This window comes from Desulfosarcina sp. (genome assembly GCF_055467485.1).
Genome location: NZ_JBUOIV010000009.1, coordinates 1 through 57,671 on the forward strand (window position 1 = coordinate 1; position 57,671 = coordinate 57,671).

Genomic DNA, 57,671 nt, shown 5'->3' on the forward strand with positions numbered 1-57,671 from the left:
GCTTAAGTTTGTTCAGGAGGAAGTTCAGCTCCAGAATGTCGGCATTACCGGAATAATCACCATAAGCCCTCTTTTTCTCGACTCCGCAGATGTGAACCGCATACTTGGTAAGGTCACGGCACAGCTTCAAATATGACTTGGATTCACGGTCAATTTCAATGTCGTGTTCAACAAGGAGGTTGTCAGCCACATGCCTCATCTCATCGACATGCTTTCCCAAAGCAAGGGACTCCTTCAACTCTCCCTGCCGCAATGAATATAACTGATGCTGATTGTCAGCTTCATTAACGGTCCGTCTGGTCGTCAGCCTTCGCTCTTCCTCTATATTAAGGGACTCTTGTATCCATTCTGAAATGATGGCCTGAATCTGGCTCTCAGTGAGTTCTACAGGCATTCCTGAAGTGTTCCTTTCTCGCAGTTCTTTAAACAGGTTATGGACTTTCACGGCAATAAATCGAGATTTGACCTTGGCCTTTCCCAAGTAGCCAGTTCGCAGACTGTACCTGATTTCCTTGCGACCGACAATGCCATGGAGGTCAGGAGGCACCACATAGCGGAAACAATACGAATAAGGAGTGCGAACGAGATAGGTTGCGGTTCGGCTTGTAGTGGTTAGTCTGTTACGGGTGGGGTTGCTACGAGCAGTCTGGGTCATCGTCCTTACCTCCGGTTTTGTGTAACCGATTTGTGTAAGGCGATACAGCAAGGCCCAAAATAAAAAACCCATCGGCATCTTTAAGAAGAAACCCGACGGGTTATTTACTGTATGGTGCCGAAGGGGAGACTCGAACTCCCACTGGGGAACCCCAACTAGACCCTGAACCTAGCGCGTCTACCAATTCCGCCACTTCGGCACGTTTCAGTCCGATTTCAAAAAGGTTGATTTCAAACTGAAGATGCACTAACTATATTTTTTTGTTTTTCGTGTCAAGCCCATTTTACGGTTGCACAAAAGATCATGAAAATCATCCAAGACATCGAAACCATAAAAGAACCTTTCAAATCCGCCGTGGTTACCATCGGTAATTTCGACGGTGTCCACATCGGCCACCAGGCGCTTTTCCACGAAGTGATCGAAAGAGCCGAGGCCATGGACGGCACCGCCGTGGCCATCACCTTCGACCCCCACCCCATCCGGGTAATCACCAGAAACGGCCACCCGCCCCTGATCACCCTGTACGAACAGAAAGCGGAACTGATCGAAAAATCCGGCATCGACGTGCTGGTCTGCATCCCCTTCACCATGGACTTTGCCGCGTTGTCGGCGCGAATTTTCGTCGAGGAGATCCTGGTGAAACGCATCGGGATGAAGGCCATCGTCGTCGGCCAGGACTATACCTTCGGCAACAACCGCGAGGGCAATGTGGATCTGCTGCGTCAGTACGCCGAAGAGATGGGCTTTACGGTGATCGTGGCGGACTGGATCCAGTCCTCAACCGTCGACAACGACCGCATCAGCAGCACGGCCATCCGTGAACTGGTCATGGACGGCCAGATCGAAAAAGCCGCCAAGATGCTGGGCCGCAACTACCAGATCCGCGGCACCGTGGCCCACGGCCGGGACCGGGGCGGCAAACTGCTGGGCATCCCCACCGCCAACATCAACCTGCACGACGAACTGTGTCCCAAGGTCGGTGTGTATGCCGTGATCGTCCATTACGACGGGCAGCGCTTTCCGGGGGTGGCCAACATCGGCTACAGCCCCACCTTCGACGATCATATATTTACCGTGGAAGCCCACATCCTCGACTTCAACAAAGATATTTACGGCCGGAATATCATGGTCAACTTCGTCCGGCGCCTGAGGGACGAAATAAAATTTTCCGGCATTCCCGAACTGATCGAACAGATCGACCGGGATATCAAAGCAGCCAGGCTGATTCTGGCCCCCCACTTTAAAGAATAAAGCATCCTGACACAGCAGAGAGGACTGGGTTCGGCGCTTGAAACCAGCGTCGCTCTGTCCGTCGATCCTCCCCCTGCGGTTTCCCCGCGTTCGCTTATCGATTGACCGACCTGAAAAAACAGCGGCGGCGTCGCTTTTACGGAGGCACGGGTTAGTTGTCGGTTCATGGTTGCGTTCCCGCCGGCGCGGGGATGACACCGTCGACCGAACCTTTGGCCTCCGGCCGGGTGCGCTGGCTTCACTACCGGATCTGAAATCCCGTCCGTCAAACCTGAATTCGTTCACGGCTGTGCCCATTCGCGATCTTTTTCGTTTGAAAATTCAAAAATATGCGTTAGATTAATTGGTTGACTGAAGACAACGAGCAAACGAGGGTGAACCCAGTGACTGTGTTTGACATACTCACTTATCCGGACAGTTTCCTGAAAAAGCGCACCGTACCGGTCGAAAATATCGACGGAGCCATGCAGTCCGTCTTCGACAGCATGGCCGAGACCATGTACGTGGCCCCCGGCGTGGGCCTGGCCGCCCCCCAGGTGGGCATCGGACAGAGTTTCATCGTCTACGACATCGCTTCGAAAGAAGATGGCCACGACCTGCACGTGCTGGTGAATCCGAAGATCGTTACCAGCGAGGGCGAGATCCTTTCGGAAAACGAGGGTTGCCTGAGCGTTCCCGACTTCAGGGCGGACGTCAAACGGTCCGAGCGGATCCTCGTGGAAGGGCTCGACCGGGACGGCAACCCCCTGCGCTTCGAGGCGGACGGCCTTCTGGCCATCGTCATCCAGCACGAACTGGATCATCTCAACGGCACCCTGTTCATCGACCACATCAGCGCCCTGAAGCGGCAGATGTACAAGCGCCGGGTCAAAAAGGAGATGAGGCAGCAGTGAACCGGCCATTGAAAATTGTCTTCATGGGCACGCCGGATTACGCCGTGCCGTCGCTTCGGGCCCTGCATGACAGCGGGCATGCAGTGCTGGCCGTGGTGACCCAGCCCGACCGGCCCAAGGGCCGGGGCCGCAAGCTGACCGCGCCGCCGGTCAAAGAGACCGCCTTGGAATATGGTTACCCGGTTCTGCAGCCCGAGAAGGTGCGAACCCACGCTTTCCAGGAGCAGATGGCCCGGCTGGCGCCGGACCTGTTCATCGTGGTGGCCTTCGGCCAGATTCTGCCCCAGCGTCTGCTGGAGATTCCCAGCATCGGATCGATCAACGTCCACGCGTCGCTGCTGCCACGCTACCGCGGTGCCGCGCCCATCCAGTGGGCCGTCATCAACGGGGAGCGCGAAACCGGCATCACGACCATGATGATGGACAAGGGCATGGACACCGGCGATATGCTGCTGATGGAAAAAACCGAGATCGGACCCGAAGAAACCGCCGGTGAGCTTCACGACCGCCTCAGCGAGATGGGCGCCCGTACGCTGATCCGGACCCTGGAAAGGCTGCAGAACGGCAGCCTGGAGCGCGTGCCCCAGGACCACACGCAGGCGACCTACGCCCCCATGCTAAAAAAGAAGGACGGAAAAATCGACTGGTCCTTGCCAGCCGAGCGGATCGCATGCCTGATCCGCGGCGTGACCCCTTGGCCCGGCGCCTATACCTTCAGCAACGACATGCGCCTGAAGATCTTCAAAGCCAGCGTCCTGGAGCGGGAGATCAGCGTACCGCCGGGAACTATCCTCGAGTGTTTTGCCGGCGAACTCCGCGTGGCCACCGGCAGGTCGGCCATTGCCATCCAGGAAATTCAGGGGGAATCGGGCAAACGCCTGCCCATCGACGACTTTCTGTGCGGCTGCCAATTGCCGGATGGGACGTGTCTGGGCTGAACCAACCATGGCCACATCACTACCAACCCACCCCCGATCAGGACGAAACCGGCCCGTTACCGACCCCAGGGCCGCTGCCCTGGCCATGCTGGATCGCGTGGACAGGGGCAAGACGACCCTGGACGCGCTCCTCGATGACGCGGCGCCCATGCTGGCGAAGCTTTCGCGCAGGGACCGGGCCCTGTTCAACGGGCTGGTCTACGGGGTGCTGCGATGGCGGCTGCGATTGGATGCCGTGGTCGCGGCCTACGCCGACCGGCCCCTTAAAAAGATCTCGCCGCCCATCCTGAATATCCTGAGAATTGCCCTGTTCCAGATCCTGTTCATGGACCGGATCCCGGCATCGGCGGCCGTCAACACGGCGGTCGACCTGGTGCGGACCCGCAAGGCCGCCAAAGCGGCCGGTTTCGTCAATGCCCTGCTGAGAAATGCACTGCGGGAGCCCGGCCGGTTCAGCATTCCCGACGCCCAGGATTCACCGGTGGATCACATCGCCGTGGCCCACGCCGTTCCCCGTTGGCTGGCCTCGCGCTGGATCCGACGGATGGGCCTTGCCCAAACCGACCGGCTGTGTGCGGCAATCAACGCCATCCCGCCCATCACCTTGCGCTGCAACCGACTGAAAAACGAGCTGGCGGAACTGGCCGATGCCCTGTCGGACCAGGCGGAGGCCATCGAATACGTGGAGAGCATCCCCGGCGGGGCCAACCTGATCCGCCCGCGCCGGCCCATCCCGGAAATGCAGGCCTTTATCGACGGCCGCTTCTCCGTCCAGGACGGGGCGGCTCAACTGGTTTCCCTGATGCTGTCACCCCGGCCGGGAGAAACCGTTCTGGACGCCTGCGCCGGTCTGGGGGGCAAGACGACCCACCTGGCCCAGATCATGGGCAACCGGGGCGCCATCGTGGCCATGGACAGCGCGGAAGCCAAACTGACCCGCCTGGAGGACGAGGCGCGCCGTTTGGGCGTGACCATCATCCGCACCCGGCAGGCGGACCTGAACCGCCCGCTTCCCGCCGGGACGCTGCCCCGATTCGACCGGATCCTGGTGGATGCCCCCTGCTCCGGCCTGGGCGTACTGCGGCGCAACCCCGACGCCAAATGGTCGTCCCAGCCGGCCGACATCCTCCGGTCGGCCAAACGGCAGGCGCGCTTTCTCGACCATCTCGCCCCGCTGGTCAAAACCAACGGTGTATTGGTTTTTGCCGTCTGCAGCATGGAACCGGAAGAAAATGAAGACGTAATCAAGACTTTTTTGAAAAAGCATGCAAACTTTGCTATAACCGGTGCGCCATCCATTGAAGAGAAGACCGTGCTTCCTTTCCTGGGCGAAGACGGCTTTTTCAGAACCGCTCCCCACATCGATCAGATGGACGGCTTTTTCGCAGCGCGGCTTGCGCGCACGCGCTGACAGGATTAAACGCCATGCCCGTTTACGATTACGAGGCCCTGGACACCAAGGGCAAAACCGTCACCGGCATCATCGATGCCGACGGCGCCCAGGCGGCACGGCAGAAAATCCGCGCCATGGGCAGCTTTCCGGTCACCGTCAAAGAAGTCACCGGCGGCGAAACCAGCAAAGAGTCCCGCAGTTTTAGCTTCTCAAGCCTCTTCAGCCGCATCACGCCGGCCCATGTCAGCCTGTGGACACGCCAGCTGGCGACCCTGACCGGCGCCGGATTCCCGCTGGTCACCGCCCTGACCACCCTGGTGTCACAAACCAAGACCCAGGGGTTCACCAAGATCGTGGCCCGGATCAAGGACTCCATCGTCGAGGGCAACAGCTTTGCCTCGTCCCTGACGCTCTACCCGTCGGTTTTCTCTCAGATTTACATCAACATGGTTCGCGCCGGAGAGACCTCGGGAACGCTGGAAATCGTTCTCCAGCGCCTGGCGGACATTATGGAAAAGCAGCAGGAGCTCAAGTCCCGGATCCAGACCGCCATGGCCTACCCGATCCTGATGACCGTCATCGGCACCCTGGTGCTTTTTTTCCTGATGACCTTCGTCATTCCCAACATCACCACCATCTTCGTGGACATGAACCAGGCCCTGCCCACCCCGACCCGCTTTCTGATCGCGGCCAGCGATCTGTTCAAGCGCTTCTGGTGGCTGCTGGTGGTCGTGATCATCGGCGGCCTGGTGGCGTTAAGGAGCTTTAGAAAGACGGAACGCGGGCTGGTTGCCACCGACCGGATGATGCTTCGCATACCCGTCATGGGAATGCTGCTGAAAAAGATCGCCGTGGCCCGCTTTGCCCGGACCCTGGCTTCGCTGCTCGAAAACGGCGTGACCATGCTGCCGGCCCTGGAGATCGTCAGGAATATCACCGGCAACGTGGTGATTTCCGGCCTCATCGAAAAGGCATCCGGCGAAGTCGAAAAAGGTCAGGGACTGGGCTTGTCCCTGGCGGCCGACGACGTCTTTCCCGACCTGGCCGTGCAGATGGTCCAGGTGGGCGAACAGAGCGGTGAACTGGAAGCCATGCTCTACAAAATCGCCGACGTGTATGAAAACGAAGTCCAGTCATCGATCATGAGCATGATGGCCATGCTGGAGCCGGTGATGATCCTGGTCATGGCCGTGGTCGTGCTGTTCATCGTGCTTTCCATCTGCCTGCCCATTTTCGAGATGAACCAGCTGGTGGGATAGGACCAACGGTTGGTGGTTCCCGGTCTCTGGTTTGTGGTCGAGTTGGCTGGAGGGGTTGATGGCTTCCAGCTTTGACCGTTGGGCTTTGAGCTGCAACCTTGCGCGCTTGATTGTTGGGTCGCATTGGGTTAGTATCCGCTATTGAGAAACGCAACGGGTTCAACGGCGCCGGTCGAACGCCGGGCAAGGAACCATGGAGGAAATATGAATCTGTCTCTCCCGCAAAACGTGGACAACCGCCGCGGCTTCACCCTGATCGAACTGATGGTGGTCATCGTCATCCTCGGCATTCTGGCCGGCCTGATCGTCCCGCGCATCATGGGCCGCCCGGAGCAGGCCAAACAACTCAAAGCCAAAATGCAGATCGAAAGCATCGGCACGGCCCTCAAACTCTACAAGCTGGACAACGGCGCCTATCCGACCACCGAGCAGGGGTTGCAGGCCCTGGTGGAGCCGCCCGCCTCGGGCAACGTCCCCAAGAACTGGCGCAAGGGCGGCTACCTGGAAAAGGGCAAGGTGCCCAAAGACCCGTGGGGCAATGACTTTATCTACCTGAGCCCGGGCGTCCATGACGATTTCGACATCATCGCCTACGGCGCCGACGGGGCGGCCGGGGGTGAGGACAAGGATGCGGATATCAACAGCTGGGAGACCGACTAACGCGGCACCGGCGATCATCTGTCGGGCTTGCGCCCGTCTCTCATGCCATGACATCGAGCCAGTCTGCCCATCTGCTTGCCCTGCACACGCAGGAACCCCTGGAAATCAAAAAAGGAACCACCCGTTTGGGCGATCGTGGATTCACCCTGATTGAAATGATCGTTGTGACCACCCTGATCAGCATCATGCTGGTGGTGGCCATACCCCGCCTGGAGGGAGGACTCTTTTCCGACGGCGGCGACGAAACCGCGCGCTGGATCATCGCCAATGTGCGCGGCCTCAAGGAAAAAGCGGTAGTCGAAAACAAAACCTACCTGCTCAACGTGTCGCCGGACATCCAGCGACTCTGGGTCACCGAAGCCGGCATGGCGGAAACCGATGCCGATGCCGCCCGCGAAGCCGGCTACGCCCTGCCACGCGGGGTGACTATCGACCATGTGGCCTTTTCTCGGACCGAGCGTGCCTCCAGCGGGACGATCCCTATTGCCTTTTATCCCAAAGGCTATTCCGACAAGGCCGTCATCCGCGTACGAACCACTGACGGCGATCGCCTGGCCTTTTTCATCGAACCCTTTCTGGCCGGGGTCGATCTGGTCCGGGGAGCGGAAGGATGGTAAGCACGGCGTCCGTCAACTCCCGGTGCCGCCGAACCGGGCCCGGACGAAGCGGGAACCCTGAAAACGGCTTCACCCTCCTGGAAGTGATGGTGGCCCTGGCCGTGGTGGCCATTGCGCTGACAGCCATTTATCGCATGCATACCCAGACCCTGTTCATGGACGCCAGGGGACGGTTCGACACGGTGGCGGCCCTGCTGATGGGTCAGAAGCTGGCCGACATCGATACCATGGAACTGAAGGATCTTATCGGCGACAGCGGGGATTTCGGCGATGCCCACCCCGGCTATGCGTGGCAGATCCAGACGGAAAACGTCTCGTCCGACCTGCTCAAGGAAGACGGGCCGACCCTCAAGCGCATTACCGTCACCATCCGCCGGGATGGAGAAGCATCCGTTTTTAAACTGGATACTTACAGGCTTTCATATGAATAGCGCGCACCGGTGGCCATCCCCGGCAGCCATTTCCGCCGGCGGATTCACACTGCTGGAAATCATGGTGGCGATCTTTATCTTCGCCCTGGTGATCACCACAATATTTGGCTCGTTCCGGGCTGTTTTCTCCAGCGCCGATGCCGTCGGCGGCGACGTGGCCCTCTTCGAGTCGGCCCGTACCGGTTTAGGGCGCATGGCCACCGATCTGAAAGGCCTGGTCGTCTCCGACTATCCGCGATATACCAAGCCGACCTTCAATGACCCCAAGGATCCCTATCGCCTGGTGGGAGATACGACCGACGTGGCCGGCGGCAGCTTCGGCCGCCTGCGCTTCGTCTCGCTGGCCCACCTGGCCGTGAACGGGGATTCACGCCAGGGGGTCAGCCGCATCGTCTACTATGTTTCCCAGCGCGCCGACGAATCACTGGTCCTGCGCCGTGCCGACCACCTCTATCCCTTTCCCGACTTCGAGGAGAGCGTGGACGATCCCATTTTATGCGACAACATCCTGGCCCTCGAATTCGCCTACCTGGGGGCCGAGGATGAAACCAGCGACCGCTGGGATTCGGAATCGGCAGACACCGATTACGCCACACCGCGGGCCATCGAGATCCGCTTGACGGTGGGAACGCCGTCCCGGCCCAAACCATTCACCACACGGGTATCCCTGCATGTGCACCGTAAAGCCGCTGAATAGCCCGGCCGGGCAGACGGTCCTGGGCAACTGCCGGGGGGTGGCGATCCTGGTCGCCATCGGGGTGGTGGCCGTGCTGCTCACCGCCGGACTGGCCTTGAACAGCCGTATCCGCAGTTCGGTTACCGGCGCATCCCTTGCCAGGGAGCGGGTGCTGCTTTCCGAAATGGCGGTGTCCGGGGTCCATGCCGCCATGGTGATGCTGATCAACGACCGCAAGGAAAACAACGCCGATACGCTTCAGGAGGATTGGGCCAACCCGGAAAAAGTGGCCGAAATGATGGGGATGATCCCCTTTGATGATGGCAGTGTCGACGTCCGCATCACCGATGAGCGTGGCAAGGTCCAGGTGAATGCCCTGGTCAAGTTTCCCGAAGGCCAGCAGTTTTCCGCCAGCCAGCGCTTGCTTTGGGAGCGCCTGCTGGACGAGGTGTTCTCCCTCTTCGAAGCACTGCCGGACAGCGACCCCAATATGATCATCAATTCGCTGAAGGACTGGATGGACCACGGCGATGACGAGGCCATTACCGGCCTGAGCGGTGCCGAGTCTGACTACTACGAAGGTCTGGAACCGCCATACCGGTGTAAGAACGGACCCTTCGACCACCTGGGAGAAGTCGCCCTCGTCCAGGGGATCACCCCGGAGCTGTTCGCCGGCGCGGGCGGTGCAGCCGGGCTCTCGTCCCTGCTGACCGTTCACGGGGTGTCGGCGGCCGGTGACGGCCGTTTCACCTATGACGGCAAGATCAACATCTCCACGGCCGACGTTGCCGTGCTCGCCGCCCTGCTGCCCGCCGAGAATTCGGATCTGGCGGAGGCCCTGGCCGACTATCGCGTGGCCAAGGCGGATGAGACGTATACCCACACCATCACCGATGCCGGTTGGTACAAAAATGTGCCGGGGGCCGGGGGAGTCACCATCAGTCCCGATCTGATCACCGTCTCCAGCGACCTGTTCCGCATCGTTTCAACCGCAACACGCAATAAAAGAACCATCACCGTCAATGTGGTGGTCCAGCGGGAAAAAGAACAGGAGACCGGCAGATGGATCTGTAAAACCTTGATTTGGCAGGTAGAATAAGATATATGAAACAGGTTGAGGGTCCGGTATGGTGTTTTGAGACGGATGGTAGTAACATGGTGGCCGTTGGCCCCGTCCGTCCATGAAAATGCCCGCCGGTTTTGATCCAGGAAAAATAAACGGATCGATGATATTGACGACAGCCACTGAACCCCAAACAGACGAACAACCATGAGCCGCAAGGTCCTCAGCCTGGAAATCCGAGAGGAATCGATCGCAGCCGTACTGCTTGACAGCAGTTTCAAGGGCAGTCAGCTGGAGACGCAGGGGTATTTTCCCATCCCGGCGGACAAGGACGGCGATGAGGGCGTCCAAGAAGCCCTTCAATCCCTCGTGGAATCGTTCAAGCCTGCCGGCGCCACCTGTGTGCTGGGCATCCCCGCAACGGTTGTCTCCTTCAGAAATCTTTCCGTCCCCTTTCATGACATCAAGAAAATCCGGCAGATCCTGCCATTTGAACTGGAACCCAGCCTGCCGATTCCGGTAGAGGAATTGATTTTCGATTTCGAGGCCGTCAAGCATGACAAGCAGCAGGACCTGCTGACCTTTTCGGTAAAGAAAACGGATATCCAGCGCTATATTGCGCTTCTCGAAACGGTAAATTTAAGGCCGGTTGTCATCATGCCCGGCGGGTATGCCGCGGCCCGGTTCATCTCCACGATGACCGACGACAGCGGTGATTTTATCTTCATCGACACCGGTGAAGGCAGCCACACGATCTACGCCGTCTGTTCCGGACACGTTCGCATGGTCCGCACCCTTCCGGTGGCCACTGACGGCAACCCGGTCGTCCGCAATCTGGAAACCACCCTCAAGCGCACCTTCACCGCCCTTCAGGAAAGCCTGGGAATCGGGGTCGACCCGTCTGCGGTATTTTCCGCGGGTCCCCAGGCCCGGCTGCTGACCGGCGGAAAAGGGTCATCCACGCTGCTGGGCGTACCGGTCAGATCCATCGACGGTCTGCGGACCTTTCCCCGCCTGAAGGGGTCGCTGGACACCCCGGAATGGCAATCCGGACATCTGGATATCGCTCTGGCCCTGGCCCTGATGGAAACCGAGGGCGTCGGCGGCGTCAATTTTTCCACTGAGCGATCGACGATCCAGCACTACTGGAGCGAATACCGCAAAAATATCATCCTGACCGCGTCCCTGATCGTCCTTACCCTGGTGATCGTGCTGGGAGGCCAGTTCCTGGCGGTGAATGCCAAACAGCGACGTCTGGCCGAACTGGACCAACAGATCGAAACGATCTTTAAGGCCACATTTCCCGAAGTCACGCGGGTCGAGGCCCCCCTGCAGCAGATGCAGATCAAGATCAAGGAAGCCGGAGACGGCAGCAGCGGCTTCGATTTAACCGGCGCGCGCGTCCGGGTCATCGACATCCTCAACGCCCTGAGCCAGCAGATCCCGTCGTCCGCAGACGTCAAGGTCAGCCGTATGGTGGTCGGGGCCGACAACGTCGTGCTGTCCGGCGATACGGACACCTTCAACACGGTTGACGACGTCAAGGGCAAGCTGGAAGCAGCGGACCTGTTTACGAGTGTAACCATCAGCTCGGCCGACCTCGAGAAATCGGGCAACCGGGTGAGATTCAAACTGAAACTGGATTTTTAGCCAACCATGGCCATCAAACTCAACAAACGTGAAAAAATCGGTGTGGCTGCAGCGGCGGCCGCCATCGTGATCTTTCTGGTGTTGCAGGTCCTGGTCTTCCCCCTGTTCGAGAAAAACGCCCAATTGACGCGAACGCTGGCCACCCGACAGCAGGAACGGGAACAGATTCTGCTGTTGCAGGCCGAATACCAAAAAACGGCCGAAAAGGCGCAGGAGGCACAGCGTCACCTCAAGAGACGCAAACAGGGATTCACCCTCTTCTCATTTCTGGAAACCCTGGCGGGACAGACGGGTGTCAAAAGCCATATCGCCTATATGAGGCCGACCACCACGAGCCAGAAGGACAGCCCGTACCGGCTGTCCATGGTAGAGATGAAGCTGCAGGAAATCACCATGTCGCAGCTTCTGGCCTATCTGCACGGCATTGAAACATCCATGGAGATGATCTCCATCAAACGGCTCTCCATTTCCAAGGGAGAGCAGAAGGCCGATCTGATCAATACGGTGTTTCAAGTCGAAACTTTGGAGATGTAACGTATCTCATGATATCCGTTAAGGCCGTTTTCGCATATCTGTTGGTCGCCCTGCTGGCGGCAGCGCTCTTTCTGGTCCTGCTGTTCCCCGACCAGGCGGTCAAATCATACGTGGACGGCCAACTGGCAGCCATCGACCCGTCGCTGAGCATGGAGGCGAAGACGATCCGACCGGCCCTGCCGCCGGGACTCAAAATGATCGGCATCGACCTGAACCGCGAGGGCGTTCGACTGGCCCATTTCGAAGACGCCCGTGTAGCGCCCGATCTGGCGAGCCTGCTCCAGGATGAAAAACAGGTTCGCTTTCAGGCCCATATCGCCGACGGGACGATAGACGGCCGCGCAACCGTTCAGGGCACCGGCCCCTCCGGCCCTCTGCGGGTGGAAGCGGATCTCTTTGACATCCGCCTGGACAAACTCGAAGCCATTAAAGCCGATGCGCCCTTTTCCCTTTCCGGCGCCCTCAAGGGCCGCATGACCCACGATGCGTCGCGCACCCCGACGGGCATGACCAGCGGGTTGCTGAATGTTTCGGACCTGCACATCACCCTGAAAACGCCTTTTTTCGGCATCACCGATCTGGTGATGGACCAGACGGATGCGGACTTTTCGGTCAGCAGGGGGAGCCTGCGGCTCAAATCGCTGACTTTCGACGGCCCCATGCTTGAAGGCAAAATTTCCGGTACCATCGAACTGAGACAACCCTTCGAGCAGAGCCGCCTGATCCTCACCGGAAATGCCAAGCCCCGGCCGGAGTTGATCGCCCGGCTCCAAGAGACCATCCCCCAGGGGATCGTCAACACGCAGACATTGGGAACCCGGGGGCTGACCTTCCGGGTCCGCGGTTCCATTGACCGCCCAGATGTCTCCATGAGATAGGCGATGATACCAAAAGCCATTTTCACATTCATCAATCTGCTGTGCATCACCGTTTCCGCCTATGTGGTCGTGGACGGTTTTTACGGGACCCTGTCCGCACGGCTGGCCCAGTCCCCCCTGTCAACCCGTCAGAACGTATACCGGGTGGGCGATACGGTCACGACCCAGCGCCCCCTGGCCGCCTATAATGCGATACTGGAACGCAACCTTTTCAATACCCGTTCCACCAGTGAACCCCAGACGGGAAAGGTGGATGTCGAATCGCTGGAAGCGACCAAACTGAACCTCAAGCTCTGGGGGACGGTTACCGGCACCGGCGATGGCGACTATGCGGTCATCGAAGACGTCAAGGCGCGCGAACAGAACCTGTACCGGGCCGGCGACGCCATCCAGACGGCCACCGTCAAGGAAATATACAGGGAGAAGGTCGTCCTGACCGTAAACGGAACGGATGAAGTGCTCCAGATGGAGGAACTGGAATCGGGCAAAGCCCCATTCCGGCCCGGCGGGCTTCCGGTTCGCGCAACGGCGCCCTCCTCCGGTGCGGTTCGCGCCCAGCGAATCTCCCTGAGGCGCTCTTACATCGAGCAGTCCATGACCGACGTAGCCTCGCTGATGACCCAGGTACAGATCCAGCCACACATGGAAAACGGCGTCCCGGCGGGCCTGGCCCTTTCCAGTATCAAGCCCAATTCCATCTTCCGCAGAATGGGCCTTAGAAACGGAGATGTCATCGCCGGCGTGGACGGCAATGAAATCACATCGGTAGATGACGCGCTGAAGCTGGTGGACAGCCTTAAATCCGCATCCAACCTCTCTGTGCAGCTAAAACGCAGGGGACAGGAAAAAAACATCGAATATATCATCAGATAGCCGGCCAGGCGCCCCCGGGCCCGTTGCCGGTGGAAACGGGAAAAAAGATATGGCTATGGAAAACACAATGGATGCGACCAGAAAATGCATGGTCGGCGCGCTGATCGTCGTGCTGACGGTCTTTCTCCTTGCCGCCAGCACCGCCGCCCAAAGTCAGGACCCGAACCCGGTTAACGGCGGCAGTGCGGCGGCAAATGGTTCACAGCGCTTTGTTTCCATTGATTTCAACAATGTGGATATCAGCGTATTCATCAAGTTCATCAGTGAACTCACCGGTAAAAACTTCGTCATCGATCAGCGTGTCAAGGGTAAGGTGACCATCATCTCCCCGTCCAAGATCTCGGTTGACGAAGCCTTCAAGGTGTTCGAATCGGTGCTCGACGTGCACGGTTTCGCCACCGTGGAGACCGGCAGACTGATCAAGATCATCCCGTCTCCGGATGCACGCACCAAGAGCATCGAAACCCGAACCCGGGCCAAGGGCGATTCAGACGATGACCAGGTGGTGACCCAGCTGATGCCCCTGCGCTATGCCGACCCCGACGAAGTCAAGCGGCTGTTCACCCCCATGGTTTCCAAGAGCAGCGTCATTCTCTCCTACGCGCCCACCAACACCTTGATCATCACCGACAATTATTCCAACATCGTCCGCCTGATGAAGATATTGAAGACCATCGACATCCCCGGCGTGGGACGTGAAATCACCATCTTTCCCATTCACAATGCCGATGCGGCCAAGCTGGTGTCTCTGCTGGAAACCGTATTCAAATCCTCCCAGGGCCAGGTCAAGAAAGGGGCGGCGCCATCGGACCGCGGCGCCGCCTTCGTGGCCGACGAACGCACCAACAGCATCATCATGGTGGCCAGCGAAGTCGACACCAACCGGATCCGCAGCCTGATCGACACCTTGGACCTGGAGACGCCCAAGGGCAAAGAGAAGATCCACGTCTACTACCTGGAATATGCGGCAGCGGAGGAAATCGTCGCCGTGCTCAAAGATCTCCCCAAGGAGGACAAGGCCAACGCCGCCGGTGCCAAGGAAGCGCCCGTGGTTTCCGACAAGGTGACCATTACGGCAGACAAGGCCACCAACAGCCTGATCATCACCGCCGACCGGGACGACTATGCCACCCTCGTGGAAATCATCCGCCAGATCGACATCCCGCGATCCATGGTTTACATCGAAGCCTTGATCATGGAGGTCAATGCGGAAAAAAGCTTCGATCTGGGCACTGAATGGGTCGTGGGCGACGATGTCAACTTGAACAATGACCGCCAGGGGATCGTCGGCGGCGGCTTCACCACCGATGATTCGAGCCTGCAATTCAACCCCACCACCGGGGCTCTGGTGCCATCGCTCGCCTCCGGCTTTTCATTAGGCCTTTTCGGTGAGGCGATCGAAATTGCCGGCGTCTCGTTTCCCAGCATCGCAGCCATCGTCCAGGCCTATAAAAAAGACCGGGATATCAACATTCTGTCGACACCCCAACTGCTCACCACCGACAATCAGGAAGCCAGCATTACCGTGGGCAAGAACATCCCTTTCCAGACCACCACATCCACAACCAACAACGACACCTACAATTCGTTTGAATACCGGGATGTGGGCAAGACCCTCAAGATCACGCCGCAGATCAACAAGGACCGCATGGTCCGGCTGAACCTGTCGCTGGAAGTCTCCGCCCTGGAGAGCAGTGTGGATAATCGGCCGACGACGCTGAAGCGCACCGTGGAAACCACGGTGATGGTCAGGGACAGCAGCACCGTGGTCATCGGCGGGCTGATCGACGACACCTTCTCCCAGACCGAATACAAGGTCCCCTGCCTGGGCGACATACCCGGACTGGGCTGGCTCTTTAAAACCAGCGCCAAAGGCAGCGAAAAATCAAATCTGTTCATCTTCATCACCCCTAAAGTGATCCAGAACCCCGAGGAAGCCTCGACCATATACGATTCCAAAAAAAGCGAAATAGACGAGATGCGCGAGCTGCAGATCAAGCTCTACGAAGGCGACAAGGACGCGGCACCGGCCGAGCCCGTTGAAGGTGATCGGTCAAACGAACCGGTCCCGGGGGCGATGATCGACGACAAGGGGGACAGCGGAAATGCAGGCCAGGCCGCCATCATGCAGATCACACCCGCCGCGTCTGAATCGGTGATTGATCCCTCGGCAGACCGCTATCATCTCCAGGTGCAGTCCTTCAGCGACCAGATGTCGGCGATGGGTTCGGTGGAGAGACTCAAGCAGATGGGATATAAGGCCCATATCACCGAAACGGATGTGGACGGCAAAATCTGGTACCGGGTGCAGATCGGGGGCTTTTCTGACCGCGTTGCGGCACAGATGGCCCGGGACACCCTGTCCGAACAGGGCATGACGGACACGCTCATCCTGAAAAACAGCCAATGAACAAATCCCTGGAAGACATCATAAAGAGCAAGTACGGCGTCTCTGAGGAGGATTATGCGGACGCCGTCCGGCTGCACAGTGAAAAAGGCGGCCGCCTCTCCGAGGTGCTGCTGCAGCGCAAGGTCCTCACCGAGACCCAACTGCTGGATGCCTTGGGCGAAGTGTATGACATCCCCTTCTGGCCCGAACTGCCCCTGGAGAGCTTCGGTGAGGATCGCACGCGCAGTGCCCCCATCGGGTTTCTCAAGCGCCATGCCATGGTGCCGCTGGTACTCAAGAATATCCCGGCATCCGGGGTTACCGTTCTGCCCGAAGAGATGGTCAATATCATCGCCGTCAACGACCCGGCCGCGTTTGAACCCCTGGACGACCTGGCCCGGATGATCGGCTTTTCATCCTACAACCTGGTGCTCTCCACCAAGAGCGCCATTTTTGCCGCCATCAACCTGATCTTTGACATGAGCAGGGGCACCGCCGAACAGCTGGTCCAGCACATGGAGGAAGATGGCAGCACCATCATCAGTGAGATCGAGGACACCGCCGACCTGCTCGAGGACACCAGCGATGCCCCCATCATCAAGCTGGTCAATCACATCATCTCCCAGTCCATCAAGGCCCGCGCCAGCGACATTCACATCGAGCCGTATCAGGACAGTTTCAAGGTGCGCTACCGGGTGGACGGAATCCTCTACGACCTGCTCACGCCGCCAAAATGGATTCAGGCGTCACTGATTTCGCGAATCAAAGTCATGGCCAAACTCAATATCGCCGAAAAGCGACTGCCCCAGGACGGTCGCCTGGAGGTCAAGATCGGCAGCCAGAATGTGGATGTGCGTGTTTCCACCCTGCCCACCACCTTCGGCGAACGGGTGGTCATGCGCCTGCTGAACAAATCGGAGGAGGTCCTGAACCTGAAAGAACTGGGACTGTCGCCCGAAGACCTCGAACTGTTCAACCGGCTGGTGACCCAGCCCAACGGCATCATCCTGGTGACCGGTCCCACCGGAAGCGGCAAGACCACCACCCTCTACTCCGTGCTGGCCTCCATCATCAAGCCGGACATCAACATCATCACCATCGAGGATCCGGTGGAGTACCAGCTCAAAGGCATCAGCCAGATCCAGGTGAACCCGAAAATCGATCTCACCTTTGCCCGCGGCCTGCGTGCCATCGTTCGCCAGGATCCGGACGTGATCCTCATCGGCGAGATCCGCGACAAAGAGACCGCCACGATCGCCGTCCAGTCGGCCCTGACCGGCCACCTGGTGTTCTCCACCCTGCACACCAACGATTCGGCCGGTGCGATTACCCGCCTGGTGGACATCGGTGTCGAGCCGTTTCTCATCTCCTCTTCCGTGGTGGCGGTCATAGCCCAGCGTCTGGTGCGTGTGCTGTGTGACCACTGCAAGGAAGCCTACACCCCGGGCGTAATCCTGGACAGCATCGGCATTTCCCGGGCGCAGTTGAGAAACCACACCCTCTATCAGGCCAACGGCTGCGAAAAGTGCTTCAATACCGGATACCGCGGGCGTATCGCCATATTCGAGATCATGCACATGCGCGAGGGACTGAAAAATCTGATTCTGAAAACCTTCGATGCCACGCAGATCAGACAATTCGCCCTGCAGTACAAAATGAGAACCCTGCGCCAGAGCGGCATCGAAAAAGTGCTGGCCGGAACGACCACCATCGAAGAGGTCCTGCGGGTGACCCAGCAGGGACCGGATGAACGGGAACCATCAGCTCCTGAACCGCGGTAGCAAACGTATTTTCCTTACCTGGCGGCGCAACGGGGTGAACGAGGCGCCCGACCCGATTGATAAAATGGCCGGCGAAGCGAGACTTTCGTTTGGCGTTCGATGGCCGTCATTCATACACGGCTTCCGGCGTCTATCGGAAAAACCCGACGGCCGGTTGAAGGTTCAATATGAAAACCCGCTACCTGGCGACCCTTTTTTTCCTGTTGGCCGGCACCGCATGGGCCGGGCCTCAGGCATCCGGTCCGCCCCCTTCGGGGGAATCCATGCCGGTGCTGGCGGGACCTATCGGCTTCTTCCAGCGGTATCTGTCCGGGGCGGACGGCCACCGCTGCCCCATGACCCCGTCGTGCTCCAGCTATGCCCTGCAGGCCGTTAAGCGTCACGGAAGCATCAAAGGATGGATCATGGCCAGTGACCGGCTGATGCGCTGCGGCCGTGACGAACTGAAGTTAAGTCCGTCCGTAATGACCCGCAACGGCATCCGCTGCCAGGATCCGCTTGGCAACAACGACGTCTGGCCGCACTGACGAAGGGAATGCCCAGAGGTGAATCAACCCGTGTTCCGCTTTCTGACCGCCCTCGGCGTGACCCTCGTGCTGATGGCAGCCCCTGCCGGCGGCTTCGCACAATTGACTATCGATGCGGACAGCCAATACCGGTATGCCCAGTCCCTTCTCGATTCAGGGGCCGCCGACGAGGCGATTGCCGAATTCAACCGCTTTATCCATTTCTTTCCGACCGACCCCAGAGTTCCCCGGGCCCGATTCCAGACGGGCATGGCCCACTTCAGCGCCGGCCGGTATCCGGCGGCAGCGGCCATTTTCAACCAGCAAACCGTTGATTATAACGGCTCGCCCCTGGACACCAGCGCCTTTTTCATGCTCAGCCGCAGCCATGCCCGCCAGGGCATGATCGAACAGGCCATATTGGATCTGTACAACCTGGTGGCATTGTCTCCGGGACCGGCGGTCATCGACCGGGCCCACTACGAATTGGGGTGGCTCCATGTGGATCAGGGCCGCTGGACCGACGCTGACCTGGCCTTTGGTCGCATTTCAGCCGACAATCAGGACCGCTTCCAGGTAGCCGATCTGAAGCAGGCCCTGGCCCGCAGCGGGGCGATCCCGGTCAAGGCTCCGACCACCGCCGGTTTGCTTTCGATCATACCCGGCGGCGGTCAGCTCTACTGTAACAGATACCAGGATGCGGCTACGGCCTTTTTGCTCAACGCCGCGCTGATCTGGGCGGCATGGGAGGCTTTTGACAACGAGCAATACGCCCTTGGCAGCGTGATCAGTGTCGTGGAGTTCGGGTTTTACGCCGGCAATATTTACGGTGCCGTCTCCAGCGCCCACAAGTATAACCGCGACCGGGTTGCCGAATACCGTGAACGCCTCAACCAGCGCAGGCAGATGTCCTTATCCCTGGCCCCGGCACCCGAGGGCGCCGCCCTGTGCCTGACCTTTCGATTTTAATGCCATGCCATCTCCCCCCGCTTCATCGGTAAGGCATCTGGCCCAAAAAACGCTGCGGATCGTTCTGCTGGTCGCCCTGTTCATGGCCATGGCCGGTATTGGCGCCTACGTGTCGTTGACCCTGATCATCAAGGGGGAAGATACCGTGATCGTCCCCGACCTGGTGGGCAAGGACGTCCTGTACGGCCTCGAGATCCTTTCGGACCTTGGACTCAATACCCGCGTCAAAGGCACGGAATACCATGACCAGGTGCCTAAAAACCACGTCATCGATCAAGATCCGGAGGCCGGTGCCGCCATCAAGCGGGGCCGGGACGTGAAGATTCGCGTCTCGCGAGGGCCGGAGACCATTTCGATGCCCAATCTGGCCGGCCTTTCCCTCCAACAAAGCCGGATCCTGTTGACCGAGTATGGGTTGTGCCAGGGGCTGTTGTCCGGCATGGCCAGCCCCCGTTTCGATGCCGGGCAGATCATGGCCCAATACCCGCCACCCGGCAGTATCGTTTCGCGGAACACCTGTACCGACCTGTTGATCAGCCGGGGGCCGTCATCCCCGGCATTTTCCATGGTCGATCTTTCCGGATTTAGCCCGGAGTCGGCCATTCGCCGTTTGGAACGGATGCAGCTGGCCGTGGGAAGCATCCGGACCGTTCGCCGCATCGATGCGCCACCGGATACCGTCGTGAATCAGATACCACCGGCCGGACACCGGGTTGCACCGGGCAACCGCGTGGACCTGACGGTAAACCGATCCATTCAGGGCCGCCATGCAGGCGGAACCGGGAGCGCCGACCCGGTCGAACTGTTCCGGTTCGCTCTGGAAAACGGTTTTTTGAAGAAACGGGTCCAGGTCAGAATGAATCGGCCGCAGATGTCGCTCAACCTGTTTGATGATTTCATGGCGCCGGGCCAAGAGATCTGGCTTTTGGTTCCAAAAAATGGTAACCCCACCATACTGGTGTATGTGGATGACCAACTGATGGAAACCCGCATCATGTATGCAGACTGACTGCGCAGGCCAATCGTTGAACAGGTAAGGAGATGTGAAGATGAAATGCATTGCACCGTCGATTCTATCGGCTGATTTCTCTCGACTGGGTGAAGAAGTTCGTGCGGTGGAAACGGCCGGCGCAGACTGGATCCACGTGGATGTCATGGACGGCTGTTTCGTCCCCAACATCACCATGGGCCCGCTGGTGGTTGAAGCGGTCCGCCGGTCCACCGCGCTGACCATGGATGTCCATCTGATGATCGAACGACCGGAACGCTATATCAAAGATTTTGCCGATGCCGGTGCCGACTATATCGCTGTCCACCAGGAGGCCTGCACCCACCTGCATCGAACCATTCAGTTGATCCGTGAACATGGGGCCAAGGCCGGTGTGGCCCTGAATCCCGCTACGCCGGTGGAATCCCTCCAGTGGACACTGGATGACCTCGATTTCGTTCTGATCATGAGCGTCAACCCCGGCTTCGGCGGTCAGCAGTTCATCCCGTCGGCCCTGGACAAGGTGGCCCAGCTCAGGGCACTCATCCGCGAGCGGGGTTTGTCCACCCTGATCCAGATCGACGGCGGCGTGAACGCCGACACCATCGGCCGCATCTCGTCAGCCGGCGTAGATGTATTCGTGGCCGGCAGCGCCATCTTCGGCAGCGGCGATTATGAACGGACCATTTCCGAACTCAAGGCAAAATGGTAAAAGGGGGTATCGATGGCTGACAGTCGGCAGAACCCATTGATTCTCGTGGTCCACGGCCCCAACCTCAACATGCTGGGAAAGCGAGAACCCGAGCACTACGGCAATCGGACCCTGGAGGAGATCGACGCCGCCCTGCATGCCAAGGCCGCAAAGCTGGGACTTGAGATTTCCACGTTCCAATCCAACCACGAGGGAGCGATCGTAGAGTCCATCCAAAAGGCCGTCGGGCGCGTGCAGGGCTTGATCATCAACCCGGCCGCTTTCACCCACACCAGTGTGGCCATCCGGGACGCAGTCCTGATCCTGGATGTACCGACAATCGAGGTCCATCTGTCAAACATCCACAAACGGGAATCGTTCCGCCAGCGATCGTATATCGCCGACATCGCCACCGCGCAAATCTCCGGATTAGGGGCTTCGGGGTACATCTACGCCTTGGATGCCCTGGCGCAGCTGATCACCTGACGCCAAGCCATGACCGCCAACTTCAGACAACCGTCGCTAACCGCCGACCGGCCTGCCGCCGGTCGGTTCTCCGCTCTCCAGTCATCCTTCGATCGCCAGGTCCTGCGCGGTCTGTCGGCCGAATGGGAAAACGCCCTGTGGCTGTTGCCCGAATCCCTTCGCGGATCCATCAAACGTCCCCTTTTTGCCATTCGGGACATGCCGGCCAGGCTGGGCTGCTGGAGCCGGAACAAGCGTGAAATCACCCTGAGCCGGGAACTGGCCAGCGGTCACCGCTGGGATGATGTCAAGGAGGTGCTGCTCCACGAGATGGCCCATCAGGTGGCCCATGAAGGCCTGCAGGCCACATCCGAACCTGACCATGGCGACGGGTTCCGAAAGGCCTGCCGCCTGCTGCGCGCCAACCCGGCGGCCTCCGGGACCTATCGCCCCCTTCACGAACGCCTGCGGCGGCAGGAGGAATTGAACGACCGGGATCGCATCGTGGCCAGGATTCACAAGCTCATGGCCCTGGCCGAAAGCAACAACCCAAACGAAGCCCAGGCCGCCATGCTCAAAGCCCACGAGCTGATTTCACGCCATAACGTGGACCTGATCACGAAAGGTCTTGATCAGGATTACCACAGCATCTTCTTAGGCTCACCCCGCCTGAGGCATTTTCGTGAGGCCTACCATCTGGCCCACCTGCTTCAGGATTTTTACTTCGTCCAGGGCGTGTGGATCCAGGCCTGGGTGCTCGAAAAGGGCAGGATGGGACGCGTGCTGGAGATCAGCGGCACCCGGAAAAACGTCCGGATCGCCGATTATATCCATGCGGCCATATGCCGCTACATCGAGGATGCCTGGGCCGAATATCGACGCGACAGAGGCCTGAATCGATATCGTAAAACCGATTTTGCCGTCGGCATCATCGAAGGGTTCAAGGCCACCTTGAAGCAGGCATCCCCAATAGATATTCCGGGCGTTGGCACGCATCTGCCCGCCCGTATCGAAGACCGTGCCCTGGCCCGTTACCTGACCGATCGCTATCCCCATGTCCGATCATTTTCAAAAAGGGGCCCCGGGCACGACGCCCGGGTTCTGGCCGACGGAGCGGAAAGCGGCCGCCGGCTGGTCATCGCCAAAGGCATCACCCGCCGCGATGGATTCAAGAACAAGTGCTTGGATTACAGGAACCACGCCGATGAGGAAAACCCGTCCGCGAAATCCGGACGCTGAAACTGGGGGGACCCGTGAAGGACAAACGATCCAAAGTCAATCGAAAAGCGGTTCATGTGGTCACCATCGGCGGCGGCAGCGGCCAGTATGCCCTGTTGTCCGGCTTGAGGGATCTGAAAGGCATCCGCATCAGTGCCGTCGTTTCCATGATGGACAGCGGAGGCAGCACCGGCCGGCTCCGTGACGAGTTGGGCACCCTGCCTCCCGGTGACATCCTCAAGTGCATCCTGGCCCTGTCTCCCCACCAGGAGACCGCCCGGGTCATCTTTCAGAAACGGTTCAACAAGGACAGGCGCCTCAAGGGGCACAATGCCGGCAATATGCTCTTGACCATGCTCTCGCGCTATACCGGCAGCTTTCCCGCCGGCGTGCAGGCCCTGGCCGAGATCCTTGATGCCCGGGGTGAAATCCTGCCGGTCACCATCGACCGGGCCACCCTGGTGGCGGAGTTGACCGACGGCAGCCGGATATACGGCGAGAGCGCCATCGACACCCCCCGCGGCCACCAGCGCGAAACCATCCGGGATGTCTACCTGGTCCCCCACCACAGTGATGCGATCGCCGTTTATCCGCCGGTCCTCGATGCGATCGCCGATGCCGACATCATCATCCTGGGGCCGGGCGACCTGTTCACCAGCATCATTCCCAACCTCATCGTCCCCGGCCTGCGGGAAAAGCTCAGCACCGTGTCTGCGCCCATTTATCACGTGGTCAACATCATGACCAAGTTTGGTGAAACGAACCACTTCCAGGCCTGCGACTTCATCTCTACCATCGAAGGTTTCACCGGCCGCAAGATCAGCGGCGCCATCGTCAACACGCGACGACCCGATGACCGCCTGCTGAGCCTCTATCGGAAACAGAAAGCCGAATTTGTCAGCGTCGGTTACCCGGATGACGGTTGCCGGCTGATTATGGAAGACCTGCTCGAGACCTCGGGAGACGTCATCCGCCACGACCCTGAAAAACTGGCCGCTCTGATTGAAAGGATCATTGCCGACGGTTCGTCCCAGGTCTGATTGCCGGTTGGCTGGCTACCCCCGCCGCAAGCGACGGAAAAGATACTCGCCATTGAGGTTCACGGCGCCTATTTAAACCGGTTTTACGGGGTTTTTCTCGCGCCATCTGGCCAATATGCCCCTGGCGATCCACAGGTCAGCCGGCGTGGTGATCTTGATGTTGTCCGGGTCTCCGGAGACCACGGTCACCCGCTCGCCGGCAAACTCGGCGATGGAAGCGTCGTCGGTGGCGGCAAATCCGCGCTCGGCGGCCATCTGGTGGGCACGCCGGATCAAGTCGAGGGAAAAGGTCTGCGGCGTCTGGGCAAGACGGATCTGGCCGCGGTTCAGCGTGCCGACGATCACCCCGTTGCCATCCACCTGCTTCAAGGTGTCGGTCGCCGGTATTGCCGGGATGCACCCCCCGGTATCCGCGACGCCGGCAAGGCAGGCATTCATGAGAGACAAACGCACGAATGGTCGCACGCCGTCATGGATCATGACGATGCCCTCGGAAACGCCTATGGCGCACAGCCCGTTGAACACCGAGTCCTGCCGCCGGCGCCCGCCGGCCACCAATTCAACGTCATGCCCCAGGGACAGGGACGCCAACACGTCGGCCCGGCACCGTTCCCGATCATTTTCCGGAACCACGAGAACGATGCGGTCCAGATCGGGGTGCCGGTCAAAAGCCATCAGCGTATGGGCGACAATGGGAAGGCCGCCCAGGCTGAGATATTGTTTTCTCACCGCGGTTTTCATGCGGGACCCGCTTCCCCCGGCGACAATGACGGCGCAGATCATTTCAGGTAGCTCAGCTCGCGGGGAAGCGGCACACCTTTGCCCATGGTGTCTTCCCCGTAATTGACGCCGGCCAGGATCTCTATGGCAGCCAGGGCACGCGTGTCACCCTCGAAAGTCACCTCGGTGATCTTCTCTTTTTGTATTTTTCCGCCGGCCCATTGAATATCCAGTACACTGCTGGCGTCGAAACGGTCCTGGCCCACGACCAGTTCAACCTGCCCTCCGAAATGCTGAACGATCTTGGCCACCAGGAGACTGGGCCGGCTGTGAAATCCCAGCTTGACTGGAATCCCCACGGTAATGGCGGAGCGCTCGATGTTTTCGTTGAGAATTTCCCGCGCCAGTTTCTTTCCGGAGTTGAGATAGTGACAGGCATAGTAAAGGCCGTAGTTGATGGTCCGGTCCAGCAGGATCACCGGATCCACCAGGGACGCCAGTTTGTCCTGGACCCGCTTGTATGTGTTTTTATACCCGGCTTCGTGGAGGTGCCGTTCGTAAAAATGAAGCAACCGCCCCATCATCTGCAGCAAATGGAAGACAATAGAGAAGTAACTTCTCAGCGACTTTAGCTTGCGGTCACCGAACCTGAATCCGCCGTGAATCACATAGGTGTCGAAGGAAGATTGAAGGTTGTGCACCAGCATCTCGAAGCGGCGGATCTGCACCTCGTTCACCGTTTCGGGCACCAGAGCGGCAATCTCCTCGTTTCCGTAGGGTTCGTAAAACCCCATCGGGTCGAAGCTGGCCGCGATCGAAAGAAACTCGCTGGCAATTTTTACGATGTTGCGCTTTTGAACGTCCTTGGCATCATCGTCAATGTCGTATTTGAGCATTTCACTGGTGGTGATACCGGGAAAATCCTCTGACACGAAAGCGTCCGACGGCTTGGCGATGTTCAGCCGAGAGGCTTCGTCGATAATCACGGGAGAAAGGTTCCGCAGGGCTTCGTTTAAAAAGGTAAGGGTTTTCTCCCCCTGTTCACGAAAGACCTCTGTATCCGGTATATCATAGAATATCAGTCGGTTAAGGATATGCTTCTGACAATATGCCCCGAGACTCAGGTGCCTGACCGTGGCGCACAGCTCCCGGTACAGGTACCAGTCCTCGCTGTTCTTGGCCCCGTGGAAGTCGAGGAAGTCTTCAAGCACCTGTGACGTGCTGATCAGCTTGGAATACAGTTTTTTGGTGAATACGTGGTTGGGGGTCTGACGGCTGGAGATATAAATGCAGCATTTCAGGTAGTCTGAAGAGAATATTCTGACCTTTTCGGAAAAAGAAATTTCACAATAGGGATCGTTCACGTAGCGCTCCGTTCATCAACCGGGTTAGCAATCGCATCAGGTTTGACGTCCTCAGCCCATCTACCATCCCCGTGAATGCTTAGAACAGGCACTAGCACCGCCAATCCGCCAGGGACGATTTAACGATCGCTTCCCCCCGGCGCCCGTCAAACCACGGGTAAAGCAGCGCTGCAGAGACGCCTTGGGGGAGGAAGCCGCCCTCACGGGCCGGCAAAAAGGCGTTGGCGGATGGATACGAATTTGCGGCCGGAGCAGCCCGTAAGCCGAATTCTGTTCCCCCGGCCGGTTACCCGGATCGGGGGCAGCGATCATTCATCTGGGATGCCGATTGCCCGGCACCTCGTGCGACCTACCCGGGAGCTTGGACGGGCAGCCCTCGGACGCTCCCCTATTTGGTCTTGCACCGGGTGGGGTTTACCTAGCTTCTCCGGTCACCCGGAGAACTGGTGCGCTCTTACCGCACCGTTTCACCCTTACCCTGCCGTTACCGGCAGGGCGGTCTGCTCTCTGTTGCACTTGCCTTCACGTCACCGCGACTCCATGTTATGGAGCACCCTGCCCTGTGGTGTTCGGACTTTCCTCCAGCTCCCCAAAAAGGAGCCAGCGATCGCCTGGTCTACTCCGACCGCAAATTCATCATCTAGGTTCTTTCCAATAAATAATCCGATGGCAGTGGGGGCAAAACCGTAGCTCATCAAATCGCTGCAGCTCATTGAACAACTGCGCGGGAATGTTCATGTGGCATCCCATGCAGATGGCCTGCTGAACGGGCACCACAGCCAGCCCACGAACCTTCTTTTTCACGTCATCCAGAACGGTGATCACATGGGGATCGGCATGGGCGCTGATCCGGGCCTTCTTTTCGTTCAGCGCTTCAACGGCCTTGCGTTCCCGCATCTCCTTGACGGCAAAGGTTTCTTTCTTTTCGTTGTAGGATTGAATGAAACCCGCCAGTTCCTCCTCTTTGGCCTTGACCGCTGCCTCTGCGGATTCAATGGTCTCCAGATACTCGAGCATCCGGTCTTCGATCCCCGAATTTTTTTTACGGATCTCATCGATCTCTTTCAAGATCGACTGGTACTCTTTGTTGGTTTTAACCGCACGTAGTTTTTCGTTGCTCTTGACGATCATCGCCGCGTTGAGCTTAGCTTCCGATTCAAGATCGCGATAGGCTTTCCTCAGATCGTCAAGGGTCGCTTTTTCGGAGGCGACCAAGGCCTCGCGCTCGGCCACGGCCCGGTCCAGGGCAGCGGCTTCATCGTTCAGGGCATTGACCAGCCGGCCGGCTTGAAGGATCTCCAACTCAACGCCCTGCACTTCTACGAGGATGTTAATCTGTTCTTGAATATTGCTCATGCCTGCCTTTCTCATATCCCGCTTTTGAACCCTTCCCCGCGGCAAGTCGCGGGGAGGGTTCACCGTGGGGATAAAAAAATCGATTTTCAGTCCGCCCGCCACCCCCGCCGCAGGCGACGGGTAAAACGCCCGATGTCGCGGTTCACAGGTAATGAAATGGGTCGCTTTCGGTGTCCACGGGTTCCACGGTGACCGACAGGCCAGCGGCCTTGACGGACTCGCGGAGAAGCGCGGCCAGGACATCGACGACCGGGTGCTCCGATCCGAAGTGTCCGATATCGATGAGCCCGATGCCTGCCTGCTGGGCATCCCTGGCCGTATGATAACCCAGATCCCCACTCACGTAGGCCTGGGCGCCAGCGTCGATCGCCGCAGCCATCAGGCTGGCGCCGCTTCCGGAGCACACCGCCACCGTCTCCACCAGCATGTCCGCCTTGCCGACAATCTTAACCGTCGGGAGGTTCAGCGCACCCTTCAGCCTCTCTGCGAAGGCGTCCAGTGGCAACGGCGGTTCAAGAACTCCCACCCGTCCCAAACCGGCCTGGTTGTCCCGGACAGTCAGGGGATAGGCGTCGTAGGCCATGGATTCATACGGGTGAACCTTTTGCAGCGCCCGCACCACTCCGCTTACGTCCGCGTTGGCCACGAGGATTTCGATGCGGCTTTCCTGGACTTCCGTAAGGGCGCCGGTCTTGCCGACGGAAGGGGACGACCCCGAGCCCGGTAAAAAGGTGCCAACGCCCTCACATCGGAAACTGCAGCATGCATAATTGCCAAGCCGGCCGGCCTCCATGGCGAACAGGGTATCGAGGATGGCTTTCACTCGGTTCAAAGGTACGAATACCACCAGCTTGCACATGTCGGCATCGGCAGGCCCGGCCAGCACACGAAGCTTGTGCAGCCCCATCCGGCCGGCCAGGACATCATTCACACCGCCCGCCACACTGTCCAGGTTGGTGTGAGCACTGTAAATGGCCAATCGTCCGCACAGGGCCATCTCGGCAATTTTGCCCAGCGGAGAATTGCAGTCGATCCGTTTGACCGGTTTGAAAATCAAGGGATGATGCGTGACCAATAGATCCACATCGTTCTCGCAGGCCCTGGAAACCACTTCGGGCAGGGGGTCCAAGGCTGTCCATACTTTTCTTACCGGCCAATCACGGTTCCCGATCTGAAGTCCGACATTGTCCCACGACTCCGCCAGTCGGGGAGGCGCCAGTCGGTCCAGGATCCGTAACAATTGAGCCACGGTTGCTGTCATGCGGTTTACCTCAAGCGTTCAGCTGCCGGCAACGGACATAAAAAAAGGCGCGGTAGCCGGAGTCTATCCACGCCGAATCGCCTTTTATCCCCGCCACCACCAGATGCCGAGATCTCCGGGCGTTATGGGTTGACGAACGGCGCCGGAGTTTTTTTAAGTGGGCCCACCTGGGATCGAACCAGGGACCGACCGGTTATGAGCCGGTGGCTCTGCCAACTGAGCTATGGGCCCGTATCAGGTCAAAAGCGATTGTTGGTCTACCTTTGTCATGGCAAATTGTCAAGCGAATGCAGTCCCGTTCCCTGACGTATCAATTGTCTATGAAACTCTTCAACTTCCGGCTGCGGGTAGGGTGGCGCAGCTTTCTCAGCGCCTTGGCCTCGATCTGCCGGATCCGCTCACGGGTAACGGTGAAGTCCTGACCCACCTCTTCCAGGGTATGATCCGCCTTCTCACCGATACCGAAGCGCATGCGAAGCACTTTTTCCTCCCGAGGCGTCAAGGTCGCCAGCACCTTGCGGGTCTGCTCGGCCAGGTTCATGCTGACGGCCGCTTCTGACGGCAGCATGAATTTCTTGTCTTCGATGAAATCGCCCAGGTGGCTGTCCTCTTCCTCTCCGATCGGGGTTTCCAGAGAAATCGGCTCCCTGGCGATTTTGAGCACCTTGCGGACCTTGTCGATGGGTATCTCCATCTTCTCGGCAATCTCCTCCGGACGGGGCTCCCTGCCGAACTCCTGGACCAGGTAACGGGAGGTGCGGATCAGTTTGTTAATGGTTTCGATCATATGCACCGGAATGCGTATCGTACGCGCCTGGTCGGCAATGGCCCGTGTGATGGCCTGCCGGATCCACCAGGTGGCGTAGGTGCTGAATTTGTAACCCCGGCGATATTCGAACTTGTCCACGGCTTTCATCAGTCCGATGTTGCCCTCCTGGATAAGATCCAGGAATTGGAGCCCCCGGTTGGTGTATTTCTTGGCGATGCTGACCACCAGCCGCAGGTTGGCTCTAATCAGTTCGCTTTTGGCAAATTTAGCCCGCATGCGGCCTTCATCCACGCTGGCCATCACCCGCTTGAGGTTGCGGTTGTTGGCCTTGAAGTCATTTTCCTTTTCCACCAGCTGCTCGGCCATTGAATTCAGGTGGGTATAGATACGCCCCAAGGCCGCTTCATCGAGGTCGGAGTGTTTCTTGGCCCATTTCATGAACTTGGCTTTGGTGGCCAAGTGTTCGCGCAGTTCCCCGATCGTTGCCCCGAATGCCTCTGCGGTAAAGGCCACCAGTTTGTTCTGCGCATCGAACCAGTCGATGAGCCGGCGAATGTGGGCTTCGATTCGGTCGATCACACCGCCTTCCAGTCGCCACCCCTTGAGCAGTTCGAAAATTTTATTGTTGCGCCGCATGATACACCGCCTGACCCGGCGGGCTTCATCGGGTTCCATCTGCTCGGAAAACATGCGTTCACGGTACTGTTGGATTTCATCATTCACCGCCCGGATGCCGGCAATGGTCTCAAGAAAGTTTTCAATCTGAACCATCTCGTCCACATAGGCGTCCCCTTCATCCACATCGCGCAGCACGTGCTTCGGCCGCAGGGCACCCACTTCGATCAGGTCACCGAATTCAAGGATGTATTTGACACCCAGGGAGGTTTCCAAGAGCGCCTTGAGAACGTCCTGTTCGCCCTCTTCGATCTTCTTGGCAATCACCACCTCCCCTTCACGGCTGAGGAGGGTAACCATCCCCATCTCCCGAAGATACATTTTCACGGGGTCAGTAACCGATCCGATGTCCGATACCGCTACGGTCTTGTTGAGCGCCGCTTTCTTTTCGGGGGAGCCGTCCTTGTCGGAAAGGTCGTTATCGCTTTCGATGATCTCGATATCCATGTCGTCGAACATCATCAGGGTGTCGTCGATCATTTCCGAAGACATCATCTCGTTGGGCAGGACCTCGTTGATCTCGTCATAGGTCAGTGAGCCCTGCTCCTTGCCTTTTTCTATGAGCGCCTTGAGCAGCTTCTGGTCGTTCTTCTTGGTCGCTTTCTTGGCTTTTTCCGATTTTCCGTCGGGTGCAGCAGCGTCGCCAGCCACCTTGCTGACAGCCCCGGCTTTCTGTTTGGCCGCCTTCTTCTCTTTCTGCGTGGATGTCCCGTTGCGCTTACTATCGGATTTTTTGGTCATTCCGTTTGCCTCCTGAACCACAGCCGGACATATTGCAGTCCATAATTGGGTCGCGGTAGTCGATAAACTCGTTTTTTATTCCCACGGACGCCGACGGCTGCCAAAAACCGCCGGATGCCATGGCCGGCGGTCACTGGTTCTCGCCGCTGCGTTTTTCAATTGTCCTTCCGGCCTTCTGCTGGATTTCCTGCAAAAGCGCGGCCAGAAGGGTGGCATCGCCGCTTTTTTCCGCGGCCTCGATGCGACTCAGCAACGCCTTGTCCCGACGGCGTATGCTGCTCTCGAACTGGGACATCAGCTTCAGGCAACCGTCCCGGTCCCAGTGCTCATCGGTCAGGGACAGGCGGGCGACCACGGCCTTTTTCGCCGGGTCATCCCAGCGGGAGACCAGGCCGGCGACGTCGCTGTCGTGACCGTCGAAATGGTCGAGTATGCCACGCCCGATTTCTGCCAGCACAGGATCCGAGAAATGATCCATGAGCCGCCGCCGCTTGATATCGGCGATCATCTCCGGGAATTGAAGCATCATGGCCACCACCTGTCGCTCAAGCCGGTAGGTTTTCCCTCGAACCGGGGCCGGTTCCGGTGCGTCAACCTTTCCCGGTCGGCCTTTCAGCCAGGTCGCCCGGGCAGCCGGCTGCACCGTTCGCTGGATTTTCTGCAAAAGGACCGTTTCATCCACGCCGATCCGCTCTGCCAACTGCTTGACCCGCAGCGAGCGTGCAACCGGATCGCCGACCGCCAGGATTGCCGGTTTCAGGTCGTTGACAATGCGGACCTTGCCGTCGATACTCAATCCATGCTTCTCCACAGCCGACTCCACCATGAATGGAATCATACCCATGGATTGTTCAGCCACCTTTAAAAAATCATCGGGACCATGAGCCATGAGAAATGAATCCGGATCATGGCCCTTGGGCAGCACCATGATGCGCGCCTCCAGCAATCCTTTTTGGAAAACCGCCACGCTGCGCTGGGCCGCTTTGATCCCCGCCTGATCAGAATCGTAAACCAGGACAGCCTTGCCCCCCTCGCCCACGAACCCGTTGAGGATCTGAACGTGTTCGGCCGTCAGGGAGGTCCCCAGGGTGGCCACCGTGTTCTCGATGCCGAACTGGTGCATGGAAAGCAGGTCGAAATAGCCTTCAACGACGTATACGGTCTGCGTTTCCCGGCATTTTTGACGGGCCCGGTCAAGCCCGTAAAGGGATCGGCTCTTGTTGTATACCGGCGTTTCCGGACTGTTCAGGTATTTGGGCAATGCATCGTCCATCACGCGGCCGCCGAATCCCACCGGCTGGTTCTGCCCGTTGAAAATGGGAAAGATAATCCGGTTCCTGAAGCGGTCGTAGTGTCCCTGCCCTTTTTTGCGGGAAACGATCAGACCGGCCTGCAGTGCCATCTCGGCGGACTTTTTCCTCGATCGGAAGTGGCGCACCAGGTGATCCCATCCATCCGGGGCAAAGCCCAGTTTGAATTCATCGATCGTTTTGCGCGTCATCCCCCTTTTCAACAAATACCCCTTGGCTTGTTTCCCCCGCTCCTCCGATAGCAGACAATCGCGGTAGAAGGAAACGGCATCGCCATTAAGCGTTAGTATCGTTTCGCGTTCCGTCAACTTTTTTTTCTCTTGGGGGGAAAGATTCCGTGTGGGAAGATCGATGCCGTATCGACCGGCCAGTGACCGGGCCACCTCCGGGAAGGTGAGTCCGCTGTGTTTCATGAGGAAACTGAATACGTTGCCGCCGGCCCCGCAACCAAAACAGTAAAAAATCTGTTTGTCCGGGCTCACGGTGAATGACGGGGTCTTTTCGGCATGAAAGGGGCACAGCCCCAAAAGGTTGCGCCCCGCCCGGCGCAGGGATACGGTCTCCGATACGATGTCAACGATATCGGAAGCATTTTTGATCGCCGTAATTTTGTCGTCAGGAATGTACGCCGCCAAGAAAAGCCGCCTCCATTTCAAATGGATTCGGGTTCAATCATCCTCCGGTAGGACCTGGGCCATCTTCATTCGAAAGAGGGTCACGGGCCAGATTGGCGGTGAAAAAAGCGCCTGAACGCCTGGACTGCGCCGATAGCAACCTTGTGCATAGGGTCGACCTTTATTAAATTTTTCACAATAAATCCCCAGAGGCATTTTGTCAATATATAGTAGCGGCTTTCTGTAAAAACACTGGATAGTCAATAATCATCCCGCGGTCGCTGGAACGCTGAAATCCTCACGGACAGGTGGCCGTTGCCTGCAGCAACCGACTGGCGATCGCGGTCGGGGCAAGCCGGATTGTCTTGCCTGCCGGATTGATCCCGGATTACAGGACCCCTTTTGATGAACGAACCCCACTGCGCTCTGCGTCGATGGATGCCGCCTGTTTGAGCGCCCGGCCGGTGGACTTGTAAACCGATTCCAGAACATGGTGTTCGTTTTCCCCATACCGCACGTTGATGTGCAGATTCATGCCCCCCTTAACCGCAAACGCCCTGAAGAACTCTTTGGCCAACCCCCGGTCGAATTGACCGACGGACTCCAGTGACGGCGGCAGGTGATACACCAGAAAGGGCCGATTGGACAGGTCGATGGCCACTTCGGCCAGTGCCTCGTCCATGGGGGTCACGGCAAAACCGTAGCGGCGGATACCGAAGCGGTTGTCCAGGGCGGTGGAGACGGCCTCGCCAAGAACCAGTGCGACGTCCTCGACGGTATGATGATAATCCACCTCCAGGTCGCCCTTGGCCTGGATGTCCAGATCAAATCGGCCGTGAACGCAGAACAGGGTCAACATGTGGTCGAGAAATGCGATACCGGTGTTGATATCGGCCTGCCCCTGTCCATCCAGGTTCAGTTCGACCTTGACTTGGGTTTCGGTTGTTTTTCGTTCGAGCCGGCAGGTCCGGGTCATGGCGGTTCTCCTTGCCTCATGTACGATGGAATGGGTCAGCGGTCCACGTCCAACGCAATGACGCTGGATCTCTGGGGGATTAGGGTCAGGCGCACTGCAGCAACCTATTACACCACCCGTTGTGTCGTTGCAACCGATCCATCGGCTGATTGGTTCAGCTGTTGCGGTCAAGTGTCAGGGTCAGGCATCTTCGGTGGAATCGGCGGTGTTGTCGATGAGGATCATTTGTTCGTCGGCGATTTTTTCCTCCTCGGGGATCAACTTGCGAAATCGCTCAAAATCGACCCTCCGTTCCGACTTCACCTTGAAGCGGGCATTGTTTTTGATGCTGCGTCGATCGTAGCCGCAGCGGCGCTGCCGGCCGGACCGGGACTCCGGCACCACGGGCCGCTCGAAATTCAATCTGCGGTCATACTGCCGCCGACGGCCGCCGTAATCGATAATTTGAGGAATGTTGAAGGATCTCGACATGGTTGAAAAAATGTTGTGGCTTTTTCGATAATAGATCAGCATGGCTTTTTTAGATTCTTATGTTACCTTTAAATTCGAATGAAAGCAAGCGTTTCGAAAAAGCGCGACCGGATCGGCCGCATGGTTTTCACCGGCAGCGGAAGAAAAAAGGGGTGATCGGGCAAAGCGATGCGCTGCCTGTGCGCAGCAGGCACCCGGCAGTGCAATGGCTGTGTTTTAGTGGGATATCGAATATCTCACCGGGCACGGTCGCTTGCCCGCGGATTCGAAAACATGTCGGCAGCAGTTGGACACGCCTTCTTGTACTTGCTATATGGACACACTGCCCAGAGCGTGTTTATATTGCCCCTGGATGCAGGTGAATTCATCGAGCAGCATCGATGCTTACCGGGTGTGGTTCAGGGCAAAAAAAAACGATGGTAATACCGGCTCACAATGATCAGACGCCGCAAAGACATGGCTTGCCAGCCAGACAAGGAGATCCAATGAAACGTACCGGCCCGATTAAAATGAAAGACGCCGTCAAGCGGGCAACCGACGATCAGGATAAAATCATGCTGCCGGAAGAAACGGTGGCAAAGACCATACAGCGGATGCGCAACATGGATTTGAAAATCCTTGACCGGACCATTCGAATAGACAATGGCCGGCTGGACATACCCGTCTTTTTCAGCACCTGCGGCCACGATGCCCAGGCGGTCATCGGCACTAAAAAGCAGATGGGCAAAGGTGCGACAGCAGCCCAGGCAGAGGCCAGTGCGGTGATGGAACTGGCCGAACGCTTCAGTTTTTTCAGCTTCTACGCCAACCGCGAACACACCCGGTTGGGCACCTACGACCAGTTTGCCGACGAGGCCATCGCCTTCGATCAGATCGCCAAGTCGGTTCACGACGAATCCGTCGATCTTGACGTGTCGAAACGGATTTTTAAATCCCTGCCCCTGAGATGGACCGGCGCCTGGAGTCTGACCCGCGAGAGGGAAGTGCTGGTCCCTCTGAATTGGTTTTACGCCATCAACGCCTTCAACGGCCCGTCGGCCGGAAACTGCGTGGAGGAGGCCCTTTGCCAGGGCATCTGCGAAATCGTCGAACGGCACGTCTCGTCGGTGATCAGCCGCCGCCGGATTTCCACACCGCTGATCGACCCGGCTTCGGCGACCGACCGGCTGGTCCGGGAGATGCTGGGCAAATACGACAGAGCGGGCATCAAGTTGTTCATCACCGATTTTACCCAGGACATGGGGATTCCCTCCGTGGGCGTCCTGGCCTACGATCCGGTCACCTTTCCAGGCAGGAGCGAAATCGTCTGGACCGCCGGCACTACGCCCAGTCCGGAAAAGGCCCTGAGCCGCGCCCTGACCGAGGTGGCCCAACTGGCCGGTGACTTCAACTCCGGCTCCAACTACGTGGCATCGGGACTGCCCAAGTTCACCCGCCTGGAAGATGCCGGTTACGTGATCAACGCCCCCGGCCCCATCCCCCTGGCCGACCTGCCCGACATTTCACACCCGAACATCCGCAACGAGGTGGAAGCCTGCATCCAGGCCATGGCACAACGGGATTTCGAGGTGCTCGTGGTGGACACCATGCATCCCCAACTGGCCGTACCGGCCTTTTACACCATCGTTCCCGGCGCCCACTTCAGAGAACGCGCCGCCGGCACCAGCGTGGCCATGTTCGCCGCCAAGATCACCATGGAGAGCTTCGGCCCGGACGAGGCCATCAAACGGCTGACGGACATGGAACGGCTGCTGCCCGGCAAGTATTTCATCCAGTTCTATCTGGGCAACTGCCACCTGGAACGCGACGACCCGCAAACGGCCCTGGCGCACCTTACCCGGGCCCTCGAGCTGTCGCCGGCTGTCCAGGACATCCCCAGCATCTACTCTTACATGGGGGTCTGCCACAAGGAACTGGGCGATTACGACAATGCGCTCGCCGTGCTGGCCAGGGGTGAAGCACTGGATCCGGAACGCACCGATATCCATAATCTAAAAGGCTTTTGCCACTTCATGCGCAAGGAGCATGAAGCGGCCATCCAAAGCTTTGAGAAGGTCATCGCGCTGGATCCCAGTTCGGCCATCGACTATGCCAACATCGCTTCCAACTACCGGGACATGGGCAAAAATGACGATGCCGTGCGCTACTACCGGCTGGCGCTGGAACTGGACCCGTCGATCGCGTTTGCCCGGGACAACCTGGAGCGCCTTAGCGGCACCACGCCTCCGTAACCAAAAAGTGGTTTCGTGGTTCTAAGTGGCCAGGCGTGGGGTTTGGTGTTTCCCGCCCCCGGGCGTCCTCAGATTACCGTGGTCTTTTCCAGGGCATGCCTTGCCAGCTGCCATCGGGCCACTTACCTTTAATCCCACAAGAATCAAACTGAATTCAAAGGAGGCATTTATGGCCGAAGAAACATTGACCGTTCCCAACATTTCCTGTGGCCACTGCGTATCGGCCATCGAGGCTGAGTTGACCGAGATGGACGGAATCACCTCGGTCAAAGCTGATGCCGCAACCAAAACCGTCACCGTCCAGTGGGACGCCCCGGCCTCCATCGAACGCATCCGGGCCACCCTCACGGAAATCAACTATCCGGCCCAATAATGAGCTTTCAAACCCTCATCCTGCCCGTCACGGGCATGACCTGCGCCAACTGCGCCATGAACATTGCCCGCGGGCTCAACAAGCTTTCGGGTGTCAGCGACGCCAACGTCAACTTTGCGGCCGAACGGGCCTCGGTGACCTTCGATCCCCACTCCGTGTCTCCGACGGATCTGATCCGGCAGGTCGAAAAACTCGGTTTCAGCGTCACCACGGCCCGCATTGACTTCCCGGTCACGGGCATGACCTGCGCCAACTGCGCCATGAACGTGGAGCGGGCCCTGGGGAAAAAGGTCCCCGGGGTGGTCAGTGCCGTCGTGAACGTTGCCGCCGAACGGGCGACGGTCGACTATCTGCCGTCCATGGTCACCCCCGACGACCTGGTGTCGGCAGTGGAAAAGGCCGGGTTCGGTGCCTTGATCCCGCAGGAAGGCGAACCGGAAGATGCGGAAGCCCATGCCCGCCAGCTGGAGATCGCCGACCAGACCCGCAAGTTCATGGTCGGCGTCGTCTTTGCCCTGCCCCTGTTTGTGATCAGCATGGCCAGGGATTTTGGCCTCACCGGCGAGTGGAGCCACCAGGTGTGGGTCAACTGGCTGTTTCTGGCGCTGGCGACGCCGGTGCAGTTTTACACCGGCTGGGACTATTATGTCAGCGGCCTGAAAAGCCTGCGCAACAAAAGCGCCAACATGGACGTGCTGGTGGCCATGGGATCGTCCACCGCCTACGCCTATTCACTGGCCGTGCTGCTGATTCCCTCGTTGGGGGGTCATGTCTATTTCGAGACGTCGGCGGTGATCATCACCTTGATTAAAATGGGCAAGCTGCTCGAAGCCCGCACCAAGGGCAAAACAGGCAGCGCCATCCGCAAGCTAATGGGGCTGCGCCCCAAAACCGCCACGGTACGCCGAGACGGAATCGAGCATGAAATGCCTATCGAGAGGGTGCGCGTGGGCGATGAAATCTTGGTCCGCCCGGGCGAACGCATCCCTGTCGACGGCCGGGTCATCGACGGTGCCTCGGCCGTCGACGAATCCATGCTCACCGGCGAGCCCATTCCGGTGGACAAAAAGCCAGGCGATACCGTGGCGGCCGGCACCATCAACGGCCAGGGGATCCTCGTCTTCACGGCCACCCGGGTGGGCCGGGAAACCGCCCTGGCCCAGATCATCCGGCTGGTGCAGGAGGCCCAGGGCAGCAAGGCCCCCATCCAGGCCCTGGCCGATCGCGTCGCCGCCGTGTTCGTACCGGCGATCATCGCGATTGCCCTGCTGGTTTTTGCGGTCTGGTGGATCCTCGCCGGCGATTTCGTGACCGCCATGATCCGCATGGTGGCCGTGCTGGTCATCGCCTGCCCCTGTGCCCTTGGCCTGGCCACACCCACCGCGATCATGGCCGGCACCGGCAAGGGAGCCGAACGGGGCATGCTTTTCAAAAACAGCCGGGCGCTGGAGGGTGCCACGCGTTTATCCACGGTGGTCCTGGACAAGACCGGCACCATCACCGAAGGCAAGCCGGTGGTTACCGACATGGTTCCCGATTCCGGCAACGGGGTGACGGAAAACGAATTGATGACGCTGGCCGCTTCGGTGGAAAAAGGGTCTGAGCACCCCCTGGGCCGGGCGGTGGTCAACCACGCCGACGCTTCAGGGCTGCCGCTGGTAGCGCCGGAGGCCTTCAACGCCCATGGCGGTGACGGGGTGGAAGCCCGGGTGAATGGCCGCCTGGTAAGGGTGGGCAAGCCGCACTGGTTTGGCGAGCAGGCAGGACTGGTTTCGGCGGCAATGGTCGAACGGATATCGGAGTTCCAGGCTCAGGGGAAAACCGTCATGGTGGCCGCCGAAGCCGACCGCCTGCTGGGGCTGATCTGCGTATCGGACCGCATCAAGGCGGACTCGCCGTCGGCCGTCGCCCGCTTGAAACGGTTGGGTCTGGAGACGGTGATGCTTACCGGAGACAACCGCCGGGCCGCCGAGACCATCGGCCGGCAGGCCGGTGTGGACCATGTGGAGGCCGACGTACGGCCGGAAGACAAAGCCCAGCGGGTCAAAACACTGCAGGAGGACGGCAAGACGGTGGCCATGGTCGGCGACGGCATCAACGATGCCCCGGCCCTGGCCCAGGCTGACGTGGGCTTCGCCATCGGTACGGGTACCGACGTGGCCATCGAAACGGCCGACGTGATCCTGGCGGCCGGATCGCTCAGCGGGGTGCCCAGCGCCATCGCACTGAGCCGCGCCACCATGAGGACCATCCGCCAGAACCTCTTCTGGGCTTTTTTCTACAATGCCGTATTGATCCCGGTGGCCGCCGGCGTCCTTTTTCCCTTTGACGGCCTGCCCATGATGCTGCGGCAGCTGCACCCTATCCTAGCCGCTCTGGCCATGGCCTTTTCCAGCATCACGGTGGTTTCCAACAGCCTGAGGCTCTATCGGGCGAAACTGGCTGATAGCTGATAGCTGATAGCTGATAGCTGATAGCGAATTGAACGGGATCGGTTTCTTGTCAAGGTCAGAATCAGGAAACGCTGCCTTGCATCCTCAGGATCTCAAACCGTTATCCTCACGCCTTGAGCCTGCTGCCGGACACCTATCTGGCCCCTCTTGCCAGGACTTCGTCCGCCAGACGGTTGTAATCGATGGCCCCGTAGCTGCTTCGACGGTAGAACACCACCGGCTTGCCCACGTCGGCGCTTTCGGCGATGGTGGTGTTGCTGCGAATGGCCGTATCGAACACCAGGTCTCGATAGCGGCTATCGGTCTTGAGCTGCTCCATGACGACATTGGCCACCCGGGTGCGCAGGTCCACCAGGGTGGGGACAATGCCGGTGACGAACAGCCCGGGGTTGATCTCCTCACGCACCGCTTCAATGGTGTCAAACAGTTCGGCAAGCGCCCCGAAGGCATAGGGGTGGGTCTGGCAGGGCACCAGCACTTCCGAGGCAAACGAGAAGACATTGACGGTGAGCAGCGAAAGGCTGGGCGGGGTGTCCATCAGGATGAAATCGTAATTCCCGACAACCGGGGCCAATGCATCCTTGAGCCGGTTCTCCCGCTCTTCGGCCTCCACCAGCTCCACTTCGGCGCCGGACAGATCAACATGGGAGGGTATCAGGTCAAGCCCGTCCCAAGGCGTGGCAAGGACCGTCTCCTGAACCGATTGCCGGCCGTGGTTCATGATCAGGTCGTAGACCGAGGGCCGCTCACCGTCTGGTGAGATGCCCAGCCCCCGGGTGGCGTTGGCTTGTGGATCCATGTCCACCACCAGCACGGACTGGTTGGCCAGCGTCAACGCCGCCGCCAGGTTGATCACCGTTACCGTCTTGCCCACGCCGCCTTTCTCGTTAGCCACCGCAATCGCTCTGGTTTTCTTCTTGGCCATCTTGTCTCCCTTCCGTTAGCGTTGTCGGACTATCCGTTCAACCGACCAAGATCCGACTTCAAATCGCCGATCTTCTCCTGCAGTGACCGGGAAGCGTCTCTCATGCGGTCCAGTGAAGCCGACACGTTCTCCTTGTCCAGCCGCTGCTCACCGATGAGTGTCACCAGCCTGGAGAGATCGGCGCCATGGTGCTGAAAACGCTCCAGCATCTGGCCGTACAGCGCAGTGGCGGCTGCATCGGCCAGTTTCAGCATATACTGAAACTTGATATTTTCCTTGTAGTCTTTCAGGTGAAACAGAACGGAGCGCTCGGTTTCGCGCTTCATGCGCTTGACCCCCGAAGCGAGCGCCAAAAACTGTTCCTGATGAACCTTGTCCGCCGATTTTCGCATGGCTTTCTTGACCAGGTTGACGATCTTGTAGAATCCGAAACGCATGACCGCTTCGGTTTTGATCTGGGCGGAATAATGCATGGTTGCGGCAGCCGGCGGCAGCGACAGTCCGGCCACCTTGCGGATCGATTCCAGGTCCGAGCCGAAGCCAATCGGCGGCGATTCCCGCCGCTGAGGCATCTTGCCCTCGTCCATGGCGCTGGTGTATTGCGCCAGGGCTTCGTCGATCATGGCACCGTATGGCCCGGCAATCTCATCCAGATAGCCCATGAGACTTTTTTCCTGCGACCTGACGAACCGGATCACCAGGGGGTTCACCGTTTCTGCCATGTACGCATCCAGGGCCTGTTTGAACTCCTGGAAAACCAGGTACAGCGTTTTGGCAAACCCCGCATTCATCAGGCTTTCATCATAGCGGTGCATCTCCACCTGATAGCTGCGAACAAAACGGACAACCCCGGTAACGACACCGTCGGTATGCTCGTCGAAAAACCGGTCGATGGCAGTTTTCAAGTCGCGCTTGACTTGGTTGACGGCACCATCCAGCGTATTTTTTACGGTCAGCTTCATGCGCTCCAACCGGCCCCGCTGACTGTGGACACGGTCGGCCAACTCCCGCGCGCCGCCGGCGTCCCGGGCCAGCAGGTCCCGGTTGAAATCAATCCAGCTGCCAATGCCGCCGGCTACTATTTCCAGTCGTTCCAGGTGGTTCTTCAGCAGCAGGGAGGTTCGTTCCCGGCGGATCTTTTGTACGAGGAACTGTTCGAAACGGCCTTGCTCAGCCGACGCGAAATCGACCATCGGTGCCTCACGTTGCCAATGGGCCAGCCGGTCGCGGTCTCTTTGGGACAGATCGGACGCCATCTGCGACATGAGTACGAACAAGGCGGAAAAGGCGAACATCTGGGGTTCGGGGCAGATCAGGCTCAGGTCTGCTTCAATTTTTCGCAGCCCCGCGGACAGATCGTCAAGGGAGTCGTGCTCGCTGAGATCGCAGTTGACGACGAAAACCACCGTTTCCAGAATGCCCATGTTCCGGATCATGGATAAAAACCGGATGTCCGCCTGGCGGAGCCCGGTACGGCTGCTGACCACGTAAACCGTGAGATGGGCCAGCGTCAGGTAATCCTGGATCATGGCCAGGTGCAGCGGGTTGGGCGAGTCGCTGCCCTGGCAGTCGGCGATCTCGACCCCTTCACCGAGGCCCGGGGTGTCGATTTCCAGCAACACATCCTTCAGGTATACGGCCATGGCATCGTCGCCGACGAAATCCCGGTGCAAAGGAAACCGGGCGTCTTCGAACGTAACGGTGGCATAATCCGCCTGAACGACCGGCTGTACGCGTTCGTAGCCATTCAGATAGGAGGAGAGCAGCACGCTGCCGGCACTGCGGGTGTCGTTGGAAATCAGCTGGTCGGCCGCCAACTCGGCCAGCGATCGGTGGAGGATCTGGCGATCCCTTTCCCGGCGGATGTCAAGGGGATGCGCCTCGCCGGAACGGTTGTGAGCGGGCAGCAGCACCGATGCCTCGTCGATATCCCGGTTGACCTCTTCCCAGCTTTTGAGAAAAAGCGAGGCCCGCAGGCGGCTGCCGTGCCTCACCCGGGTAACGATGGAAGTGACCACCCCGGCCCCACGTTTGAGGTAATCGCCCCCGTAAAGGGTATTCACGAAGGTACTTTTCCCCGACTTGATGGCACCCACCACGGCCACGCGCATGATCTCTTCGGATATCTGTTCGGAAATGACCTGGCAGGTGGTCTTCCACTGGGAGAACCCCTCGTCAACCCGTTCGGTAATCTTCTCGGCGTCGTCAATCAGATGCGCGGTATCATCGCTGATCCGGGTGAGCTGGCGCTTGAGTGTCTCGTATGCAGGCATGTCTGTCTTTTCTCAGGTCTGGTTGCAGGTCTGGCGATGGTTCCGAAACCAAGCGATGCGGATGCTGAAAAAACCGGAATCTGCCCGCGGGAACGATCGGGGCGCCGACAATGGTTTTTTTACATTTAAAAGGACCGATTGTCAAAGGTTTCCCAAGCGGCGACCGGGCGGCACAGGCATTTCGCAAATGAACACAATGGCTTGTAAATCTTATGATTTAATGATATACAGCTGACCGAAAAGAGATGAGACGGGCGGCTCAGCGTCGCTAAATCCAGCAGAAGGAACACCACAACCATGTCTGAAAAACATCCGGAATGCCCATTATACAATCCGCTGAACTGCAAAGAGTACTACAATCCAAAGCTCTGCGCGTTCGTCCGCAAGGACAAGGATTGCCTGAAGAAGAAAAAGCCCAAGCAAAAACCCAAAAAGGACGACACCGAATAAAACAGGGGCCCATCGGCGCCCCTTGCCGTCCCCTCACTCACCCTTTCCTACCCCCCCTGTAAACCCAACGTAACACGCTTTTCAAACTCACTTTTTGACGAACGCGTAAATAGTCGCATTTCCGGCGGCTGGGTAAAAAGCCCGCGATCAAGGCTTGCGGGCCGCGAAACGAGCTTAAACGAGCGAACCGTATATCGATCTGCATCATTACGGCGAACATTCATGTTCCATCCCGAGAATACCGCCGTCGCGGGTGCCGTAGGCAGTGTACGGATCGTACTTTGCAGTGACTTAGGGATGAAGCGTAACGCAGATATCGGGCTTCTTAACCAGCCGTCAGGCATGGCCCGCCGTATCGGACAGCAGGGCCGGGTCGATGCCGATTCCTTTCATGGCCGCTTCCCAGCGCCTTTCCACTTCCATTCGAAAGGCGATGGCTTCCGAATAGGGCCCGTTGATCCAGGCATTGCTGCGGATTTCACTCTCCAGTTGTCCGGGCCCCCATCCGGCACATCCCAAGGCGATGATGAACGCCTGGGGGCCGCGCGCCCCGGCGATGGCTTCAAGAATATCGCGCGAATTGCTCAGGGCCAGTTCCCCGGTTATCATCATGCTGCCTTCCCATGTGAAGGGCGCACCGTGAAGAACAAACAGTTCATTCATATGGACCGGACCGCCGATGTGAACCGGGATGTTTTCCGCGCCGACGGCACTCGGGATCTGCAATTCGTCAAAGATCATCTTGCCGTTGACTGTCGGGTGGACCCGCGTAAGCACGATCCCCATGGCCCCCTTCGGATTATGCTCGGACAGGCAGGTAACCGATTGGTAGAAGTTGGGGTCGGCCAGTCCGGGCATGGCCATAAGAAACTGCCCTTTCAAGGATTGCCATGTCTGGTCCATGGTGCAAATCTCCTTCAGGTGGGTGCGCGTTTCACTCACCTTAACGGGGAGCCGGTCCAAAGGCAAGAAAAAGCTTGACTTGCCGGAAACGGGCTGTTAGGGGAGGATCAATGTCAACGGGTATCATAATATGAATAGTCGCTTAGCCCTTATCAACCTTATTGGTCTCATTCTTATCCTCGTAGTGGGTGTCCTCATCCACAACGAGGAAACAGGGGCGATAATGGCCTAAACCAGCCAACACCGGAAACCACGTAATCCGTTATCACCCCCAGAGGCGATAACGGATTTTTTTTTGTACATTTTCAGAAAGGACAATACGGGGATGAAGAGCGACGACGCCAAAAAGGGTATCGAACGGGCACCCCACAGGGCCCTTTTCAAAGCCATCGGATACACGGATGAGGAGATCGAGCGCCCGCTGATCGGCATCGCCAATGCCGTCAACACCGCCATCCCCGGCCATGTTCACCTGGACACCCTCGCCGAGGCGGTAAAGGCCGGCATCTACATGGCCGGCGGCACGCCGGTGGAATTCGGCACCATCGGTGTCTGCGACGGCATCGCCATGAATCACACCGGCATGAAATACTCACTGGCCAGCCGGGAACTCATTGCCGACTCCATCGAGGTAATGGCCATCGGCCATGCCCTGGATGCCATGGTCATGATCCCGAACTGCGACAAGATCGTACCGGGCATGCTCATGGCGGCCGCACGGTTGGATCTGCCCACCATTTTCATCAGCGGCGGGCCCATGCTGGCGGGTGAACACCCGGACATACCCGGTCAGAAAATCGACCTGATTACCGTTTTTGAAGCGGTCGGCGCCGTAAAAGCCGGTAAAATGAAGGCCGACCGCCTGACTGCCATCGAAGACGCCGCCTGCCCGACCTGCGGCTCCTGCGCCGGCATGTTCACCGCCAATTCGATGAACTGTCTGACCGAAGTGATTGGTATGGGCCTGCCTGGAAACGGTACCATCCCCGCCGTCTTCTCCGCCCGCGTGCGCCTGGCCAAGCAGGCCGGCATTCAAATCATGAACCTGTGGAGTGAAAAGGTCACCGCCAGAAAGATCATGACCCCCGAGGCGTTTCACAATGCCCTGACCGTCGACATGGCGCTGGGGTGTTCCACCAACACCGTGCTGCACCTGCCGGCGATTGCCGCAGAGGCCGGCGTTTCCCTGGATCTGGGCATGATCAACGCCATCAGCGAGCGGACCCCTCACATCTGCTCCCTGAGCCCCGGGGGTGCGCATCACATTCAGGACCTGAACCGGGCCGGCGGCATCAGCGCCGTCCTCAAGGCACTGTCTGCCGCCGGGTTGATCCATGCGGACTGCCTGACCGTCACCGGCAAAACCATCGCCGAAAATACCGCCGGGGTCTTCACCCGTGACAGCGACGTGATACGGCCCCTGGACCATCCCTACCACCCGCAGGGCGGCCTGGCCGTGCTTTACGGCAACCTGGCCCCGGAGGGATGCGTGGTCAAGCAATCGGCGGTTCTGGATGAGATGCTGCAGCATGAAGGGCCGGCCAGGGTTTTCGATTCCGAGGAGGCGGCAACCGAAGCCATCATGGAGGGCCGCATCAACAAGGGAGATGTCATTGTCGTGCGTTACGAAGGACCCATGGGCGGACCGGGCATGCGCGAAATGCTCACCCCCACATCGGCCATCGCCGGCATGGGACTGGATGCGCACGTGGCCCTGATTACCGACGGCCGTTTTTCCGGCGGATCGCGAGGCGCCGCCATCGGCCACATCTCGCCGGAAGCGGCCCAGGGAGGTCCCATTGCCATCATCAACGAAGGCGATCGCATCGCCATCGACATTCCCGCAAAAACCATCTCGCTGAAAGTGCCCGATGACGAGATCGACCGGCGCCTGGACAACTGGCAGGCACCCGAACCGAAAATCCGCCGTGGATACATGGCCCGCTACGCCCGACAGGTGTCATCGGCCAGCCAGGGGGCGATTGTCAGATGATGGACAGACGACAGAAGACGGAAGGCAGAGGTCGGATATCCGATCTCCGACCCCGGACTTCGGTAAAAAGGAGCACAAGCAAATGAAACTCACCGGAGCGCAGATCTTGATGGAAGTCCTCAAAGAAGAGGGCGTGGATTCCATTTTCGGGTTTCCCGGCGGTGCCACCATCGATATTCATGACAATCTGGAGACCACCGACATCCGCCACTACCTGGTGCGTCATGAGCAGGGTGCGGTGCATGCGGCCGACGGATACGCCCGCGTGACCGGCAAAGTCGGTGTCTGTCTGGTCACTTCCGGGCCGGGTGCCACCAATGCCGTCACCGGCGTGGCTACCGCCTATATGGACTCCATTCCCGTGGTGATCATCAGCGGCCAGGTGCCCACCCACCTCATCGGCAACGATGCCTTCCAGGAAGTGGACATCGTCGGCATCACCCGGCCCTGCACCAAGCACAACTACCTGGTGCCTTCGGTGGAGGCGCTTCCCCGGATTCTCAAGGAAGCCTTTCACATTGCCCGGTCAGGCCGGCCGGGGCCGGTGCTGGTTGACATTCCCAAGAATGTACAGCAGGCAACGACCAATTTCAAACCCAGGCAAAAAGTCAAGCTCAAGTCCTACAACCCCACCTACAAACCTAATTCGAAACAGCTGCGCAAGGTGGTGGACCTGATCATGGCGGCGAAGCGCCCGGTGATTTTCGCCGGCGGCGGGGTCATCCTTTCCAAAGGCGCCGAGGCGCTGACCCGGCTGGCCCGCAGTGCCCGGATCCCGGTGACCATGTCCCTCATGGGCCTGGGCGCCTTTCCCGGCTCCGATCCCCTCTCGCTGGGCATGATCGGCATGCATGGCACCTACCGGGCCAACATGAGCACCGGCGCATGCGACCTGCTCATCGGCATCGGCGTGCGCTTCGACGACCGCGTAACCGGCAAGACCGATTGCTTTGCCGCCCAGGCCGAGATCGTTCATATCGACATCGACCCCACCTCCATCCGCAAGAACGTGCCGGTGAGCATCCCGGTGGTGGGAGACTGCAAGACCACGCTGGAAGTGATCAACAGCTACCTGGCGGAAGAGGACCTGGACAAGCTGACGGCCAGCCGGGGCCCCTGGCTGGATCAGATCGACCAGTGGAAGCAAAATTACAAGCTGGCTTATGTCCAGGAGGAGGAGATCAAACCCCAGTACGTGGTGGAAAAACTCCATGAACTGACCCGGGGGGAAGCCATCATCACCACGGAGGTGGGTCAGAACCAGATGTGGGCGGCCCAGTATTATCATTTCGACCGCCCGGGTCATTTCGTCACCTCCGGCGGGCTGGGCACCATGGGTTTCGGTCTGCCGGCGGCCATCGGCGCCCAGGTGGCCTTTCCCGATGCCCTGGTGGTGGACGTGGCCGGAGACGGCAGCATCCAGATGAACATCCAGGAAATGGCTACCGCCGTTCAGTACAAACTGCCGGTCAAGGTGGTCATCCTGAACAATTGCTACCTGGGCATGGTGCGCCAGTGGCAGGAATTGTTTTACGACAAGCGCTACGCCTGCACATGCATGGATCATGCGCCGGATTTCGTCAAACTGGCCGAGGCCTTCGGCGCCGTGGGCTTGCGGGCCACACGGCCGGACGAGGTGGAAAAGGTCCTGCGCCAGGGTCTCGAAACGCCCGGCCCGGTAATCATGGATTTCAGGGTCGCCCGGGAAGAGTGCGTCTATCCGATGGTACCGGCCGGGGCTCCCATTACGGAAATGCTGCTGGTTTAGGAAAAAATAAAATGACGGAAGAGAAACACATACTGACCATGCTGGTGGACAATGAACCCGGCGTGCTTTCCCGGATCGTCGGATTGTTCAGCGGCCGTGGATTCAACATCGAAAGCCTCTGCGTGGCTGAAACCATCGACCCCCAGGTATCCCGGATCACCATCGTCACCAAAGCCAATGAACCGCTGGTTGAACAGATCGAAAAGCAGCTTCGAAAACTCATCAATGTGATCAAGCTCAGAGACCTTACCGGGTCCGGATCGGTTCAACGGGAGATGGCGCTGGTATGCGTGCGGGCCAAACCGGAAAACCGTGACGAGATACTGCGGATTGTGGATATTTTCAGATGCAAGGTGGTGGATGTGGGTCCCGAGTACTATATTATAGAGGCCACCGGGACCGAAGACAAGATGAAGGCCCTGATCAACCTGCTCAAACCCATGGGCATCAAGAAAATTGCCCGCACCGGAACCATCGCCTTGTTCAGGGAACCTCACTGATCGCCCGACTGCATGCCACGGGGGCGTGCGGGATCGGGCCATTAAACCAATCCGGCAGGAAAAATAATACAACTGTCCGGAATTAAAATGATTATCAAGGAGTTTCAGATGGCTCATATCGATTTTGGCGGAACGACTGAAGAAGTGATCACCGCGGAGGAATTCACCCTCCAGCAGGCGCGCGAACTGCTTGAAAATGAAACCGTCGCCGTGCTCGGTTACGGAGTCCAGGGGCCGGGGCAGGCGCTGAACATGCGCGACAACGGCATTGCTGTCATCGTGGGCCAGCGGGAAGGGTCCGCCTCCTGGGAAAAGGCCGTGGCGGACGGATTCGTACCCGGAAAGACCCTGTTTCCCATCGCGGAAGCCGCCAAAAAGGCCACCGTCGTCCAGTACCTGCTCTCAGATGCCGGCCAGGTGGCCATGTGGCCCACCGTCAAGGCCTGCCTCAACGATGGGGATGCCCTTTATTTTTCCCATGGCTTCGGCATCGTTTACCGGGACCAGACCGGGATCGTCCCGCCGGCAAACGTGGATGTAATCCTGGCTGCACCGAAAGGCTCGGGAACCACGGTGCGCTCCAACTTCCTGGACGGCAGCGGGATCAATTCCAGCTTTGCCGTTCACCAGGACTACACCGGGCGGGCCAGGGAGCGTACCATCGCCCTGGGTATCGCCATCGGCTCCGGCTATCTGTTTCCCACCACCTTTGAAAAAGAGGTTCACAGCGACCTCACCGGTGAACGCGGCGTGCTCATGGGATGCCTGGCCGGAGTCATGGAAGCCCAGTACCAGGTGCTTCGAAAGAACGGCCACAGCCCCAGCGAGGCCTTCAACGAGACCGTGGAAGAGTTGACCCAGAGCCTGATTCGCCTGGTGGCCCAAAACGGCATGGACTGGATGTACGCCAACTGCAGCACCACCGCCCAGCGCGGCGCCCTGGATTGGGCGCCCCGCTTCCGGGATGCCGTGGCACCGGTGTTCGAGCAGCTGTATACCAGCGTGGTCAGCGGTGAAGAGACCCGCCGGACCCTCGAATGCAACAGCGCCCCGGATTACCGGGAACGCCTGGATGCGGAACTCAAGGTCATCCACGATTCGGAAATGTGGCGGGCCGGTGCCGCTGTACGCGCCCTTCGACCGGAAAACCGGCGCAAATAGATGGCATGGGGTCCGGCCGGCATTGCCGGCCCGACCCTGCCGCCGTTGCAGTGCAGGAGAACGATAATGGAACCGATCCTAATCTACGACACGACCTTAAGAGACGGCACCCAGGGCGAAAATATCACCTTTACTGCCGACGAGAAGCTCAAAATCGCCATGCGGCTGGATGACATGGGGATTCACTATATCGAGGGCGGCTGGCCCGGATCCAATCCGCGGGATATCCGCTTCTTCGATCTGGCCAAGCGGGAGCACTTCAAGACCGCCCGGATCACGGCCTTCGGCTCCACCCGCAGGCCCGGCATCCTTGCCGCCGACGACGCCAACCTGAAAGCGATCCTGGAAAGCGACACGCCGGCAGCAGCCATCTTCGGCAAGAGCTGGGCCCTTCACGTGAAGTCCATCATGGACAACACCCTGGAGGAAAACCTGGCCATGATCGCCGACAGCGTCACCTTTCTCAAAGCCAACGGCCGGGAAGTGATCTATGACGCCGAGCATTTTTTCGATGGCTTCAAGGATGACCCGGACTATGCCCTGGAAACCCTGGCAGCCGCCTTCACCGCCGGTGCCGATTTTCTGGTCCTGTGCGATACCAACGGGGGCAGCCTGCCCCAGGAGATCGAATCGATCGTCCAGTCGGTCAACCAGGACATGAAGCGCCGATTCAAAGATTCGGGGAACCTGAAACTGGGCATCCATACCCACAACGACTGCGGCATGGCAGCGGCCAACGCCGTCGCCGCCATCAACTGCGGCGCCGTCATGGTTCACGGCACGATCAACGGCTATGGGGAACGCTGCGGCAACGCCGACTTGACCACCATCATCCCCGTTCTCAGCACCAAAATGAACCGGACCTGCATCCCTCAGGAAAAACTGGCCGGGTTGAAAAGCCTTTCCCGCTATGTGAGCGAGACGGCCAACATCGTTCCGCTGAACTCACGGCCCTTCGTGGGGCGCAGCGCCTTCGCCCACAAAGGCGGCATTCACGTCAGCGCCATCATGAAGGAATCGCGGGCCTACGAACACATGGATCCGGAAACCGTGGGCAACCAGCGACGGGTGCTCATGTCCGATCTGGCCGGCAAGAGCAACGTGGAGTACAAGGCCAAGGAGATGGGTGTGGACCTGGGCGCCAACGGGAGCGACAGCAAGGCCATCGTCGCCGCCATCAAGCAGATGGAAGACGAAGGGTACCAGTTCGACGTGGCCGACGGCTCCTTCCAGATCATGCTGGAGAAATTCACCGAGCAGTTCAAGCCCCTGTTCGATCTGGAGTCCTTCCGGGTAACCATCGAAAAAGACAAGGACCTGCCCTGCTCGGCCCACGCCACCATCAAGATTTCGGTGGGCGACAGTCACGAGATTACCGCCGCCGAAGGCCTCGGCCCGGTCAGCGCCCTTGACAACGCCCTGAGAAAGGCATTGGGCAACTTCTACCCGGACCTGGATACCATGAAACTGGTCGACTTCAAGGTGCGCGTGGTTGACGGACGTGAAGGCACGGAGGCCAAGGTCCGGGTACTGGTGGAATCCCGTGACCAGGACCAGATCTGGAGCACCATCGGTGTCTCCGAGGACATCATCGAGGCCAGTTGGCAGGCCCTGGCGGACAGCTTTCAATTCAAGCTGGCCAAAGAGGCCCACCAGCGCGGCATTCCATCTCCGGACGGGAAGGCCAAAGATCTCAAACTGGGCTGGTCCATGTCCGTCAACGCCTGAACCCGGGGACGCAAAACCGAAAACGGAAGCCAGCCAACCCAACCCTGCTGATCAAGGAATCGACACACCATGGATCCTGCCAAGGAAGGTATCAACGCCGCGGAAACGGCCATTCGGCCCATTCCGCGGCCCATGCTCGGCCGTGCCTGATGTTTGTGTAGAAACATCTAAAAATATGGCTGCCGGCACCATCGACACCTGCCGTTTCCGTTTCGATGGCGCGAGGTGCTTTGGTATACCGGCGTTGTCGGATCGCGATCCCGCCATGATCGTGAACCGCCATTTGATTTAGCGCCTGCCTGCCGGGCCGTTGGCAGGTTCCCTCCCCTGAGCGAACCTGCCGGGATAGCCGTGAAAACGGGCAGGCGCGCTTTAACCAGGCTGTGCATTAAAAATGAAAACGCGATGTCAAGGAGAACAGCAATGACCGAACGCATTAAAATATTCGACACCACCTTGCGGGATGGCGAACAGAGTCCCGGCGCCAGTATGAACACCAATGAGAAATTGCGGCTGGCCGTCCAATTGGAAAAGCTGGGCGTAGACATTCTCGAAGCGGGCTTTCCCGCCGCCTCGGAAGGAGACTTCGAGGCGGTCTCGGAAATCGCCAAACGGCTCAAGACCACTCAGGTAGCCGGCCTGGCGCGGGCCAACAAGAGCGATATCGACCAGGCCTGGGGCGCCATCAAGCATGCGGCCAACCCCCGGATTCACACCTTCATCGCCACCTCGGACATTCATCTGGACTACAAGCTGAAGATGTCCCGGGAGGAGGTGCTCAAGGCGGCGGTCGATGCGGTCAAGTACGCCAAGACCTTCACCGACAACGTGGAGTTTTCGGCCGAAGACGGCTCCCGCAGCGACCGGGACTACCTGTGCAAGGTGTTCGGCGCAGCCATCGAAGCCGGCGCCACCACGATCAACCTGCCCGACACGGTGGGCTATGCCATCCCCCAGGAGTTCGAGGAGATGGTCAGGTATGTGATGGCCAACACCGCCAACATGCACAAGGCCACCTTGAGCGTCCACTGCCACAACGACCTGGGTCTGGCCACGGCCAATACCATCGCCGCTGTGAATGCCGGCGCCCGGCAGGCCGAAGTGACCATCAACGGCATCGGTGAGCGGGCGGGCAACACCTCCCTGGAAGAGGTGATCATGGCCCTGCACACCCGCCGGAACCTCATGCCTTTCGACACCGGCATCCAGACCCAGCACATCTATTCGACCAGCCGGCTGGTGAGCATGATCACCGGCATCATGGTCCAGCCCAACAAGGCGGTCGTGGGGGCCAATGCCTTTGCCCACGAAGCCGGCATCCACCAGGACGGCATGCTCAAGAACCCCATGACCTATGAGATCATGAAGCCGGAAACCATCGGCCTGAGCCGCAACCAGCTGGTCCTGGGAAAGCATTCGGGCCGCCACGCCCTGTACACGCACCTGAAGAACCTGGGCTACGACCTTTCCGAAGAGGAACTCAAGACGGTCTTCAAACAGTTCAAGACCCTGGCCGACAAGAAAAAGCACGTCATGGACGAAGACCTGGAGGCCCTGGTCACCGAAGGCGTGCTCAGGTCCGCCGAAGTCTTCTCGCTGGAATACCTGCACGTCACCTGCGGGACCACGGTCCTGCCCATGGCCAGCGTGCGGCTCTCCATCAACGGCCGCTCCGTCCAGGGCGCCAATTACGGCAACGGCCCCATCGACTCGGCCTACAACACCATCGCCGAGCTGACCAATGCCAAGGCCGAACTGCTGCGCTTTACCGTCAGCGCCCTGACCGGCGGCACCGACGCCCAGGGCGAGGTGACCGTACGCCTGCGTGAAAACGGGTTGATGGCCCTGGGCCGCGGTTCCGATCCGGACATCATCACTGCCAGCGCCAAGGCCTACATCAACGGGTTGAACCGGCTGGAGTATCTCAAGGCGCACCCGGTAAAGGCATCGCAGACGCTCTAGATCGTTAGATGAATGGCGGATGGCCGGTGTCAGCAGCGTTGATCGGGAATCTGGAAATGATCTTCGCCGTCATTGCCAGAAGGCGCGGGCCAGTCGTGCGGTCTCTTCCGGGGCGGTGAAGGTGGCCATGTCGCCCAGCATGACTTCGAAGCCGGTGTGGTCGCTGCGGGTCCAGGGGGCGTAGTTGGATCGAACCACCATCACGGCCCGCAGCTCGAGCGCACTTTGGGGCGTTTCCACCGCGAGCAGGCCGAAATTGTACCCGTTGCGGTTCAGGCTGCGATAGAGTCGCTGTACCCGGATCATGCCCACGGCCAGATGGTGCCAGTCGCTTTCGTCCAGCACGAGCAGGGAGGTGGTTCCGGGATAGACGGCCCAGATCTCGAAAAACCCTTCCGGTGCAAAAGCCGCCATCCATACCCACGGACCGGTGTTGCCGATGTATCGTTCCCGTAGCCTGACTTCGTGGGCGGCATAGTCGCTGAACAACCCTCGCCGGCAGGCCTGCCGGTGAGCCAGGGCGCGTTCGTGGAGGAACCGCTGGTGATTGGCGCCGATGCGGTCGGCGTGGACCTGCAGGTGGGGGTGGACCATGGACCCGCCTGCCGATGGCAGGTGGTTCTGGGTGATCGCCATGTGCACCGCCGACGGGTCGTGCCGGTGCACCCGCTTTAAATAGTCGGCACAATTGACCAGGCAGTCCGTGTAGCTGCTTTCAACGGCCGTGCCGATCTCCACGAAATGCGTGTTGTCGAACAGGCTCACCGCCGAATAGGCGCCGTAGGGAAACAGGTTGGGAAACAAAAGCGATTCACCGCGCCTCATGCGTCCGTCAGGATGGATCTGGGGGATCAGCTGCGGCGTCTGCGTCATCACCTGGGGACGGCAGAAAGGGCAGCGCGTTGTTTGGTCCGCATCCGGCGGCGGCGCAGGCAGGCGATCGACCCCCGCTTCTTTTTCATTCACCCGGCTGAAGGCAATTCGACTGGTGCGGCCGGAAACAGGGTTGCGGCGGATCTGGATGGCGCGTTCAGCCAGGTCGCCGCGAGGGTCCATCAACCGGGCCTGAACCGTTTCCGTCGAGAACCAGCTGTCGGGAAGAACAGGGGATTTGTTCACCGCATCCTCCTTGGGGACGGTATCGCTTGACTCAGCGTATCACATGGCGCAGGCCACTTCAAACCGATCCGTCCGGCTGGTTTTCACGGCTATTGATTTTTTTTTCCTGCCGTATTACATGCAAGCTTTGTCTGACCTTCAATCCCAAGAAAGGAGGTGTAAATGGCAAAGGCGCCATTGAAATACCAACTGATCAACCCGGTTAAAATCAGGACCGACGAACCCGATCTGGATTTTCCAGCCGCCCAGTCCATGGCCGACGAAAAGGTGAAATCGCTGTGTCCGGACCCCATGCTGATTTCATGGTATGATGCCACGACCGGCGAATCGCACCCCAAGATCGACTGCGGCAGCCCCGGAAAACCGGGTTGGCTCAATTATGCCCAATCCCGCAATTGCGACATGACCGTCGACATCAATGACGAACAGTATGTTTTCATCTACCTGACGCAACCTTAGCCCCACCGCCACTGAATTCTCCGGCACCGAACGATTCGACAGACAGACCCTGCGCCAGTCAACCTCCCTGGGAGATCTGACCCGGAACCGCTGTGCACAGACGTGAAAGGAGCACCATGAGTGAAATCGCTTTCCAGAACAACTACCCCGATGAACTGAGCCACTGCTATGGATGCGGACGACTCAATCCGGATGGCCTGCAGTTGAAGAGCTATTGGGACGGTGACGAGACGGTTGCCCGGTTTCGGCCCAGGGCAAGCCACATGGCCATACCCGGCTATGTATACGGCGGTCTCCTGGCCTCCTTGATCGACTGCCACGGCACCGGTTCGGCCTCGGCCGCCGCCGGACGGGCCCGGCCGGACGAGGCCCCGTTCCGATTCGTCACCGCATCGCTGCACGTCGACTACCTGCGTCCGACCCCGATCGACGCCGAACTGGAAATCCGCGGGGTGATCAAAGAATTGAAAGAGAAGAAGGTGGTCGTATCGGCAACGGTTTCAGCCGGGGGCCAGGTGTGCGCCAAGGGCGAGGTGGTGGCGGTCCGGATGCCGGAAAACATGCTGCGCTGACGCCCCGGGGCTTTGACAGGAAGGCGCGTCCCGGCTATGCTGAAAAAAGAAGGACGGATATCGGCGTCAACCCCATGACACGCCGGTATCGTGACGGTCTGTGGGCTCTTTAAAAAAGGAGGTGCGCCATGACAGCACCGGTTATCCTGCTGCCGGTCGACGGATCGGAACATGCCGCCCGGGCGACGGCCTACGCATTGAAAATGGCGGGCCTGATGCGCGCCCGCGTGCTTTTGCTGCACTGCCACCGGCCCTTCCCGGTAAAGCTGGGCGAACCCTATTTTCAAAAAGCCATCGACAGGATCATGGTTGATTCCAGCGCGCTGCTGGAACCGTTCCGGTCGACCCTGACCGAAAACGGCGTCGAGGTCACCGATCTGATCATGGAAGGGCCGCCGGCCGACAAAATCTGCGACGTCGCCCAGGTCGAAAGCTGTGAAATGATCATCATGGGCTCCCGCGGCCGGTCCGACCTCAAGGGGCTGCTGCTGGGAAGCGTGGCGCACCGGGTGCTTCAGCAGGCACCCTGCCCGGTCCTGGTGGTCCGCTGACTCCTTTTGCAAGGCTGTTGAAAACCGATTGCGCCTGACCGGACAGCGTTAACTGTTGGCTCAACATGTCTCGTGGTCCGCTGAAACCTCTAAAAAAAGCAAATGGAACCCCATCGCGCATGTTCTCACTGGAGCAGTTTCACCGAGACTACGATACGGTCACCACGCCGGTGACGATCAACGGGCAAACGCTGAAGCTGTTCACGCCCGCATCCATCGACCGCTTCATCAATCCGGACGACGTGATGGACAACTTCCCCCTGTGGGCCAAAATCTGGGAAGCCTCCGGGGTCCTGGCCAGCTACCTCTCCGGCATGCCGCCGGACCCCATGAAAACCATGCTGGAAATCGGATGCGGCCTGGGGATGGTGGGCATTGCCGCCGCCAGGGCAGGCCATCGCATCACCATGACCGAACTCAACCCCGATGCCCTCAATTTCGCCCGGGCCAACGCCCTGGCCAACGACTGCCCGCAGCTGCCCATCCAACGGCTGGACTGGAACGCCCCGCAGCTGGATGGCCGCTTCGACACGATCGTGGGATCCGAAACCGTCTACAAAACCGAAGACATCGACGGTCTGGAGGCCATGTTCGACCGCTACCTGAATCCCGGCGGAACCATCATCCTGGCCGAAGGGGTGCGCCGCACCGGTGTTGACTTCTGGGACCGCATGCGCAGCCGCTACGACGTCCAGGCCCGGCGGCAGGCCCTTCGCTCCGACCAGGGAGACAAGCACCTGATCCTGTTCCGGCTGCAGCGCAGGGACGAACGCCCCATGGAAAGCTGATCTCACATGGCCAGAGGCGACCAGCTGAGCCGGCAGTGGAAGATCATCCAGACCCTGGTGGCCTCCACCCACGGCAAAACTGTTCCCGACCTTGCCGACCGGCTGGGCTGCACCCCGCGGACCGTCTACCGGGATCTCGAGGCGCTGCAGGCCGGCGGATTCCCCATCACCACCGAAACCCGCGACAACCGCAGTTACTGGCACATCCTGAATGCCGGCCGGCAGCAGGTTCCCCTGGCCTTCAGCATCCCCGAACTGATGGCCCTCTACTTCGGCAAGGACATGCTCAAGACCTACCGGGGAACCGTCTTTTACGACGCCATCGATTCCCTGCTGTCCAAGATCGAGGCCACCCTGCCCTCCGCCTACATCGACTACCTGGACCGGGTCCGCGACCGGGTGGATGCCGGTCCGGCGCCGAGGAAGGACTATACCCGGTCCGGTCCGGTCATCGCCGAGCTGAACCGGGCGATCATCGACGAAAAACAGATCCGCATGGTCTATTTCTCCATGGGCCGCCAGAAGGAGAGCCGGCGGACGGTCCATCCCTACCGGCTGCGCCACGTGGAGGACACCCTCTACCTGATCGGCTATTGCACCCTGAGAAAAGGAGTGCGGACCTTTGCCGTGGATCGCATCAAGTCGGTGACAGTCAGGGATGAGGGCTTTCTGATCCCCGAGGAATTCGACCTGCAGGCCTTTTTGCAGGACAGCTTCGGCATCTACCAGGGACCGCCGGTGACGGTGAAGATCCGCTTTCTCCCATCGGTGGCCGGCTACGTCCGCGAGCGCATCTGGCACCCGAGCCAGCACCTGTCGGACCAGGCCGACGGCACCTTGATTTTCACCGCCACCGTGGCCGGCGTCGAAGAGATCAGCCACTGGGTCCTGCGCTGGGGCGCCGGGGCACAGGTGCTGGAACCGGCGGCACTTCGCCGGACCGTGGCAGACCATGCGGCCGCCATGGCGGCCCACTATGCGGATTCGCCTGGCGACGAGGACCCCGACGCGGTTTAACCACGCCCATTACACGATTTTCAGTTCGTCGGCCGACTCCGCTGCAGGCAGCGGAGATACGCTGACCAGCGAGGTTCAAGGGAGACCGCTCCGATGACGATCACTTCCAAACTGCCGGATGTGGGAACCTCCATATTTGCGGTCATGTCCGCCCTGGCCGCCGAACAGGGCGCCGTCAACCTTTCCCAGGGGTTTCCCGATTTCGATACGCCCCCGGCGCTGATCGACCGCGTCCTTGCGCACATGCGGGCCGGCCGCAACCAGTATGCGCCCATGCAGGGGGTGGCCCTGCTCCGGCAGCGCATCGCCGAGAAAGTTGCCGATCTTTACGGCAACCCGGTCGATCCGGACCGGGAAATCACCATCACCT

52 protein-coding genes, 2 tRNA genes and 1 other RNA gene (1 of these 55 running past the window's edge) are annotated in these 57,671 nt (G+C 59.3%); 39 read left to right on the forward strand and 16 right to left on the reverse strand.

The features are described from left to right. Together ACZCED_RS06370 and ACZCED_RS06375 are read right to left on the reverse strand one after the other, a co-directional pair. Nucleotides 1-655 (reverse strand): DUF6538 domain-containing protein (locus ACZCED_RS06370; protein ID WP_464860451.1); only part of this gene is annotated, 655 nt, incomplete at its 3' end. Nucleotides 656-767: 112 nt separating this feature from the next. Then, nucleotides 768-854 (reverse strand) — tRNA-Leu (locus ACZCED_RS06375). 104 nt (nucleotides 855-958) lie between these two features. Between ACZCED_RS06375 and ACZCED_RS06380 the strand changes: the two genes are divergently transcribed. The 23 genes from ACZCED_RS06380 (at nucleotide 959) to ACZCED_RS06490 (ending at nucleotide 23,818) form a co-directional block, all read left to right on the forward strand. Then, on the forward strand, nucleotides 959-1,906 hold the full coding sequence (locus ACZCED_RS06380; protein WP_462969383.1) for a bifunctional riboflavin kinase/FAD synthetase: 948 nt from the start codon (nucleotides 959-961) through the stop codon (nucleotides 1,904-1,906). A 383-nt stretch (nucleotides 1,907-2,289) separates the two neighbouring features. Next, complete coding sequence (gene def, locus ACZCED_RS06385; RefSeq protein WP_464860452.1) at nucleotides 2,290-2,799, forward strand: peptide deformylase; 510 nt, start codon at nucleotides 2,290-2,292, stop codon at nucleotides 2,797-2,799. Continuing rightward, nucleotides 2,796-3,737, forward strand: coding sequence for a methionyl-tRNA formyltransferase (gene fmt / locus ACZCED_RS06390; protein WP_464860453.1), 942 nt, complete (start codon nucleotides 2,796-2,798; stop codon nucleotides 3,735-3,737). Before def ends, fmt begins: the two co-directional genes overlap by 4 nt. Nucleotides 3,738-3,744: 7 nt before the next feature. Then, entirely contained in the window at nucleotides 3,745-5,148 is a 1,404-nt protein-coding gene (gene rsmB / locus ACZCED_RS06395; protein ID WP_464860454.1) for a 16S rRNA (cytosine(967)-C(5))-methyltransferase RsmB, read from the forward strand. A 14-nt stretch (nucleotides 5,149-5,162) separates the two neighbouring features. Beyond that, the gene (gene gspF / locus ACZCED_RS06400) at nucleotides 5,163-6,389 is read left to right on the forward strand and encodes a type II secretion system inner membrane protein GspF (RefSeq protein WP_462969387.1); all 1,227 of its coding nucleotides are present in this window, start codon (nucleotides 5,163-5,165) and stop codon (nucleotides 6,387-6,389) included. Nucleotides 6,390-6,593: 204 nt separating this feature from the next. Beyond that, on the forward strand, nucleotides 6,594-7,049 hold the full coding sequence (gene gspG / locus ACZCED_RS06405; protein WP_462969388.1) for a type II secretion system major pseudopilin GspG: 456 nt from the start codon (nucleotides 6,594-6,596) through the stop codon (nucleotides 7,047-7,049). A 47-nt stretch (nucleotides 7,050-7,096) separates the two neighbouring features. After that, entirely contained in the window at nucleotides 7,097-7,666 is a 570-nt protein-coding gene (locus ACZCED_RS06410) for a pilus assembly FimT family protein (RefSeq protein WP_464860455.1), read from the forward strand. Continuing rightward, on the forward strand, nucleotides 7,660-8,097 hold the full coding sequence (locus ACZCED_RS06415) for a type IV pilus modification PilV family protein (RefSeq protein WP_464860456.1): 438 nt from the start codon (nucleotides 7,660-7,662) through the stop codon (nucleotides 8,095-8,097). The genes ACZCED_RS06410 and ACZCED_RS06415 overlap by 7 nt, the downstream gene beginning before the upstream one ends. Continuing rightward, a complete protein-coding gene (locus ACZCED_RS06420) occupies nucleotides 8,090-8,794 on the forward strand; it encodes a type II secretion system protein GspJ (protein ID WP_462969391.1) in 705 nt (234 codons plus the stop codon). The genes ACZCED_RS06415 and ACZCED_RS06420 overlap by 8 nt, the downstream gene beginning before the upstream one ends. After that, nucleotides 8,769-9,872, forward strand: coding sequence for a type II secretion system minor pseudopilin (locus tag ACZCED_RS06425; RefSeq protein ID WP_464860457.1), 1,104 nt, complete (start codon nucleotides 8,769-8,771; stop codon nucleotides 9,870-9,872). Before ACZCED_RS06420 ends, ACZCED_RS06425 begins: the two co-directional genes overlap by 26 nt. Before the next feature lie 171 nt (nucleotides 9,873-10,043). Beyond that, nucleotides 10,044-11,486, forward strand: coding sequence for a type II secretion system protein GspL (gene gspL / locus ACZCED_RS06430; protein ID WP_462971630.1), 1,443 nt, complete (start codon nucleotides 10,044-10,046; stop codon nucleotides 11,484-11,486). Nucleotides 11,487-11,492: 6 nt separating this feature from the next. After that, entirely contained in the window at nucleotides 11,493-12,020 is a 528-nt protein-coding gene (locus ACZCED_RS06435; protein WP_462971629.1) for a hypothetical protein, read from the forward strand. 8 nt (nucleotides 12,021-12,028) lie between these two features. Continuing rightward, the gene (gspN, locus tag ACZCED_RS06440) at nucleotides 12,029-12,898 is read left to right on the forward strand and encodes a type II secretion system protein GspN (protein ID WP_462971628.1); all 870 of its coding nucleotides are present in this window, start codon (nucleotides 12,029-12,031) and stop codon (nucleotides 12,896-12,898) included. A 3-nt stretch (nucleotides 12,899-12,901) separates the two neighbouring features. Beyond that, the gene (gene gspC, locus ACZCED_RS06445) at nucleotides 12,902-13,771 is read left to right on the forward strand and encodes a type II secretion system protein GspC (RefSeq protein ID WP_462971627.1); all 870 of its coding nucleotides are present in this window, start codon (nucleotides 12,902-12,904) and stop codon (nucleotides 13,769-13,771) included. Nucleotides 13,772-13,838: 67 nt separating this feature from the next. Continuing rightward, nucleotides 13,839-16,181: a type II secretion system secretin GspD gene (gene gspD, locus ACZCED_RS06450; RefSeq protein WP_462971626.1), complete on the forward strand. Its 2,343-nt coding sequence runs from the start codon at nucleotides 13,839-13,841 to the stop codon at nucleotides 16,179-16,181. Beyond that, a complete protein-coding gene (gene gspE / locus ACZCED_RS06455) occupies nucleotides 16,178-17,941 on the forward strand; it encodes a type II secretion system ATPase GspE (RefSeq protein ID WP_462971625.1) in 1,764 nt (587 codons plus the stop codon). The genes gspD and gspE overlap by 4 nt, the downstream gene beginning before the upstream one ends. Before the next feature lie 167 nt (nucleotides 17,942-18,108). Next, a complete protein-coding gene (yidD, locus tag ACZCED_RS06460) occupies nucleotides 18,109-18,468 on the forward strand; it encodes a membrane protein insertion efficiency factor YidD (protein ID WP_462971624.1) in 360 nt (119 codons plus the stop codon). A gap of 30 nt (nucleotides 18,469-18,498) precedes the next feature. Continuing rightward, complete coding sequence (locus tag ACZCED_RS06465; protein ID WP_462971623.1) at nucleotides 18,499-19,416, forward strand: tetratricopeptide repeat protein; 918 nt, start codon at nucleotides 18,499-18,501, stop codon at nucleotides 19,414-19,416. Nucleotides 19,417-19,420: 4 nt separating this feature from the next. Then, entirely contained in the window at nucleotides 19,421-20,425 is a 1,005-nt protein-coding gene (locus tag ACZCED_RS06470; protein WP_462971622.1) for a PASTA domain-containing protein, read from the forward strand. 40 nt (nucleotides 20,426-20,465) lie between these two features. Next, nucleotides 20,466-21,116 carry a ribulose-phosphate 3-epimerase gene (gene rpe, locus ACZCED_RS06475; RefSeq protein ID WP_462971621.1) on the forward strand — a complete coding sequence of 217 codons (651 nt, stop codon included), beginning with the start codon at nucleotides 20,466-20,468 and terminating at the stop codon, nucleotides 21,114-21,116. A 12-nt stretch (nucleotides 21,117-21,128) separates the two neighbouring features. After that, nucleotides 21,129-21,581: a type II 3-dehydroquinate dehydratase gene (gene aroQ, locus ACZCED_RS06480; RefSeq protein ID WP_462971620.1), complete on the forward strand. Its 453-nt coding sequence runs from the start codon at nucleotides 21,129-21,131 to the stop codon at nucleotides 21,579-21,581. 9 nt (nucleotides 21,582-21,590) lie between these two features. Next, nucleotides 21,591-22,799, forward strand: coding sequence for a SprT-like domain-containing protein (locus ACZCED_RS06485; protein ID WP_464860458.1), 1,209 nt, complete (start codon nucleotides 21,591-21,593; stop codon nucleotides 22,797-22,799). Between the two features lie 14 nt (nucleotides 22,800-22,813). Beyond that, the gene (locus tag ACZCED_RS06490; RefSeq protein WP_464860459.1) at nucleotides 22,814-23,818 is read left to right on the forward strand and encodes a gluconeogenesis factor YvcK family protein; all 1,005 of its coding nucleotides are present in this window, start codon (nucleotides 22,814-22,816) and stop codon (nucleotides 23,816-23,818) included. A gap of 72 nt (nucleotides 23,819-23,890) precedes the next feature. On the opposite strand, the gene ispD is transcribed toward ACZCED_RS06490, so the two are convergent. The 10 genes from ispD to ACZCED_RS06540 form a co-directional block, all read right to left on the reverse strand. Beyond that, nucleotides 23,891-24,601, reverse strand: a complete 711-nt coding sequence (gene ispD, locus ACZCED_RS06495) for a 2-C-methyl-D-erythritol 4-phosphate cytidylyltransferase (RefSeq protein WP_464860460.1) — start codon at nucleotides 24,599-24,601, stop codon at nucleotides 23,891-23,893. Next, a complete protein-coding gene (locus ACZCED_RS06500; RefSeq protein ID WP_462971616.1) occupies nucleotides 24,598-25,902 on the reverse strand; it encodes an HPr family phosphocarrier protein in 1,305 nt (434 codons plus the stop codon). Before ACZCED_RS06500 ends, ispD begins: the two co-directional genes overlap by 4 nt. Nucleotides 25,903-26,146: 244 nt before the next feature. Continuing rightward, nucleotides 26,147-26,525, reverse strand: an RNA gene (gene rnpB, locus ACZCED_RS06505) — RNase P RNA component class A. A gap of 13 nt (nucleotides 26,526-26,538) precedes the next feature. Further along, nucleotides 26,539-27,258 (reverse strand): zinc ribbon domain-containing protein, encoded by a 720-nt coding sequence (locus ACZCED_RS06510; RefSeq protein ID WP_464860461.1) that lies wholly within the window; start codon nucleotides 27,256-27,258, stop codon nucleotides 26,539-26,541. A gap of 142 nt (nucleotides 27,259-27,400) precedes the next feature. Further along, nucleotides 27,401-28,519 (reverse strand): Nif3-like dinuclear metal center hexameric protein, encoded by a 1,119-nt coding sequence (locus tag ACZCED_RS06515; RefSeq protein ID WP_462971614.1) that lies wholly within the window; start codon nucleotides 28,517-28,519, stop codon nucleotides 27,401-27,403. A 158-nt stretch (nucleotides 28,520-28,677) separates the two neighbouring features. Next, a tRNA-Ile gene (locus ACZCED_RS06520) sits at nucleotides 28,678-28,750 on the reverse strand. A 79-nt stretch (nucleotides 28,751-28,829) separates the two neighbouring features. Beyond that, on the reverse strand, nucleotides 28,830-30,704 hold the full coding sequence (gene rpoD / locus ACZCED_RS06525) for an RNA polymerase sigma factor RpoD (protein WP_462971613.1): 1,875 nt from the start codon (nucleotides 30,702-30,704) through the stop codon (nucleotides 28,830-28,832). Nucleotides 30,705-30,834: 130 nt separating this feature from the next. Next, entirely contained in the window at nucleotides 30,835-32,649 is a 1,815-nt protein-coding gene (gene dnaG, locus ACZCED_RS06530; RefSeq protein ID WP_462971612.1) for a DNA primase, read from the reverse strand. 367 nt (nucleotides 32,650-33,016) lie between these two features. After that, nucleotides 33,017-33,604, reverse strand: coding sequence for an imidazoleglycerol-phosphate dehydratase HisB (gene hisB / locus ACZCED_RS06535; protein WP_462971611.1), 588 nt, complete (start codon nucleotides 33,602-33,604; stop codon nucleotides 33,017-33,019). A 180-nt stretch (nucleotides 33,605-33,784) separates the two neighbouring features. Beyond that, nucleotides 33,785-34,117 carry a hypothetical protein gene (locus ACZCED_RS06540; protein ID WP_462971610.1) on the reverse strand — a complete coding sequence of 111 codons (333 nt, stop codon included), beginning with the start codon at nucleotides 34,115-34,117 and terminating at the stop codon, nucleotides 33,785-33,787. A 443-nt stretch (nucleotides 34,118-34,560) separates the two neighbouring features. Between ACZCED_RS06540 and ACZCED_RS06545 the strand changes: the two genes are divergently transcribed. The 3 genes from ACZCED_RS06545 to ACZCED_RS06555 all read left to right on the forward strand — a co-directional run bounded on the left by ACZCED_RS06545 (nucleotide 34,561) and on the right by ACZCED_RS06555 (nucleotide 39,132). Next, complete coding sequence (locus ACZCED_RS06545; protein WP_464860462.1) at nucleotides 34,561-36,306, forward strand: YcaO-like family protein; 1,746 nt, start codon at nucleotides 34,561-34,563, stop codon at nucleotides 36,304-36,306. Between the two features lie 169 nt (nucleotides 36,307-36,475). Continuing rightward, nucleotides 36,476-36,679 (forward strand): heavy-metal-associated domain-containing protein, encoded by a 204-nt coding sequence (locus ACZCED_RS06550; protein WP_462971608.1) that lies wholly within the window; start codon nucleotides 36,476-36,478, stop codon nucleotides 36,677-36,679. Beyond that, entirely contained in the window at nucleotides 36,679-39,132 is a 2,454-nt protein-coding gene (locus ACZCED_RS06555) for a heavy metal translocating P-type ATPase (RefSeq protein WP_464860463.1), read from the forward strand. Before ACZCED_RS06550 ends, ACZCED_RS06555 begins: the two co-directional genes overlap by 1 nt. A gap of 133 nt (nucleotides 39,133-39,265) precedes the next feature. Here the strand turns inward: ACZCED_RS06555 and ACZCED_RS06560 are convergent, their stop codons facing one another. Together ACZCED_RS06560 and ACZCED_RS06565 are read right to left on the reverse strand one after the other, a co-directional pair. Beyond that, the gene (locus tag ACZCED_RS06560; protein ID WP_462971606.1) at nucleotides 39,266-40,057 is read right to left on the reverse strand and encodes a ParA family protein; all 792 of its coding nucleotides are present in this window, start codon (nucleotides 40,055-40,057) and stop codon (nucleotides 39,266-39,268) included. Between the two features lie 29 nt (nucleotides 40,058-40,086). After that, the gene (locus ACZCED_RS06565; protein ID WP_464860464.1) at nucleotides 40,087-42,330 is read right to left on the reverse strand and encodes a dynamin family protein; all 2,244 of its coding nucleotides are present in this window, start codon (nucleotides 42,328-42,330) and stop codon (nucleotides 40,087-40,089) included. Between the two features lie 297 nt (nucleotides 42,331-42,627). Here ACZCED_RS06565 and ACZCED_RS06570 point away from each other — a divergent pair, with 297 nt between their 5' ends. Beyond that, nucleotides 42,628-42,780, forward strand: a complete 153-nt coding sequence (locus ACZCED_RS06570) for a hypothetical protein (protein ID WP_319260274.1) — start codon at nucleotides 42,628-42,630, stop codon at nucleotides 42,778-42,780. Between the two features lie 336 nt (nucleotides 42,781-43,116). Here the strand turns inward: ACZCED_RS06570 and ACZCED_RS06575 are convergent, their stop codons facing one another. After that, the gene (locus ACZCED_RS06575; protein ID WP_462971604.1) at nucleotides 43,117-43,683 is read right to left on the reverse strand and encodes a YqgE/AlgH family protein; all 567 of its coding nucleotides are present in this window, start codon (nucleotides 43,681-43,683) and stop codon (nucleotides 43,117-43,119) included. Nucleotides 43,684-44,008: 325 nt separating this feature from the next. Between ACZCED_RS06575 and ilvD the strand changes: the two genes are divergently transcribed. The 6 genes from ilvD (at nucleotide 44,009) to ACZCED_RS06605 (ending at nucleotide 52,795) form a co-directional block, all read left to right on the forward strand. Next, nucleotides 44,009-45,676 (forward strand): dihydroxy-acid dehydratase, encoded by a 1,668-nt coding sequence (gene ilvD, locus ACZCED_RS06580; RefSeq protein WP_462971603.1) that lies wholly within the window; start codon nucleotides 44,009-44,011, stop codon nucleotides 45,674-45,676. A gap of 82 nt (nucleotides 45,677-45,758) precedes the next feature. Further along, on the forward strand, nucleotides 45,759-47,444 hold the full coding sequence (gene ilvB, locus ACZCED_RS06585) for a biosynthetic-type acetolactate synthase large subunit (protein ID WP_462971602.1): 1,686 nt from the start codon (nucleotides 45,759-45,761) through the stop codon (nucleotides 47,442-47,444). An 11-nt stretch (nucleotides 47,445-47,455) separates the two neighbouring features. Beyond that, complete coding sequence (gene ilvN / locus ACZCED_RS06590; protein ID WP_462971601.1) at nucleotides 47,456-47,944, forward strand: acetolactate synthase small subunit; 489 nt, start codon at nucleotides 47,456-47,458, stop codon at nucleotides 47,942-47,944. A gap of 108 nt (nucleotides 47,945-48,052) precedes the next feature. Next, nucleotides 48,053-49,105: a ketol-acid reductoisomerase gene (ilvC, locus tag ACZCED_RS06595; RefSeq protein WP_462971600.1), complete on the forward strand. Its 1,053-nt coding sequence runs from the start codon at nucleotides 48,053-48,055 to the stop codon at nucleotides 49,103-49,105. A 66-nt stretch (nucleotides 49,106-49,171) separates the two neighbouring features. After that, a complete protein-coding gene (gene cimA, locus ACZCED_RS06600; protein WP_464860465.1) occupies nucleotides 49,172-50,833 on the forward strand; it encodes a citramalate synthase in 1,662 nt (553 codons plus the stop codon). A 423-nt stretch (nucleotides 50,834-51,256) separates the two neighbouring features. Further along, on the forward strand, nucleotides 51,257-52,795 hold the full coding sequence (locus ACZCED_RS06605; protein ID WP_464860466.1) for a 2-isopropylmalate synthase: 1,539 nt from the start codon (nucleotides 51,257-51,259) through the stop codon (nucleotides 52,793-52,795). A 69-nt stretch (nucleotides 52,796-52,864) separates the two neighbouring features. Here the strand turns inward: ACZCED_RS06605 and ACZCED_RS06610 are convergent, their stop codons facing one another. Beyond that, on the reverse strand, nucleotides 52,865-53,914 hold the full coding sequence (locus ACZCED_RS06610) for a galactose-1-phosphate uridylyltransferase (RefSeq protein WP_462971597.1): 1,050 nt from the start codon (nucleotides 53,912-53,914) through the stop codon (nucleotides 52,865-52,867). A gap of 162 nt (nucleotides 53,915-54,076) precedes the next feature. On the opposite strand from ACZCED_RS06610, the gene ACZCED_RS06615 reads away from it, so the two are divergent. The 6 genes from ACZCED_RS06615 to ACZCED_RS06640 form a co-directional block, all read left to right on the forward strand. Beyond that, nucleotides 54,077-54,373 carry an AF1514 family protein gene (locus tag ACZCED_RS06615; RefSeq protein WP_462971596.1) on the forward strand — a complete coding sequence of 99 codons (297 nt, stop codon included), beginning with the start codon at nucleotides 54,077-54,079 and terminating at the stop codon, nucleotides 54,371-54,373. 116 nt (nucleotides 54,374-54,489) lie between these two features. Next, nucleotides 54,490-54,945, forward strand: a complete 456-nt coding sequence (locus ACZCED_RS06620; RefSeq protein ID WP_464860467.1) for a PaaI family thioesterase — start codon at nucleotides 54,490-54,492, stop codon at nucleotides 54,943-54,945. Nucleotides 54,946-55,073: 128 nt separating this feature from the next. Beyond that, the gene (locus ACZCED_RS06625; protein ID WP_462971594.1) at nucleotides 55,074-55,496 is read left to right on the forward strand and encodes a universal stress protein; all 423 of its coding nucleotides are present in this window, start codon (nucleotides 55,074-55,076) and stop codon (nucleotides 55,494-55,496) included. 119 nt (nucleotides 55,497-55,615) lie between these two features. Next, nucleotides 55,616-56,284 carry a class I SAM-dependent methyltransferase gene (locus ACZCED_RS06630; protein WP_462971593.1) on the forward strand — a complete coding sequence of 223 codons (669 nt, stop codon included), beginning with the start codon at nucleotides 55,616-55,618 and terminating at the stop codon, nucleotides 56,282-56,284. A 6-nt stretch (nucleotides 56,285-56,290) separates the two neighbouring features. Next, nucleotides 56,291-57,301 carry a helix-turn-helix transcriptional regulator gene (locus tag ACZCED_RS06635; RefSeq protein ID WP_464860468.1) on the forward strand — a complete coding sequence of 337 codons (1,011 nt, stop codon included), beginning with the start codon at nucleotides 56,291-56,293 and terminating at the stop codon, nucleotides 57,299-57,301. A gap of 93 nt (nucleotides 57,302-57,394) precedes the next feature. Continuing rightward, nucleotides 57,395-57,671, forward strand: partial view of a methionine aminotransferase gene (locus ACZCED_RS06640; protein WP_462969465.1) — the beginning only. The gene runs 866 nt beyond the window's last position; only the first 277 of its 1,143 coding nucleotides appear in the window; the start codon lies at nucleotides 57,395-57,397; the stop codon falls past the right edge of the window.

Excerpts from the sequence above, each read along its gene's own strand:
- ACZCED_RS06510 (WP_464860461.1), bottom strand. The coding sequence starts at position 27,258 with ATGAGCAATATTCAAGAACAGATTAACATCCTCGTAGAAGTGCAGGGC.
- ACZCED_RS06620 (WP_464860467.1), top strand. The coding sequence starts at position 54,490 with ATGAGTGAAATCGCTTTCCAGAACAACTACCCCGATGAACTGAGCCAC.
- ilvD (WP_462971603.1), top strand. The coding sequence starts at position 44,009 with ATGAAGAGCGACGACGCCAAAAAGGGTATCGAACGGGCACCCCACAGG.
- ACZCED_RS06540 (WP_462971610.1), bottom strand. The coding sequence starts at position 34,117 with ATGCTGATCTATTATCGAAAAAGCCACAACATTTTTTCAACCATGTCG.
- ACZCED_RS06560 (WP_462971606.1), bottom strand. The coding sequence starts at position 40,057 with ATGGCCAAGAAGAAAACCAGAGCGATTGCGGTGGCTAACGAGAAAGGC.
- gspG (WP_462969388.1), top strand. The coding sequence starts at position 6,594 with ATGAATCTGTCTCTCCCGCAAAACGTGGACAACCGCCGCGGCTTCACC.
- rpe (WP_462971621.1), top strand. The coding sequence starts at position 20,466 with ATGAAATGCATTGCACCGTCGATTCTATCGGCTGATTTCTCTCGACTG.
- rpoD (WP_462971613.1), bottom strand. The coding sequence starts at position 30,704 with ATGACCAAAAAATCCGATAGTAAGCGCAACGGGACATCCACGCAGAAA.
- ACZCED_RS06410 (WP_464860455.1), top strand. The coding sequence starts at position 7,097 with ATGACATCGAGCCAGTCTGCCCATCTGCTTGCCCTGCACACGCAGGAA.
- ilvN (WP_462971601.1), top strand. The coding sequence starts at position 47,456 with ATGACGGAAGAGAAACACATACTGACCATGCTGGTGGACAATGAACCC.
- ilvC (WP_462971600.1), top strand. The coding sequence starts at position 48,053 with ATGGCTCATATCGATTTTGGCGGAACGACTGAAGAAGTGATCACCGCG.
- ACZCED_RS06545 (WP_464860462.1), top strand. The coding sequence starts at position 34,561 with ATGAAACGTACCGGCCCGATTAAAATGAAAGACGCCGTCAAGCGGGCA.
- ACZCED_RS06470 (WP_462971622.1), top strand. The coding sequence starts at position 19,421 with ATGCCATCTCCCCCCGCTTCATCGGTAAGGCATCTGGCCCAAAAAACG.
- gspC (WP_462971627.1), top strand. The coding sequence starts at position 12,902 with ATGATACCAAAAGCCATTTTCACATTCATCAATCTGCTGTGCATCACC.
- ACZCED_RS06550 (WP_462971608.1), top strand. The coding sequence starts at position 36,476 with ATGGCCGAAGAAACATTGACCGTTCCCAACATTTCCTGTGGCCACTGC.
- ACZCED_RS06575 (WP_462971604.1), bottom strand. The coding sequence starts at position 43,683 with ATGGACCAGACATGGCAATCCTTGAAAGGGCAGTTTCTTATGGCCATG.
- rsmB (WP_464860454.1), top strand. The coding sequence starts at position 3,745 with ATGGCCACATCACTACCAACCCACCCCCGATCAGGACGAAACCGGCCC.
- ACZCED_RS06380 (WP_462969383.1), top strand. The coding sequence starts at position 959 with ATGAAAATCATCCAAGACATCGAAACCATAAAAGAACCTTTCAAATCC.
- ACZCED_RS06570 (WP_319260274.1), top strand. The coding sequence starts at position 42,628 with ATGTCTGAAAAACATCCGGAATGCCCATTATACAATCCGCTGAACTGC.
- gspD (WP_462971626.1), top strand. The coding sequence starts at position 13,839 with ATGGATGCGACCAGAAAATGCATGGTCGGCGCGCTGATCGTCGTGCTG.
- ACZCED_RS06420 (WP_462969391.1), top strand. The coding sequence starts at position 8,090 with ATGAATAGCGCGCACCGGTGGCCATCCCCGGCAGCCATTTCCGCCGGC.
- ispD (WP_464860460.1), bottom strand. The coding sequence starts at position 24,601 with ATGATCTGCGCCGTCATTGTCGCCGGGGGAAGCGGGTCCCGCATGAAA.
- ACZCED_RS06485 (WP_464860458.1), top strand. The coding sequence starts at position 21,591 with ATGACCGCCAACTTCAGACAACCGTCGCTAACCGCCGACCGGCCTGCC.
- ACZCED_RS06435 (WP_462971629.1), top strand. The coding sequence starts at position 11,493 with ATGGCCATCAAACTCAACAAACGTGAAAAAATCGGTGTGGCTGCAGCG.
- gspF (WP_462969387.1), top strand. The coding sequence starts at position 5,163 with ATGCCCGTTTACGATTACGAGGCCCTGGACACCAAGGGCAAAACCGTC.
- ACZCED_RS06425 (WP_464860457.1), top strand. The coding sequence starts at position 8,769 with ATGTGCACCGTAAAGCCGCTGAATAGCCCGGCCGGGCAGACGGTCCTG.
- ACZCED_RS06635 (WP_464860468.1), top strand. The coding sequence starts at position 56,291 with ATGGCCAGAGGCGACCAGCTGAGCCGGCAGTGGAAGATCATCCAGACC.
- gspL (WP_462971630.1), top strand. The coding sequence starts at position 10,044 with ATGAGCCGCAAGGTCCTCAGCCTGGAAATCCGAGAGGAATCGATCGCA.
- yidD (WP_462971624.1), top strand. The coding sequence starts at position 18,109 with ATGAAAACCCGCTACCTGGCGACCCTTTTTTTCCTGTTGGCCGGCACC.
- ACZCED_RS06415 (WP_464860456.1), top strand. The coding sequence starts at position 7,660 with ATGGTAAGCACGGCGTCCGTCAACTCCCGGTGCCGCCGAACCGGGCCC.
- ACZCED_RS06555 (WP_464860463.1), top strand. The coding sequence starts at position 36,679 with ATGAGCTTTCAAACCCTCATCCTGCCCGTCACGGGCATGACCTGCGCC.
- aroQ (WP_462971620.1), top strand. The coding sequence starts at position 21,129 with ATGGCTGACAGTCGGCAGAACCCATTGATTCTCGTGGTCCACGGCCCC.
- gspN (WP_462971628.1), top strand. The coding sequence starts at position 12,029 with ATGATATCCGTTAAGGCCGTTTTCGCATATCTGTTGGTCGCCCTGCTG.
- ACZCED_RS06565 (WP_464860464.1), bottom strand. The coding sequence starts at position 42,330 with ATGCCTGCATACGAGACACTCAAGCGCCAGCTCACCCGGATCAGCGAT.
- hisB (WP_462971611.1), bottom strand. The coding sequence starts at position 33,604 with ATGACCCGGACCTGCCGGCTCGAACGAAAAACAACCGAAACCCAAGTC.
- ACZCED_RS06625 (WP_462971594.1), top strand. The coding sequence starts at position 55,074 with ATGACAGCACCGGTTATCCTGCTGCCGGTCGACGGATCGGAACATGCC.
- ilvB (WP_462971602.1), top strand. The coding sequence starts at position 45,759 with ATGAAACTCACCGGAGCGCAGATCTTGATGGAAGTCCTCAAAGAAGAG.
- ACZCED_RS06630 (WP_462971593.1), top strand. The coding sequence starts at position 55,616 with ATGTTCTCACTGGAGCAGTTTCACCGAGACTACGATACGGTCACCACG.
- ACZCED_RS06615 (WP_462971596.1), top strand. The coding sequence starts at position 54,077 with ATGGCAAAGGCGCCATTGAAATACCAACTGATCAACCCGGTTAAAATC.
- gspE (WP_462971625.1), top strand. The coding sequence starts at position 16,178 with ATGAACAAATCCCTGGAAGACATCATAAAGAGCAAGTACGGCGTCTCT.
- ACZCED_RS06605 (WP_464860466.1), top strand. The coding sequence starts at position 51,257 with ATGACCGAACGCATTAAAATATTCGACACCACCTTGCGGGATGGCGAA.
- ACZCED_RS06515 (WP_462971614.1), bottom strand. The coding sequence starts at position 28,519 with ATGACAGCAACCGTGGCTCAATTGTTACGGATCCTGGACCGACTGGCG.
- cimA (WP_464860465.1), top strand. The coding sequence starts at position 49,172 with ATGGAACCGATCCTAATCTACGACACGACCTTAAGAGACGGCACCCAG.